This window comes from Idiomarina sp. ST10R2A5 (assembly GCF_051842325.1).
Lineage (GTDB): Bacteria > Pseudomonadota > Gammaproteobacteria > Enterobacterales > Alteromonadaceae > Idiomarina > Idiomarina abyssalis.
This window is the reverse complement of the sequence record NZ_JBNIEX010000003.1, coordinates 1-55,745: the sequence shown is the minus strand read 5'-3', so window position 1 is coordinate 55,745 and position 55,745 is coordinate 1. Positions and strand designations below refer to the sequence as shown.

Annotated in this window: 58 protein-coding genes and 1 tRNA gene (1 of these 59 running past the window's edge); 45 read left to right on the top strand and 14 right to left on the bottom strand. The window is 47.6% G+C overall.

What is annotated here, in order from left to right; translation table 11 throughout:
- On the bottom strand, positions 1-153 hold the 5' portion of the coding sequence (gene tdh / locus ACP7FG_RS04740) for an L-threonine 3-dehydrogenase (RefSeq protein ID WP_199494450.1). The gene continues 873 nt to the left of window position 1, outside the view; only the first 153 of its 1,026 coding nucleotides appear in the window; its start codon is at positions 151-153; its stop codon lies beyond the left edge, outside the window.
- A 10-nt stretch (positions 154-163) separates the two neighbouring features.
- Positions 164-1,354 (bottom strand): glycine C-acetyltransferase, encoded by a 1,191-nt coding sequence (locus ACP7FG_RS04735; protein ID WP_054490807.1) that lies wholly within the window; start codon positions 1,352-1,354, stop codon positions 164-166.
- 160 nt (positions 1,355-1,514) lie between these two features.
- Between ACP7FG_RS04735 and coaD the strand changes: the two genes are divergently transcribed.
- A complete protein-coding gene (coaD, locus tag ACP7FG_RS04730; protein WP_054490804.1) occupies positions 1,515-2,015 on the top strand; it encodes a pantetheine-phosphate adenylyltransferase in 501 nt (166 codons plus the stop codon).
- Positions 2,016-2,021: 6 nt separating this feature from the next.
- Here the strand turns inward: coaD and ACP7FG_RS04725 are convergent, their stop codons facing one another.
- Positions 2,022-3,341: a sodium-dependent transporter gene (locus ACP7FG_RS04725; protein ID WP_439225688.1), complete on the bottom strand. Its 1,320-nt coding sequence runs from the start codon at positions 3,339-3,341 to the stop codon at positions 2,022-2,024.
- Positions 3,342-3,550: 209 nt separating this feature from the next.
- Here ACP7FG_RS04725 and pckA point away from each other — a divergent pair, with 209 nt between their 5' ends.
- The 3 genes from pckA to ACP7FG_RS04710 all read left to right on the top strand — a co-directional run bounded on the left by pckA (position 3,551) and on the right by ACP7FG_RS04710 (position 7,369).
- On the top strand, positions 3,551-5,152 hold the full coding sequence (gene pckA / locus ACP7FG_RS04720) for a phosphoenolpyruvate carboxykinase (ATP) (protein ID WP_439225687.1): 1,602 nt from the start codon (positions 3,551-3,553) through the stop codon (positions 5,150-5,152).
- A gap of 97 nt (positions 5,153-5,249) precedes the next feature.
- Complete coding sequence (locus ACP7FG_RS04715) at positions 5,250-6,176, top strand: ABC transporter ATP-binding protein (protein ID WP_439225686.1); 927 nt, start codon at positions 5,250-5,252, stop codon at positions 6,174-6,176.
- On the top strand, positions 6,173-7,369 hold the full coding sequence (locus ACP7FG_RS04710) for an ABC transporter permease (protein ID WP_439225685.1): 1,197 nt from the start codon (positions 6,173-6,175) through the stop codon (positions 7,367-7,369). Before ACP7FG_RS04715 ends, ACP7FG_RS04710 begins: the two co-directional genes overlap by 4 nt.
- A 64-nt stretch (positions 7,370-7,433) precedes the next feature.
- On the opposite strand, the gene ACP7FG_RS04705 is transcribed toward ACP7FG_RS04710, so the two are convergent.
- Together ACP7FG_RS04705 and fabR are read right to left on the bottom strand one after the other, a co-directional pair.
- Complete coding sequence (locus ACP7FG_RS04705) at positions 7,434-9,452, bottom strand: S9 family peptidase (RefSeq protein ID WP_439225684.1); 2,019 nt, start codon at positions 9,450-9,452, stop codon at positions 7,434-7,436.
- Between the two features lie 38 nt (positions 9,453-9,490).
- On the bottom strand, positions 9,491-10,111 hold the full coding sequence (gene fabR / locus ACP7FG_RS04700; RefSeq protein ID WP_054490791.1) for an HTH-type transcriptional repressor FabR: 621 nt from the start codon (positions 10,109-10,111) through the stop codon (positions 9,491-9,493).
- Between the two features lie 153 nt (positions 10,112-10,264).
- On the opposite strand from fabR, the gene ACP7FG_RS04695 reads away from it, so the two are divergent.
- From ACP7FG_RS04695 to ACP7FG_RS04685, 3 genes are all read left to right on the top strand, one after another.
- On the top strand, positions 10,265-11,404 hold the full coding sequence (locus tag ACP7FG_RS04695; RefSeq protein WP_439225683.1) for a fatty acid desaturase: 1,140 nt from the start codon (positions 10,265-10,267) through the stop codon (positions 11,402-11,404).
- 116 nt (positions 11,405-11,520) lie between these two features.
- Positions 11,521-11,838 (top strand): flagellar basal body rod C-terminal domain-containing protein, encoded by a 318-nt coding sequence (locus ACP7FG_RS04690; protein WP_439225682.1) that lies wholly within the window; start codon positions 11,521-11,523, stop codon positions 11,836-11,838.
- A 69-nt stretch (positions 11,839-11,907) separates the two neighbouring features.
- On the top strand, positions 11,908-12,687 hold the full coding sequence (locus tag ACP7FG_RS04685) for a putative metalloprotease CJM1_0395 family protein (protein ID WP_439225681.1): 780 nt from the start codon (positions 11,908-11,910) through the stop codon (positions 12,685-12,687).
- 17 nt (positions 12,688-12,704) lie between these two features.
- Here ACP7FG_RS04685 and ACP7FG_RS04680 read toward each other — a convergent pair whose 3' ends face one another.
- Both ACP7FG_RS04680 and greB read right to left on the bottom strand, forming a co-directional pair.
- Entirely contained in the window at positions 12,705-15,032 is a 2,328-nt protein-coding gene (locus ACP7FG_RS04680; protein WP_439225680.1) for a Tex family protein, read from the bottom strand.
- Between the two features lie 63 nt (positions 15,033-15,095).
- The gene (gene greB / locus ACP7FG_RS04675) at positions 15,096-15,575 is read right to left on the bottom strand and encodes a transcription elongation factor GreB (protein ID WP_439225679.1); all 480 of its coding nucleotides are present in this window, start codon (positions 15,573-15,575) and stop codon (positions 15,096-15,098) included.
- A 346-nt stretch (positions 15,576-15,921) separates the two neighbouring features.
- Here greB and ACP7FG_RS04670 point away from each other — a divergent pair, with 346 nt between their 5' ends.
- The 17 genes from ACP7FG_RS04670 (at position 15,922) to ACP7FG_RS04590 (ending at position 26,742) form a co-directional block, all read left to right on the top strand.
- Positions 15,922-17,106 (top strand): DUF3800 domain-containing protein, encoded by a 1,185-nt coding sequence (locus tag ACP7FG_RS04670; protein ID WP_439225678.1) that lies wholly within the window; start codon positions 15,922-15,924, stop codon positions 17,104-17,106.
- A 115-nt stretch (positions 17,107-17,221) separates the two neighbouring features.
- On the top strand, positions 17,222-18,265 hold the full coding sequence (locus tag ACP7FG_RS04665; RefSeq protein WP_439225677.1) for a hypothetical protein: 1,044 nt from the start codon (positions 17,222-17,224) through the stop codon (positions 18,263-18,265).
- Entirely contained in the window at positions 18,193-18,954 is a 762-nt protein-coding gene (locus ACP7FG_RS04660; RefSeq protein ID WP_439225676.1) for an HAD-IB family hydrolase, read from the top strand. Before ACP7FG_RS04665 ends, ACP7FG_RS04660 begins: the two co-directional genes overlap by 73 nt.
- Positions 18,951-19,433, top strand: a complete 483-nt coding sequence (locus ACP7FG_RS04655) for a GNAT family N-acetyltransferase (RefSeq protein WP_439225675.1) — start codon at positions 18,951-18,953, stop codon at positions 19,431-19,433. Before ACP7FG_RS04660 ends, ACP7FG_RS04655 begins: the two co-directional genes overlap by 4 nt.
- 123 nt (positions 19,434-19,556) lie before the next feature.
- Positions 19,557-19,811, top strand: coding sequence for a type II toxin-antitoxin system Phd/YefM family antitoxin (locus ACP7FG_RS04650; RefSeq protein ID WP_439225674.1), 255 nt, complete (start codon positions 19,557-19,559; stop codon positions 19,809-19,811).
- Complete coding sequence (locus ACP7FG_RS04645; protein WP_439225673.1) at positions 19,804-20,067, top strand: Txe/YoeB family addiction module toxin; 264 nt, start codon at positions 19,804-19,806, stop codon at positions 20,065-20,067. The genes ACP7FG_RS04650 and ACP7FG_RS04645 overlap by 8 nt, the downstream gene beginning before the upstream one ends.
- Before the next feature lie 32 nt (positions 20,068-20,099).
- Complete coding sequence (gene sugE, locus ACP7FG_RS04640; protein WP_303732060.1) at positions 20,100-20,417, top strand: quaternary ammonium compound efflux SMR transporter SugE; 318 nt, start codon at positions 20,100-20,102, stop codon at positions 20,415-20,417.
- 123 nt (positions 20,418-20,540) lie between these two features.
- Positions 20,541-21,440 (top strand): lipid kinase, encoded by a 900-nt coding sequence (locus ACP7FG_RS04635; RefSeq protein WP_439225672.1) that lies wholly within the window; start codon positions 20,541-20,543, stop codon positions 21,438-21,440.
- Position 21,441: 1 nt separating this feature from the next.
- Positions 21,442-21,882, top strand: coding sequence for a DUF2383 domain-containing protein (locus ACP7FG_RS04630; protein WP_439225671.1), 441 nt, complete (start codon positions 21,442-21,444; stop codon positions 21,880-21,882).
- Positions 21,883-21,958: 76 nt separating this feature from the next.
- Positions 21,959-22,171, top strand: a complete 213-nt coding sequence (locus tag ACP7FG_RS04625; RefSeq protein ID WP_278355350.1) for a hypothetical protein — start codon at positions 21,959-21,961, stop codon at positions 22,169-22,171.
- Positions 22,172-22,253: 82 nt separating this feature from the next.
- Positions 22,254-23,438, top strand: coding sequence for a GGDEF domain-containing protein (locus ACP7FG_RS04620; RefSeq protein ID WP_439225670.1), 1,185 nt, complete (start codon positions 22,254-22,256; stop codon positions 23,436-23,438).
- A gap of 110 nt (positions 23,439-23,548) precedes the next feature.
- The gene (locus ACP7FG_RS04615) at positions 23,549-24,001 is read left to right on the top strand and encodes a hypothetical protein (RefSeq protein ID WP_439225669.1); all 453 of its coding nucleotides are present in this window, start codon (positions 23,549-23,551) and stop codon (positions 23,999-24,001) included.
- Between the two features lie 34 nt (positions 24,002-24,035).
- Positions 24,036-24,356, top strand: a complete 321-nt coding sequence (locus ACP7FG_RS04610; RefSeq protein ID WP_439225668.1) for a hypothetical protein — start codon at positions 24,036-24,038, stop codon at positions 24,354-24,356.
- 48 nt (positions 24,357-24,404) lie between these two features.
- Positions 24,405-24,755, top strand: coding sequence for a hypothetical protein (locus tag ACP7FG_RS04605; RefSeq protein WP_439225667.1), 351 nt, complete (start codon positions 24,405-24,407; stop codon positions 24,753-24,755).
- A gap of 227 nt (positions 24,756-24,982) precedes the next feature.
- Positions 24,983-25,285 (top strand): hypothetical protein, encoded by a 303-nt coding sequence (locus ACP7FG_RS04600; RefSeq protein ID WP_439225666.1) that lies wholly within the window; start codon positions 24,983-24,985, stop codon positions 25,283-25,285.
- Positions 25,286-25,307: 22 nt separating this feature from the next.
- The gene (locus tag ACP7FG_RS04595) at positions 25,308-25,778 is read left to right on the top strand and encodes an acyltransferase (protein ID WP_439225665.1); all 471 of its coding nucleotides are present in this window, start codon (positions 25,308-25,310) and stop codon (positions 25,776-25,778) included.
- 4 nt (positions 25,779-25,782) lie between these two features.
- Entirely contained in the window at positions 25,783-26,742 is a 960-nt protein-coding gene (locus tag ACP7FG_RS04590; protein ID WP_439225664.1) for a calcium/sodium antiporter, read from the top strand.
- A 3-nt stretch (positions 26,743-26,745) separates the two neighbouring features.
- Here ACP7FG_RS04590 and ACP7FG_RS04585 read toward each other — a convergent pair whose 3' ends face one another.
- Genes ACP7FG_RS04585 through ACP7FG_RS04575 form a run of 3 tightly spaced genes read right to left on the bottom strand, consistent with a single transcriptional unit; the run spans position 26,746 to position 29,486 of the window.
- Complete coding sequence (locus tag ACP7FG_RS04585) at positions 26,746-28,017, bottom strand: amidohydrolase family protein (RefSeq protein WP_439225663.1); 1,272 nt, start codon at positions 28,015-28,017, stop codon at positions 26,746-26,748.
- 13 nt (positions 28,018-28,030) lie between these two features.
- The gene (locus ACP7FG_RS04580; protein WP_439225662.1) at positions 28,031-28,768 is read right to left on the bottom strand and encodes an ABC transporter permease; all 738 of its coding nucleotides are present in this window, start codon (positions 28,766-28,768) and stop codon (positions 28,031-28,033) included.
- On the bottom strand, positions 28,761-29,486 hold the full coding sequence (locus ACP7FG_RS04575) for an ABC transporter ATP-binding protein (RefSeq protein ID WP_439225661.1): 726 nt from the start codon (positions 29,484-29,486) through the stop codon (positions 28,761-28,763). The genes ACP7FG_RS04580 and ACP7FG_RS04575 overlap by 8 nt, the downstream gene beginning before the upstream one ends.
- A gap of 157 nt (positions 29,487-29,643) precedes the next feature.
- On the opposite strand from ACP7FG_RS04575, the gene ACP7FG_RS04570 reads away from it, so the two are divergent.
- Both ACP7FG_RS04570 and ACP7FG_RS04565 read left to right on the top strand, forming a co-directional pair.
- The gene (locus tag ACP7FG_RS04570; protein ID WP_439225660.1) at positions 29,644-30,726 is read left to right on the top strand and encodes a sensor histidine kinase; all 1,083 of its coding nucleotides are present in this window, start codon (positions 29,644-29,646) and stop codon (positions 30,724-30,726) included.
- A complete protein-coding gene (locus tag ACP7FG_RS04565; RefSeq protein WP_439225659.1) occupies positions 30,723-31,319 on the top strand; it encodes a response regulator in 597 nt (198 codons plus the stop codon). The genes ACP7FG_RS04570 and ACP7FG_RS04565 overlap by 4 nt, the downstream gene beginning before the upstream one ends.
- A gap of 26 nt (positions 31,320-31,345) precedes the next feature.
- On the opposite strand, the gene ACP7FG_RS04560 is transcribed toward ACP7FG_RS04565, so the two are convergent.
- Positions 31,346-32,344 (bottom strand): NADP-dependent oxidoreductase, encoded by a 999-nt coding sequence (locus tag ACP7FG_RS04560; protein WP_439225658.1) that lies wholly within the window; start codon positions 32,342-32,344, stop codon positions 31,346-31,348.
- Between the two features lie 138 nt (positions 32,345-32,482).
- On the opposite strand from ACP7FG_RS04560, the gene ACP7FG_RS04555 reads away from it, so the two are divergent.
- The 5 genes from ACP7FG_RS04555 (at position 32,483) to envZ (ending at position 38,875) form a co-directional block, all read left to right on the top strand.
- Positions 32,483-33,256: an SDR family NAD(P)-dependent oxidoreductase gene (locus ACP7FG_RS04555; RefSeq protein ID WP_439225657.1), complete on the top strand. Its 774-nt coding sequence runs from the start codon at positions 32,483-32,485 to the stop codon at positions 33,254-33,256.
- A gap of 96 nt (positions 33,257-33,352) precedes the next feature.
- Positions 33,353-34,105: a hypothetical protein gene (locus ACP7FG_RS04550; RefSeq protein WP_439225656.1), complete on the top strand. Its 753-nt coding sequence runs from the start codon at positions 33,353-33,355 to the stop codon at positions 34,103-34,105.
- 100 nt (positions 34,106-34,205) lie between these two features.
- Positions 34,206-36,782 (top strand): EAL domain-containing protein, encoded by a 2,577-nt coding sequence (locus ACP7FG_RS04545; protein WP_439225655.1) that lies wholly within the window; start codon positions 34,206-34,208, stop codon positions 36,780-36,782.
- Positions 36,783-36,839: 57 nt separating this feature from the next.
- Positions 36,840-37,565, top strand: a complete 726-nt coding sequence (gene ompR, locus ACP7FG_RS04540) for an osmolarity response regulator transcription factor OmpR (RefSeq protein ID WP_143441135.1) — start codon at positions 36,840-36,842, stop codon at positions 37,563-37,565.
- Positions 37,565-38,875, top strand: coding sequence for a two-component system sensor histidine kinase EnvZ (gene envZ, locus ACP7FG_RS04535; RefSeq protein ID WP_439225654.1), 1,311 nt, complete (start codon positions 37,565-37,567; stop codon positions 38,873-38,875). Before ompR ends, envZ begins: the two co-directional genes overlap by 1 nt.
- 6 nt (positions 38,876-38,881) lie before the next feature.
- Here the strand turns inward: envZ and sthA are convergent, their stop codons facing one another.
- On the bottom strand, positions 38,882-40,300 hold the full coding sequence (gene sthA / locus ACP7FG_RS04530; RefSeq protein ID WP_054490725.1) for a Si-specific NAD(P)(+) transhydrogenase: 1,419 nt from the start codon (positions 40,298-40,300) through the stop codon (positions 38,882-38,884).
- A 109-nt stretch (positions 40,301-40,409) separates the two neighbouring features.
- Between sthA and nudE the strand changes: the two genes are divergently transcribed.
- Positions 40,410-40,985, top strand: a complete 576-nt coding sequence (nudE, locus tag ACP7FG_RS04525) for an ADP compounds hydrolase NudE (protein ID WP_412458231.1) — start codon at positions 40,410-40,412, stop codon at positions 40,983-40,985.
- 11 nt (positions 40,986-40,996) lie between these two features.
- Complete coding sequence (gene cysQ, locus ACP7FG_RS04520) at positions 40,997-41,809, top strand: 3'(2'),5'-bisphosphate nucleotidase CysQ (protein WP_054490969.1); 813 nt, start codon at positions 40,997-40,999, stop codon at positions 41,807-41,809.
- Here the strand turns inward: cysQ and ACP7FG_RS04515 are convergent.
- The gene (locus tag ACP7FG_RS04515; RefSeq protein ID WP_222236367.1) at positions 41,781-42,017 is read right to left on the bottom strand and encodes a YheU family protein; all 237 of its coding nucleotides are present in this window, start codon (positions 42,015-42,017) and stop codon (positions 41,781-41,783) included. The two genes, cysQ and ACP7FG_RS04515, sit on opposite strands and share 29 nt — an antisense overlap.
- Positions 42,014-43,927: an ATP-binding cassette domain-containing protein gene (locus ACP7FG_RS04510; protein WP_439225653.1), complete on the bottom strand. Its 1,914-nt coding sequence runs from the start codon at positions 43,925-43,927 to the stop codon at positions 42,014-42,016. The genes ACP7FG_RS04515 and ACP7FG_RS04510 overlap by 4 nt, the downstream gene beginning before the upstream one ends.
- 81 nt (positions 43,928-44,008) lie before the next feature.
- Between ACP7FG_RS04510 and ACP7FG_RS04505 the strand changes: the two genes are divergently transcribed.
- The 12 genes from ACP7FG_RS04505 (at position 44,009) to ACP7FG_RS04450 (ending at position 55,649) form a co-directional block, all read left to right on the top strand.
- The gene (locus ACP7FG_RS04505) at positions 44,009-44,212 is read left to right on the top strand and encodes a YheV family putative zinc ribbon protein (protein ID WP_054490719.1); all 204 of its coding nucleotides are present in this window, start codon (positions 44,009-44,011) and stop codon (positions 44,210-44,212) included.
- A 20-nt stretch (positions 44,213-44,232) separates the two neighbouring features.
- Complete coding sequence (locus tag ACP7FG_RS04500; RefSeq protein WP_439225652.1) at positions 44,233-45,753, top strand: NAD(P)H-hydrate dehydratase; 1,521 nt, start codon at positions 44,233-44,235, stop codon at positions 45,751-45,753.
- Positions 45,746-46,204, top strand: a complete 459-nt coding sequence (tsaE, locus tag ACP7FG_RS04495) for a tRNA (adenosine(37)-N6)-threonylcarbamoyltransferase complex ATPase subunit type 1 TsaE (RefSeq protein WP_054490714.1) — start codon at positions 45,746-45,748, stop codon at positions 46,202-46,204. The genes ACP7FG_RS04500 and tsaE overlap by 8 nt, the downstream gene beginning before the upstream one ends.
- Positions 46,201-47,511: an N-acetylmuramoyl-L-alanine amidase gene (locus ACP7FG_RS04490; protein WP_199494050.1), complete on the top strand. Its 1,311-nt coding sequence runs from the start codon at positions 46,201-46,203 to the stop codon at positions 47,509-47,511. Before tsaE ends, ACP7FG_RS04490 begins: the two co-directional genes overlap by 4 nt.
- Entirely contained in the window at positions 47,511-49,244 is a 1,734-nt protein-coding gene (gene mutL, locus ACP7FG_RS04485; protein ID WP_439225651.1) for a DNA mismatch repair endonuclease MutL, read from the top strand. Before ACP7FG_RS04490 ends, mutL begins: the two co-directional genes overlap by 1 nt.
- A complete protein-coding gene (gene miaA / locus ACP7FG_RS04480; RefSeq protein WP_439225650.1) occupies positions 49,234-50,184 on the top strand; it encodes a tRNA (adenosine(37)-N6)-dimethylallyltransferase MiaA in 951 nt (316 codons plus the stop codon). Before mutL ends, miaA begins: the two co-directional genes overlap by 11 nt.
- Before the next feature lie 177 nt (positions 50,185-50,361).
- Entirely contained in the window at positions 50,362-50,619 is a 258-nt protein-coding gene (gene hfq, locus ACP7FG_RS04475; RefSeq protein ID WP_054490705.1) for an RNA chaperone Hfq, read from the top strand.
- A 24-nt stretch (positions 50,620-50,643) separates the two neighbouring features.
- Positions 50,644-51,933 carry a ribosome rescue GTPase HflX gene (gene hflX / locus ACP7FG_RS04470; RefSeq protein WP_222236380.1) on the top strand — a complete coding sequence of 430 codons (1,290 nt, stop codon included), beginning with the start codon at positions 50,644-50,646 and terminating at the stop codon, positions 51,931-51,933.
- A gap of 41 nt (positions 51,934-51,974) precedes the next feature.
- Entirely contained in the window at positions 51,975-53,129 is a 1,155-nt protein-coding gene (gene hflK / locus ACP7FG_RS04465) for an FtsH protease activity modulator HflK (protein WP_439225649.1), read from the top strand.
- On the top strand, positions 53,129-54,022 hold the full coding sequence (gene hflC, locus ACP7FG_RS04460) for a protease modulator HflC (protein WP_439225648.1): 894 nt from the start codon (positions 53,129-53,131) through the stop codon (positions 54,020-54,022). The genes hflK and hflC overlap by 1 nt, the downstream gene beginning before the upstream one ends.
- Positions 54,023-54,124: 102 nt before the next feature.
- Positions 54,125-55,423 (top strand): adenylosuccinate synthase, encoded by a 1,299-nt coding sequence (locus ACP7FG_RS04455; protein ID WP_224797780.1) that lies wholly within the window; start codon positions 54,125-54,127, stop codon positions 55,421-55,423.
- Between the two features lie 150 nt (positions 55,424-55,573).
- A tRNA-Thr gene (locus tag ACP7FG_RS04450) sits at positions 55,574-55,649 on the top strand.
- Positions 55,650-55,745: the final 96 nt, after the last annotated feature.

The following is a 55,745-nucleotide window of genomic DNA, read 5'->3' as shown; positions in this document are numbered from 1 at the left end:
CGACCAGTCGTCCCATTTGTAAATGTGAACGTCGGTACCACAAATGGCGGTTTTCTTAATTTTAATCAGCAAATCGTTGTAGCCACACTCGGGCTTTTCAACGTCGGTCATCCAGATGCCCGGTTTTGCGTGTAATTTTGACAAAGCTTTCATTCTTTACTCCTTAAATCACACCCAGCTCTTTACCAATGCGGGTAAAGGCTTCAATGGTGCGATCCAGTTGTTCGCGTGTGTGAGCCGCCGACATTTGTGTGCGGATACGGGCTTTGCCTTTAGGAACGACAGGGAACGAAAAGCCGATCACATAAATATCTTCTTCTAACAGGCGGTCTGACATTTCTGAGGCCAGTTTGGCATCGCCTACCATGACCGGAATAATAGCGTGGTCTGCGCCGCTCAAAGTAAAGCCGGCTTTAGTCATTTGCTCACGGAAGTAGCTGGCATTTTCCCACAGTTGGCTGCGCAGCTCATGGCCTTCGGCCAGCATATCCAGTACACGAATCGATGCCTGCACAATGGCTGGCGCTACTGAGTTAGAAAATAAATAAGGGCGTGAGCGCTGGCGTAACCAGTCAATCACTTCTTTCTTGCCTGAAGTGTAACCACCAGATGCACCGCCCAGAGCTTTACCTAAGGTGCCGGTGATAATGTCGACACGACCCATCACATCGCAGTATTCATGCGTACCTTTACCGTTCTCACCTAAGAAGCCAGTGGCATGGCAGTCGTCCATCATCACCAGCGCGTCGTATTTGTCGGCTAAGTCGCAAATGCCTTTTAAGTTGGCAATAACGCCGTCCATAGAGAACACACCGTCGGTAGCAATTAATTTGTGGCGTGCGCCGTCCGCGTCAGCTTGTTTAAGCTGTGCTTCCAAGTCTTCCAGGTTATTGTTTTTGTAGCGGTAACGCTTGGACTTACTCAGACGAATACCGTCAATGATGCTGGCGTGGTTAAGCTCGTCACTGATAATGGCATCTTCCGGGCCCATTAGGGTTTCGAATAAGCCACCGTTCGCATCAAAACATGATGAATACAAAATGGTGTCTTCAGTGCCTAAAAACTCGCTCAGTTTTTGTTCCAGCGTTTTGTGAATATCCTGAGTGCCGCAAATAAAACGGACAGAAGCCGTACCGAAGCCATGCTCGTCCAGGCCCTGTTTGGCGGCTTTAATTAAGTCCGGGTGGTTTGCCAGACCCAGGTAGTTGTTGGCGCAGAAGTTGAGTACTTTGCGGTCATTAACCGTAATTTCAGAGCTTTGGTCCGAACTGATAATACGTTCTTTCTTGTATAGGCCTTCGGCTTTGGTTTCGGCCAGTTGGTCGGCCAATTGCTGATAAAAGGCTGAGCTCATTTTTTACTCCACTATTTGAAAACGTAATTTATCCCCTAGTTTACTGATGTTAGTCGTAACTCGCATCCTTAATTTGAATATCGGGCTTTTGTTTAGTGTGCACTTGCGTGTACTCTTTATTGAAAATTAAGAATAGCTCAATCACGGTTTAGGAGACGCTATGCACCGCCGAGCAATTTATCCGGGGACTTTTGATCCTATTACAAACGGCCACGCCGACTTAATTGAGCGTGCATCAACTCTGTTTAGTGAAATTGTGGTGGGTATTGCAGAAAGCCCGAGCAAGAAACCATTATTCAGCCTGGAAGAACGCGTTTTATTGGCACAGCAGGTCACTGAAAACCTCGACAACGTAACTGTCGTAGGCTTTTCCGGGTTATTGGTGGACTTTGCGCATGAGTACGATGCGACGGTGCTTATCCGTGGGTTACGGGCGGTTTCAGACTTTGAATATGAGTTCCAGTTAGCCAACATGAACCGGCGTTTAGACCCGAACCTGGAAAGTGTCTTTTTAACACCGGCAGAGGAAAACTCGTTTATTTCTTCGTCGCTGGTGAAAGAGGTCGCTTTACACGGCGGCGACGTTTCCGGATTCACTGACGCCCGGGTGGCGTCAGCATTAGGGCAAAAATTTTCCGGAAAACGTCCCGGTAAAAGTTAACTCGGTTTAACTAAAAGCGACGTGATAAAACACAATGCTCATTAGCACCGGGCATAAATAGCGAATATGCCAGCGTAATAAAGTTAAACCGATACTTCCCGCAGCAATAGCTTTTAAGTGGTTGCTGCGGTGCCATAACCAACCGACCACCAGCAAGTAGAACAACCCTGACAGCGGTAACTGGAACTGAGTAACTGCCGTGACAACCCAGCCAAATAGCGGCTCAAAAAACAAGATTAATAACAGCGAGAAGGTCGCAATAACCCCCAGTGATAAAGCCGTTGCAACAGGCCGTTTTAGCTCTCGTTCTTCAATGCAGTAAGAGACCGGGACTTCGGCCTGAGCAATGGTTGAAGTCAAAGCGGCGATACTGAGTAAGATAAAGAATGCGAAAGCAACGAAAGGTCCCGCAACGCCCATGCTGTTAAAGAGCTCTGGCAATACCGCAAAAATGAGCTGGCCTTCGCCAATAAGCTGGGAACCTTCACCCACATTAACGCCCAGATGAATACCAGCGTACAAAGCGGGAATAATGAGCAGGCCAGCTAAAAATGCAATAAAGGTGTCCAGCGCAGCTACTGATAAACTTAAGCGACCTAAATTAGCACCAGGCTTCAGGTAAGAGCCGTAAATCATCATGCCGCCCAGGCCAATAGAAAGCGAGAAGAAGGCCTGGCCCATAGCCGCAACCAAAATGCTGGTGTCGGTCATGAGGCTGAAGTCGGGTACTAAGTATTTCTGCAGCCCTTCGTCAGCACCGGGTAAAGTCAGCATGTAAGCAATGAGAGCAACCAGCAAAACGACCAGGGTTGGCATCAGCCGTTTCGACCAGCGTTCAATGCCTTTTTCCACCCCCTGAAAAACCACATAAGCTGTGGCCAGCAAAAATACAGCGGTAAAAATTAAGTCGCGGGTTAGTGAGCTGTTAAGCAAAAATTCGGCAGCAACTTCAATGCCAAAACCGCGTGCCAAAAAGCCCAGAGCGTGAACCAACATCCAGCCGGCAACCACGTGGTAAAAGCTCAGCATTAAGCACGAGCCCAGTACATTCAGGTAACCCATTAGGCGACCAATGGGGCGGGCGCGACCTTCAGACAGCTGCGTTAATGAGCGAACCGGATTCGCCTGAGCGCTGTGCCCAATAAGCATTTCACTGTATAACGCTGGTATGGCAAGTATAAAGATTACGCAAAGATAGACCAGCAGAAAGGCGCCGCCACCGTGGTTTGCCACTTGTGTCGGAAAGCCCCAAATGTTGCCCAGACCAACGGCCGAGCCCGCGGCTGCTAATATAAAGCCAATTCGGCTGTGAAAAGAATCACGCATAAATGATCAGAAACCCACTGCTGCTTGCTTAAGTCAGGCGGGCATTCTATCGAACTGACAAAATTTTGCTCTATCTTTTTTACCTGAATCGGGTTAACATTCGCGGCCTGAAAATTGACCAGTAAACCAGCAGCAAAACAGGATGCTTTGCGCGGTGCTACTGCTGTTAACGTTAACGAACAAGACCGTAATCTCAGGAGCCTTACGTCATGCCAAATCTGGATCTGAGCCGCTACGGCATCACCGATGTCGAAGAAATCGTCCATAATCCGTCCTATGACCTGCTGTTCAAAGAAGAAACTCGCGATGACCTGCAAGGTTATGAAAAAGGAACGGTAACGGACCTTGGAGCGGTTGCTGTTGATACAGGAATTTTTACCGGACGTTCCCCCAAAGACAAATATATTGTTCGCGACGACACAACTCGCGATACCGTCTGGTGGGCTGACCAGGGCAAGAACGACAACAAACCATTGTCGACTGAAACCTGGAATGAACTGAAAGGTTTGGTTACTGAGCAGTTGTCGCACAAACGTCTGTTTGTGGTCGACACCTATTGCGGTGCTAACGAAGATACACGTCTTGCGGTTCGCTTCATTACTGAAGTGGCATGGCAGGCACATTTTGTAAAAAATATGTTCATTCGCCCAAGCGAAGAAGAGCTGGAAAATTTTGAGCCAGACTTCGTGGTCATGAATGGTGCAAAGTGCATTAATCCTAAGTGGCAAGAACAAGAGCTGAATTCTGAAAACTTTGTGGCGTTTAACTTAACTGAAAAAATTCAGTTAATTGGCGGCACCTGGTATGGCGGCGAAATGAAGAAAGGTATGTTCTCAATGATGAACTACTTCCTGCCGCTTAAAGGTATCGCTTCTATGCACTGTTCTGCCAACGTCGGTGAAAAAGGCGATGTAGCTATTTTCTTTGGCTTGTCAGGCACAGGTAAAACGACGTTGTCGACTGACCCGAAACGCGCACTGATTGGTGACGACGAGCACGGTTGGGATGACGATGGCGTCTTCAACTTTGAAGGTGGTTGTTACGCGAAAACCATTAACCTGTCGAAAGAAGCTGAACCGGATATTTATAACGCCATTCGCCGTGACGCTCTGCTGGAAAATGTTGCTGTTGATGAAAATGGTGTTGTTGATTTCGACGACAACTCAAAAACAGAAAACACGCGTGTTTCGTACCCAATTCATCATATTGAAAACATTGTGAAGCCGGTGTCTAAAGCGGGTCACGCGAAAAAGGTGATTTTCCTGACGGCTGACGCTTTTGGCGTATTGCCTCCGGTGTCTAAGCTGACTAAAGAGCAGGCACAGTACCACTTCTTATCTGGCTTTACCGCCAAATTAGCAGGCACCGAGCGCGGTGTAACCGAGCCTACGCCAACTTTCTCCAGCTGTTTTGGCGCGGCGTTCTTAAGTCTGCACCCAACTCAGTACGCGGAAGTATTAGTGAAGCGTATGGAAGCGGCTGGCGCAGAAGCCTACCTGGTTAACACTGGCTGGAACGGTACCGGCAAGCGTATCTCTATTAAAGCGACCCGCGCTATCATCGACTCGATTTTAGACGGCTCGATTGAGGACGCGGAATTTGTCGAACTGCCATACTTCAATTTAGCGATGCCAACTCAGTTAGCCGGCGTTGAAGACAGCAGCATCTTAGATCCGCGTAACACCTACGAAGACGCCGGTGAGTGGGATGTGCGCGCCAAAGACCTGGCTGAGCGTTTCGTTGCTAACTTCGAGAAGTTTACCGACACCGATAACGGTCAAGCGCTGGTAGCGGCAGGTCCGCAACTGTAAAGTCACAGTTTGAAACAAATTAAAGGGCTCGTAACACTTGTTACGGGCCCTTTGTGTTTCTAAGATAGGCGCCACATTCTAATAACAGAAAAACAACATGCGCCTTTCAGTTAATAATGTCACTAAGCGCTATCGCACGGTTACGGCGGTAGATGCAATATCACTCGATATTCAACCGGGTAAAATTCAGGCTCTGCTTGGCCCCAACGGTGCCGGTAAATCTTCTTTAGTTCGTATGCTGGTTGGCCTGACGCACCCCGACGAAGGGGAAATAGTGGTTGAGAACAACGGTCAAACCATAGACCTGACTTACCACGATTTTGCTTACTTACCCGAAGACCGTGGCTTGTATCAGGACCGCTCCATTCTCGATAACCTTAATTACATTGCCAGTCTGCGCGGACTGAAGCTGAGCGACATACGTGGCGACATTGACAGCTGGCTGGCACGGTTTGAACTGACGGATCGTAAAGACGAGCCGTTGCGTCAGATGTCTAAAGGTAACCAGCAAAAAGTGCAGCTTATAGCCACCTTGCTGCATGACCCGCAGTTGGTGATTCTTGACGAGCCGTTTTCAGGTCTGGATCCGGTGAATCAGGAACATGTGTTAACGGTACTCAGTGAGCTGCGCGAGCGCGGTAAAACCGTGGTGCTGAGTGCGCACCAGATGGCATTGGTAGAACGTTTAGCCGATACCATGCTGTTAATGAATAAAGGCCGGGCTGTTGCGCAGGGAAGCCTTCAGGAAATTCGCAATACTTTACTACCGGAACCGGTTTACCGGGTGACCACCAATGCCCAGCTTGCAATGGAAAACTGGGCGGAAGTGGAACAGATAGATTCAGTTCGTAAAGTAAACGACGAGCAGGTTGAACTGACGTTTAATAAGGACACCGACATTGAACAGCTGTGGCCGCAGTTAGCACAGCAGGTGCCGATAAAGGCTTTTGCACCTATTCAGCCGGGGTTACATGACTTGTACCTGGACACCATACGTAAGCAAACCGGGGAGGTGCAGTCATGAAAGTCAGTTACTTACAACAGTTAAAAGCTATTGCCTGGTGGGAATTCAAACGCTTTTTTAAGTGGAAGCAGGAGCTGTTTTCCATTGCGCTTTTAGTGGTAATTTTTGCGGTGAGTGCTGGTTGGGGAGCTATTACCCAAATTTTCTCCGATGAATATCAGGGCGCTATTTTCTATCAGGAAGGTAAGCCGCAGGGGTGGGAGTTCAAGGCGCCAAAAGACTTAACCCTTCGCAATGCCGGCACCATGGAAGTGGAAAAGTGGCAAACGCAGCTACCGGAAGACTTAGACACCTTGATTGTGATTACACCCGAGTTAACCGCTAAGGTTTGGGTGAAAAAGTCGCAAAGCTGGCAGCAGGAGTTACGCAGCGAGCTGCAGGAGCAGTTGCAGACTCTTCGTATTCAACAACTGTCACTGACGCCGGAAGAGCGCACAGTCATTAATGAGAAACCCGACATAACCTTTGCTATTGAAGAAAGCGAAGACGCTTCGATAGACGATGCCAGCGATGCTTCCGCCACCATGTTACTGATGGTGATCATGGTCGGCGTTTTCACCGGTTTTGGATTGATGATGATGTCGATTACTGCCGAGAAGCAGCAACGTGTGACGGAACAGTTGCTGACGATTGTGACACCTACGCAGTGGATGGACGGAAAAATAATTGGTATTACGCTGCACAGTATTAAGTCCATGACCTTTATTGGATTAATGATTCTGGGCGTGAGCATGGTGATCGCCGCATTTTCAGAAGACGGTGGTTCGGGCCTGGACTGGGGCGTGGGAACGACTCTGCTCAGTATTATCTTTGTGGTGCTGGGCACAGTTTTAATCAATGCCATGCTGGCTGGCTTTTCGGCAACCATTGATGACCCGAATCACTCGTCCCGCAGTACCGTGATGTTGATACCGCTGTTGCCGGTGTTTTTAAGCTTCAGTGTGATTGGTGAGCCAGACTCCACTATCGCAACGGTGATGAGCATTATTCCTATCAGTTCATTCGCAATGATGCCTGCGCGCTTGCTGCAAACAGACGTTGCTGTATGGGAGTGGTTGCTGAGCCTGGTATTGCTGGCGGCCTTCGTTTACTGGATGCGTAGTGTTGCCGGGCGTTTATTCGCCATGGGCATTCAGTACTATGGTAAAGAACCAGGCTGGAAAGAAATTTGGCGAGCTGTCGCCGGTAAATAAAAAAGTTGAAGGAACAAAAAAGCCGGGACGCTTCACAGCTCCCGGCTTTTTATTAGAGGTATTCTTACTTCAGCTGCTCAGCGTGTGGCAGCTCAAACGATGGTTTCTCTTCGGCTTTCTCAACCAGGAAGCTATCCATCCAGCGCATTAGGCGCATGCTGTAGTCCAGCTGTGCTGCAACTTTACGGTTACCGTGGCCTTCGCCTGGGTAAAGCACTAAGCGAACCGGCACGTTACCGTGAGTCTTCAGGTAACGGTAAAGCTCCATTGACTGAGAAGGGTGTACACGGGTGTCTTCTTTTCCGTGCATGATAAGAATTGGCGTGCGGGCCTTTTCTGCGTGGAAAATTGGGCTGCGCTCTAAGTACCACTCCCACTTGTCCCATGGGTAGCTGCGCGCGTGTACCGCGTGCATTTCTTTCGCAATGTCAGTGGTACCAAACTTAGATAAGTTGTTGCTGATACCGACAAACATGACGCTGGCAGCAAAGTGTTCGGTTTGCGCTGTTGCGCCCCAGGCTGATGCAAAGCCACCATAAGAACCGCCGGTAATACCGACGCTTGACTCATCCGCTAGGCCGATATCAACGAGGTGTTTTTTAGCATCGACAATGTCATCGAACTCTTTACCTGCGTAGTCGTTCTGACCCAGTTTAGAGAACTCAACTCCGCGCCCGGTACTGCCGCGGTAGTTCGGGAAGAACAGCGCATAACCTTTGGCGGCAGCGTGCTTAACCGGCGAACCATAACGGTCTAACCAGCCGTTGCTGTAGTGTGACTCAGGACCACCGTGAATCACCATCATTAACGGATAGCGTTTGCCTTCTTCGTAGTCTGTCGGATAAACCACAATGCCTTCCAGCTTAAGCCCGTCACGAGCTTCGTAGGTCATGGTTTCCTGACGCGGCATTTCAATATCTGCCAACCACGGGTTGGAATCCGTTAAACGCTCCAAACGACCGTTGTTGTACTTAAAGGCTTCGTTTGGATGGCTGGGGCGATGACCCGTCAGCACAAATTCTGATTTGCCCGCTTCGCCGTCCAGGCTGGTGAAAATGGCTTCGCCAGTTTCTAACAGGCTACGGCTTTCCAGGAACTTAAGCGTCAACGCCTGAACTTCTGACTCCGTGCCGCGATGGCCTAACCAGATAATCTCTTCATCCGTCCGCCAGCTAAAGTCCTTGATAGAGCCTTTGTAGTCCGGCAGAACATTACGGTGTTCTTGCTCGCGGGTGTCATAAACAAATAAGGTACCCGCAGACGGGTCGTTGTAGTCCGCCGCGCGGATCATAGCCAGATAACGACCATCTGGTGAAAATTCAGCGCGTCCCAGTTTGCCTTCGCTTTCGAACGAAGTAACAACTTCGCCATCCAGACCCATTAAGTGGTATTGGCTGCTCATGTAGTTGTCGTCAATCAGCGAAGTTGGTGCGGTACGAACCAGTAACTGTTCGTTATTCGGGTGGAAGCTAACCGAAAGCGCGTGCTGGTCTTCGGCGGTAACCGCTTTGGCTTCTGCCTCTTCGTTACCCAGAGAAACATGGTAAACCTGGGTGTAGGTTAAGTCTTCTTCGTACACTTCAGCTTTAAAGCCCTTTTTGGAGAGCTTCTTCTTGTCACTATCTTTTGAGCCTGAAGATAAAAAGACCAGTTGCTCACCGTCATCGCTCAGTGCGTAGCTACCAATGTTACCTTCAAATTCAAAGACTGACTGAACACCGCCTCCGCGTACCGGCATGCGATATAATTCCTGGTACTCGTCACCTTCTTCTTTAGCGGTAAAGTACAGGTACTCGCTTTGTGGCCCAAAACTGACCCGGCTGAACTTTTTATCTTTGCTCAGGTAAGAAGTTTCTTCGCCATCAGCGTTAATAAGTACTAACTCACGGTAGCTGGAACCGTCGTCGTCTTCGTACGGAGTACGGGGCGTAGAGCGGATAACAGCCGTGAATTGCCCATCCGGCGATAATTGAGCCGAACGAATGGCTTTGGTGGTTACGGTATCTATTAGCGACATTTCGCGGGCGTCTAAATTAACCGCCCAAACTGCTAATGCCATACCGCCTACAGCACGTAAAAGCATATAACTCTCCAGTGTTCTGTCTGTTTAAAGTTGTTTTTCTATGACTCTCGTTTTAATAATCGGCGAGTCGCTTCGGCGCCTCTGGCAACTAAGCGAACTTGCTGAATCGTTTTCTCGGTAATAATTTCGCGCTCTTCTTCATCAACATCGAAGCAGTCGGCTCCAGCGCTGAATACAATTTTAGCTATGGTATCGGATTGCAGTTCGGCCAGCTCTCGGGTAAAGGACTGTTCATTAACTAAGTAGTCCTCCAGTTCTGCTTTAAAATGATCAATTTCGCGCACTACGGCTAAACGGAAACTGCGCGAGCGGCCGGAACGTTCCTGCAACAACAGCCTGAAAGTGGCTGTATTGTCGGCAACGAATTGCATAAAGGTCTCAATGGATACCCTAATAATGGAACCGCCGGACTCTATTCTCTGGCGCGCCTGACGAAGCAACTGACGTAATGCCAGACCGCACTCATCAACCAAAGTGAGTCCTAACTCATCCATGTCACGAAAGTGTCTGTAGAAAGACGTAGGGGCGATACCGGCTTCGCGTGCCACTTCGCGTAGGCTTAAGCTGGAGAACCCGTTTTCGGCGCTTAATTGGTTCATTGCCGCGTTAATTAACGCTTGTCGGGTTTTCTCTTTCTGCTTTGCGCGAATTCCGGCCATAGTGTTCGTTCATTTATGCGTGTGTGTAAAGAATGATAACACAGCTTTTTACACTTTTACCGCTTGTAATTTGACCGAGAAACACGTACATTCAGCGAACAGGTGTACGCTGTTTTGTCACCTGCCTTTATTTGATTGTTTTAGGTTATATGCATGCAACAGATTTCTGAAAAGCCCCCCATTATCTGGTTAAACACCTTAGTTTTTGCCATTACTTTTATCGTCGCCCTTGTTGGCGTGCCTTTATACGCGTACAGCGTAGGTATTGGAGCCGCATTTTGGTGGGTTATGTTAGGTACGGCGTGTTTCGCCGGGCTATCGATTACCGCGGGCTATCACCGCTTATGGGCGCATCGTACTTACGACGCGAACCCCGTAATCCGCTTTATTTTTGCCATTGGTGGTGCTGTCGCACTGCAAAACAGTGCACTTCACTGGTCTTCTGACCACCGTGAACATCACAAACACGTTGATGACAACGACAAAGACCCTTATTCCGCCAAGCGTGGGTTCTGGTACTCGCACATTGGCTGGATGATCCGTGAATATCAGGCAAGTCGTTATACTGACTACGACAATGTTCAGGACTTGCAGAAAGACCCAATTGTCATGTGGCAGCACAAGTATTACCTGCCGCTGACCTTATTTGTTAACTTTGGTTGGCCAATTGCCGCTGGCTTTATGCTGGGCGACGTATGGGCCGGGTTACTGGTTATCGGAGTACTGCGCCTGGTGCTGAATCACCACACTACGTTCTTTATTAACTCGCTGGCGCACATTTGGGGTAAACAACCTTATACCGACAAAAATACGGCACGCGACAACGGCGTGTTGGCTTTTTTAACCTTTGGCGAGGGCTACCATAATTATCACCACATTTTTGCTGCGGACTATCGTAACGGCATTCGCTGGTGGCATTTTGACCCGACCAAATGGCTGATTGTTGCCAGTAAATGGTTGGGGCTGGCGAAAAACTTAAAGCGTAGCTCGCCGTATCAGGTAGAGAGGGCGAAACTGCAAATGCAGTTAAAGCGTGCTCAGCAAAAAGCTCAGGCAGCACCGGATTCGCTGTTCGAAAAAGCTCAGGAACACTATGACCAAATGGGTCAGCATTTGAAGGCTTACTATCAGGCTCGTAAAAAGCTTCTGGACACGAAAACTAAAGCATTAAAAGAGCATGTGAACCATGACATTGATGTGCTCAAGAAGCAGGTGGACGAAATGAAAGAAGCCTTAGAAGCGCAGAAACGCTCTTGGAAAGCCTTGCTGAACCAGATTCAACAACACGCATAAAGTCGGCTGAAAATTGCGGTGAACGGTACTTGTCAGTACTTGAAAATGTTTAAAATATGACCGATACTGACAAGTACATTCGCAGTAACACGCGCAGCGCGTGATTAGGAGTGACTATGGAAGTTGGTGCAGCAATGAACTCAGGCTTGCAAGGTATGCAACGTGCAAACCAGCAAGTTTCTCAGGCTAGCCAGGAAATTGCTTCAGCTTCTGCATCTGGGCGCAATGACGTTCAGCAGCAGGACAATGCCAATGTTAATGGTGCTCAGACAGCGACAGAATCCGCATCTGAAACGAGCCAAAGCGTAACGGCTACAAGCACAACGGACTCTCTTGTTTCTCTGAATCAGGGGCAGACCAATTTTGAAGCAAACACTCGTACAGTAGAAACTGCTGACGAAGTGTTGGGCACAATGATCGATACCAACGCTTAATGTTCTAACATGAATATCTCACCAGCGTTACCGCCTATTCCTGTAACGTCGGCTCCACCTGCGGAGTCGATGAACAGGGATAATTTCGAGCGGCCATTGGTGAAAGAACCTGCCAAATCTGACCAATCCAGCAACAAGCCAAATACTCAGGCCGACAGAAAAGCCGACAGCAAGAGTGATGGCAAAGGTGATGACAAAACAGCCACCGACAAAGCCAGCAAGGAAGTCACCGATGAAGCTGAAAAAAATCAGCAAAAACTCAGTGAAGAAGAAATTGAGAAAGTCGATGAGCTGAAAAGCCGTGACCAGGAAGTTCGTGTGCACGAACAGGCTCACGCTGCCGTTGGTGGTCAGTATGCCAGCTCACCTTCGTACGAATATGAGCGAGGACCCGATGGCAAGTCTTATGCTGTTGGCGGTGAAGTTCAGATAGACGTTAGCCCGGTTAATGGTGACCCACAAGCCACTATCCAGAAGATGCAGGTGGTTCGTCGTGCAGCTATGGCACCGGCACAACCTTCACCGGCAGACAGAGCGATAGCGTCTGAAGCAACCAATAAAGCAACTCAGGCGCGGGCTGAATTAGCCCAAATGCAAATTGAGTCAGGCCAGGGTGGTGAAGAGGGCGAAGAGCCAAACCCGGACATTAGTATTAATGCGCCGTTTAACAAAAGTCTGGAAGGTGCAGATAAAGGCGAAGCTGATAGCCAGTCAAATGGCGTCGACGCCGCAGCACCTGCCGAACAGAGCAAAAAGACTCTGTCATCGCCTGAACGAGGCGAGATGATAGCCTCTTTCTACGATAAGCGTGTTCGTCCATCCGTGGACTCATTCAGCGCTACTGCTTAACGCCTCTCTATCCCGTTTTAATTTTTCTTCGCTTTTGCAAAGGCATCTGCCAATGCGCTGCCCATAGCTGAGTTTTGCGGTTGCGGCGCACGACCACCGTTCCCCGAAGGCTTTTTCTTAGGCCCGTTACCGGCTTTCGCTTTAGGTTTGTCAGTTGCGGTTTTGGCTGGCGTTTCATCGCTTAAACGCATGGTTAAACCAATACGCTTACGCTCAATATCCACTTCCAATACTTTTACCTTAACAATGTCGCCTGCTTTAACCACTTCGCGCGGGTCACTGACAAACTTGTCGGCCAGTGCTGAAATGTGAACCAGGCCGTCCTGATGCACGCCAACATCCACAAAGGCACCAAAATTCGCCACGTTAGTCACTACACCTTCCAGCAACATGCCGGGCTTCAGATCGCTGACTTTCTCAACGCCTTCTTTAAACTCCGCGGTTTTAAACTCAGGGCGGGGGTCGCGGCCAGGCTTTTCAAGTTCAGACAGAATATCCGTTACCGTTGGCAGACCAAAGCGCTCGTCGGTGTAGTCGGCAGCGTTCAGGCTTTTAACCAATGAATGATTGCCAATAAGCTCCTGCACCGGCAAGTCATTTGCCTTCGCCATGCGTTCTACTACCGAATAGGCTTCCGGGTGCACTGATGAGGCATCTAACGGCTGCTCGCCATTATTAATGCGCATAAAACCTGCCGCCTGTTCAAAGGCTTTTGGTCCCATGCGTGGCACATCGAGTAACTGTTTACGGTTAGCAAAGGCGCCGTTGGCGTCGCGGTAATCGACAATGTTTTTCGCCAGTGTTTTCGACAAACCTGACACGCGCTGAAGCAAAGCCGCAGACGCCATGTTGGCATCCACACCCACTGCGTTTACACAGTCCTCAACCACGGCATCCAGGCTATGAGCCAGTTGTGATTGGCTAACGTCGTGCTGATACTGGCCAACACCAATCGATTTAGGCTCAATTTTAACCAGCTCGGCCAGCGGATCCTGCAAGCGGCGGGCGATAGACACCGCGCCACGCAGTGACACGTCCATATCCGGAAACTCCTGCGCTGCCTGCTCAGAAGCGGAGTAAACCGATGCACCAGCCTCGTTCACTATAACCTTGGTGGCTTTAATTTCGCTGTGCTGTTTGAGCATGTCGCCGACCATTTTGTCGGTCTCGCGCGAGTGAGTGCCGTTACCAATGCTGATAAGCTCAACCTTGTACTGCTTGCACAAGGTAGCCAGCGTGCGCATGGCTTTATCCATTTGGTTCTGCGGCTGAAACGGGAATACCGTGTTGGTGGCAACCGCTTTACCGGTTTCATCCACCACCGCAACCTTAACACCGGTGCGAACGCCCGGGTCTAAGCCCATAGTGGTTTTAGCACCGGCCGGTGCGGCCATCAGCAAGTCTTTTAAGTTGCTGGCGAATACCTGAATGGCTGCTTCTTCGGCACGTTCGCGCACTCGGGCCATTAACTCGGTTTCCATGTGCAGCGACAGCTTCACCCGCCAGGTCCATTGAATAACCTGACGCAGCCAGTCGTCGGCAGCGCGGCCTTTGTGCTCAAAGTTCAGGAAGTCGGCAATAATGACTTCGCAGTGCGAGCCGGAGGTTTTGTCTTCACTACCCGGGTCAGCGTCCATGGATAGCTGCAAAAAACCTTCGTTACGGCCACGCAGCAACGCCAGCGTGCGGTGCGACGGAATGGTTTTAAACAACTCAGAGAACTCAAAGTAGTCGCGGAACTTAGCGCCATCTTTCTCTTTACCCGCAGCAACGGTGCTGGTTAAGTGCGCGTTCTGCCACAAGTGTGAACGTAAACGCTTCAGCAACTCCGCCTGCTCGGCAAAGCGCTCCATTAAAATGGCGCGGGCTCCGTCTAATACCGCTTTAGCGTCTGCAAAGCCTTTGTCCGCGTCAATGTAGTCAGCGGCCGCTTGTTCCGGGTTCTGCGTTGGGTCTTTCCACAGTAGATCTGCCAGCGGCTCAATGCCCGCTTCAATAGCAATTTGGCCTTTAGTGCGGCGCTTAGGTTTGTAGGGCAGGTATAAATCTTCCAGCTCGGTTTTCGAGTCGGCGGTTTTAATACTCTGAGCCAGCTCGTCGGTTAATTTGCCTTGCTCGTCAATTGACTTCAGTATTACCTGACGGCGGTCGTCCAGCTCGCGCAGGTAGTTCAGGCGCTGGTGCAGCTGGCGTAATTGCGTGTCGTCTAAACCGCCGGTTACCTCTTTACGGTAACGGGCAATAAAAGGCACCGTCGAGCCTTCGTCCAGCAACTGGATAACAGCGGCAATCTGACGCTCGTCGACCTTCAGTTCATTAGCAAGTAATTGCGGTATCTGGCTCATAGTACATCTCTTGGTTTTAAAACGTTACGACAAATAATGGGGACGAATACTATCACGAATTGACTACGCGGGCTGTTGGTAACTTATCTTATTAATGAACCATGTCTTAGTACCCTGTGGCGTGTTTACCTCCGCCTCGTCGTCTACCTCTTTCTTCAGCAGGGCACGCGCCATGGGGGAGTCGATAGACACCGCGTTTTTGCGATCATAAATCTCGTCCGGGCCAACAATTTGAAAGGCGCGAACGTTCTCGTCTTCGTCCTCAATTTCCACCCAGGCACCAAAAAACACCTTACCGTCCTGTTGTGGCGAATAATACACCACCTTCACCTGTTCCAGGCGCTTGGTTAAGTAGCGAATGCGGCCATCAATTTTGCGCAGCTTCTGCTTATTGTATTTGTAATCCGCGTTCTCTGACCGGTCGCCCAGGCTCGCCGCCCACGACACCTTCTCCACGGTTTCGCGCCGCTCCACCCGCCAAAGGTGCTCGAGTTCCTGTTGCAACTTTTCATAACCGCCAAGGGTAATTAAATTGGTTTTCATACGCTGATTAGTTGTTGCCTGCGTTGAATGATTAGGGGATTTTACTGGGTTATGGGTTCGAGGGAAATGGCGGATTAGTAAGGGTATGTAAGTTTCTACTATGAGCTATTGCTTAGATTATTGTAATTTAGTGTTAACTTGTTTAATGTTGTTTACATAATAAAAACGTAAAGTTAGATATTGTGCACTCGTTGGAATGGACATGAGCACGCTCGAATTGGACTGCTTGTTTTTGGTGAGTCTTCTGAAAAGTAAAGCAGACCCTCAAAGGGTTACGAAGAAAAAAGCAATATTTAATGCGCGCATAAAATGTGCATGCACAATATACAAATGTTAGGCATAAAAAATGTTCTTCCACATCGACGAATCTGGAAACACTGGAAATAATCTTTTCGATTCTGCGCAGCCGCGCTTGAGCTACGGGGTGCTTTCTAGTCTCCGTAACGTCGATGCACTCTGCACGAATATTCACAAGAAAATACAACACGAAATCGGCGATGATCAAATCCACGCTAACCAGCTTGGAATTGGTGGGTTAGTTAAGATTGCGCCACACCTAATCGACATTCAAAAGAAGATGAAGTTTGATTTCGATTATTACTTTATCGAAAAGCCAGACTATGCGCTGGTTCTATTCTTCGATGCGGTATTTGATGCCGGGCTGAATGAAGCTGTTAAATGGGATATCTATTGGACTCCAATGAGGTATCTTATAATTCATAAACTATCAGCATTATTTGATGAGCACCTTCTGCGGGAATCTTGGCGTCTATGTACTGAAAGAAAAATCCAGCGTTATGAAGGCGATATCGTTCAGCTGTTGTCTGAAGTGAAATATCGAGCAATTGCCTCAGGCCTTGATCCTAGATCAGTAGAAGTAATCGTTGATGCTTTAGATTACGGTATCACCAAACCCCTGGAACTCGATTTTGGATATCCAGATCAGAAGATGGTTTCACCGAATGCAGTAGGATTTCAATTTGTCGTGTCCTGCATTGCTCGCCGAGTTAGAAACAAGAAGCGAAAAAAAGCATCTTCAATACTTGTGGATAGGCAGCATCAATTTAACAATGCTCAGATTGGGACGCATTACAACCTTTCAAAGATTGCTGAGGGCATAAAGAAATCTCCTCAAAATGAGAAGAATTACTACCTTAAGCATCCACTATTCGCTACGTTTGAGGAAGCTGAGATAGTACATGAGGGGTTGCCAGATCGGGAGTTAACGATAGCAAAAAGTTCTGATTCTATTGGACTACAGATCGTTGATGTCTATCTCTGGGTCACCAATAAAATTATTTCCGGTTACGATATTCCAGATGAACTTAAATATTTATGGTCGTTATTCGCTCGTCGCAGTTCCATAGATGGCATTTCGCTGGATGGAATGGGTAGGCGTTTCAGCGAATTCGAGAAGCTGCTGCCGAAATTTGAGGATTTGACTGAGGAGCAAATGCAAATGGCTAAGGATATGGTCGAGCAACACAGAGCGAAAGTTCAAACGTTGAATTTGAAAGAGACAGAGCAGTAAAATGCCTAACAATGCCATAAACTCGAACGCCAAAAAGCTGCGCCGCTCGTTCCTCGCTATGCCGCTTTTTGCCTCCGGTTATGGTCGACGTTAAGAGTAAGGGGACAACCAGACAATGAAGCAATTTGCCAACAAATGGGCTGGGAGAATCTTTGGCACAAATACTGGCAATGTTTTCCTTGCTTTAGATCAAAAGGGAAACTCGATAAAAGGACGCTTTCGGATCATGGATTCGATCTTTGGTGTGTCCGTCTACCAATGTGAAGGGTCGGTGGATAATGAAAGATTGATGATGGATTGCACGCCGGAATACGCACCGGAGGGCGTGGAGTTGGGTAACGTAAAAATTTCTGGTTCGCTTAACCGAGATGGCAACATTAGAGGCGACTGGGAATCCACCATAGGTACTGCTGGTACTTTTGAATTACTCCCTCATTCTAGCAACGACTCTCAATTCGCTGTGGAATCGAAGCCTGGTAATCCAGAGCAGATTCATAACAAAACGCTCCAAGTGGGTTCTCTGCGTTTGTTCAAGGAAGATGTCGTTCAAATCATCAATTTCATGAAGAAGGACTTCACGGCTGGGCGCGTTATTGTTACCTATGCCCAAAGAGGTAGTGAGCTTACAAAATATGCAGATGATTTTCTTGAGAAAATTGATAATATCGGCACTCTCAACTATCTGAAACTTGTCATTCAAGAGCCTGAGGCGTACGGAATCAATCGTGTCATTGTCATTGAGTTTGTTCAGTCCGGCGCAAGTGAAATAAGAGTCTCCGGTATTAATGAATCGTGGGTTCTAGGGAAAGCTGAATCTCTATACCAGATACTGCGGCCAAAACAGAATTCTTTGGTCACCACGTATAGAAAGTACGGTTTAAATCTGAATGCGGTCATATTCATTGCAATGCTGATTGTGATTCCCGACATAGAAAAATGGCAGGACCGTACACTGTTTGTCGTGGTCGTTTTCGTTCTTTTAAGTTTTCTTCTTTTTGTTCACAATAAACTGATACCGAATACTGCTATTTACTTAGAACAATCGCGACCCGGTGTGTTTAAGCGAGCCTGGCCTAGTATTTTGTCTTGGCTGATAGCCGCCAGCAGTTCGATAGTGGCAGCGTATCTATATTCACTGCTTGCCGGGCCGAGCTCTTAACCAAGTGGCTGTTGTCGGACACGCCTGCGCTGGCGCTCCGGAGCGCCACAAAACCAAGCGTTAAAAGCTTTGAGGTAAAGATGAACCTTGCTCTCTTCGATTTTGATGGAACAATCACGACGGGGGATACATATACTAAGTTTGTCTTTTCCTCGACGAAATTGGCTCGTCTAGTTATTGGCGCTTGTCTTCTTTCTCCTGCAATCATCTTACACAAAGTTAGGCTTCTTTCTGCTCCTAAAATTCGACCTCTGATATCAAGAGTTGCTTTCACCGGCGTTTCTGAAAAACAACTTGATGCTAGTGCTGAACGTTTTGTTTCTGAGTATTTACCCTCCGTGGTTTGCAGCGATATGCTGCAGAAAATAGCTGAGCATAAAGAAAACGGCGATCACGTGGTCGTTGTTTCAGCATCTGTCTCTCCTTATTTAAAAGTCTGGTGTAGAAATCACGAAGTAGATTTAATTTGCAGTGAACTTGAAGTGCGTAATGGTCGATTTACCGGCGCTTATCTGAATGGTGATTGCAGTAACGAGAGAAAGGTCGAGCGCATAAAAGAACGCATCGATTTATCTCTTTATAGCGAAATTTTTGCGTATGGAGATTCAGAAGAGGATTACCCTATGCTAAACCTAGCCCATACGAGTTTTTATCGGGGCGAACTCTTTGAAGTCGCATCGGTTGAATGACGGCAAATACCAGCATGATAGAAATTAGAAAATATAACGAGTCAGACGCGCGTGATTTATGGGCTATTTTTTATCACACCATTAGTAATGTGAACTCACGTGACTACACACAAGCGCAAGTCGAAGCATGGGCGCCGGATAACGCTTCTCTTGAGGTATGGCAGAGAAAAATGAACTCTATCTCGCCTTTTGTTGCTGAAATTGACGGAGAAATTGTCGGCTATACCGACCTTCAGGAAGATGGGCTAATTGACCATTTCTTTTGTCACTATGAGCATCAGGGTAAAGGTATCGGCCGTCATTTGATGGAACACGTGCTAAGAGTGGGTGAGTTACAAGGAATTACTCGGTTTTACTCTGAGGTGAGCATTACGGCTCGTCCGTTTTACGAGAAATTTGGCTTTAAGGTCGCAAAAGAGCAAACGGTAGAAATTCGAGGGCAGAAGCTGCGTAACTTTGTTATGGAAAGGTTCAGCTAACAAATAGTAGCAGAGTACCAGACCCATTTATCTTATCTCTCAATACTTACCTGCACAGAATGTTGTACATCTAGCAAACTTAATCTATACTTGTCCAACAAGTTGAACATGTTGAGGTGACACATGAGAATCGTCTCTTTTACTGAAGCCAGAAACGGCTTAAAAACTGTATTAGACAGCGTAATAAACGACGCTGATACTACGGTCATTACCCGTCGCGACTCGGAAGATGCCGTGGTGATGTCTTTGGATTACTACAATAGCTTAATGGAAACCGTCCACTTGCTTCGTTCGCCGGCAAATGCTGAGCACTTGAATAAATCGATTGCTCAATACAAAGAAGGTAAAGCTAAGCAGCGAGAGTTGTTAAATGAGTAACCGGTTGCTGTCATGGACGGATGCAGCCTGGAAAGATTACTTATATTGGCAAACCCAGGATAAAAAGACCCTTAAACGTATTAACCGATTAGTTGCCGATGCTAAGCGGTCGCCATTTGATGGTATTGGTAAGCCTGAACCGTTAAAAGAGAACCTTTCAGGATTCTGGTCTCGACGAATTGATGACACTAACAGGCTGGTTTATGCGGCAGACGATAGCGCAATTACCATTGTTTCCTGTCGTTATCATTACTAATAGTCTACTCCAAAGATCAAGCCGAGGTGTTTATGAGTTGGGTCATACTATTTATCGCCGGCCTTTTAGAAGTCGCTTGGGCTGTTGGTCTAAAATACACAGACGGTTTCACTAAGCTTTGGCCTACGGTTGGCACCACCGTTGCCCTTGTCGGCAGCTTCGTCTTGTTAGGCTTGGCACTAAAGACTTTACCTGTCGGCACAGCCTACGCCATTTGGGTGGGCATTGGTGCCGTAGGTACAGCGGTTATGGGTATGTTTTTGTTCGGTGAGTCAGCGGACGTTCTTAAACTGGTCAGTTTAGGGTTAATTTGTGCGGGTATTGTGGGCCTTAAATTGGCTCATGGCTGAGGCGAAACAAATTCAAATTGACCTCTACCCAAAATCCCCAACGTAAATATTCCGTCAGTGCTTTGAAGCCTTGGAATAAACCTCTTATATTTAACGCAGTGCATAACAGGAAGAGGTAAAGCATTGCAGCATGCGTTGTTAGTTATCAACCCGAAGAGCCGTAATGGTCATTCCGAGGAGTTAACCGAAGCCACCGACTTGCTCAGAAACTCCGGCATTCAGGTTGAGGTTTGCGTCACTGAAAGTCCATCTCATATGGCCTCATGCATTGAAAATTACCGTGAGAAAAAAGGAGTGGTAATTGTTGCCGGGGGCGATGGAACCATCAGCTCAGCGTTGGAGTCAATCTATAAAAGCGAACAGACCTTAGCCATTTTGCCGATGGGAACAGCTAACGACTTGGCGCGCTCGCTTGGCATTTCGCAGAACGTTGTTGCAGCCGCTCAGGCTATTGTTAATGACAAGCGAGAGCGCATAAACTTGGCAAAGGTGAATAATAGTTATTTTGTGAATGTTGCTCATGTTGGTTTAGGCGTAGAGGTCACCCGCGAGCTGACGTCAGAAATGAAGAAGTACTTTGGCGTGTTTGCTTATTTGGGCGCATTTACCAGCGTCATGAAGCGCAACAAGAGTTTTAAAGTTCAAATAGAAGCTGACGGTTGGAAGGAGTCTGTAAGGGCAATTCACCTGGCGGTAGGTAATGGTCGTTACTACGGTGGCGGGAACGTTGTCGATGATGACTCTACACTGCTGGATGGACAACTGAACTTATTTTGTTTGAAACCAATACGGTGGTGGCGGTTGTTATTACTGGGAGTCAATTTTCGTAACGGCAATTTGCAAAAGGCAGAACGGGTTGTCTGTAAAAAGGCCCGAAAAATTAGCATTAAAACCTCCAGGGCTAAGCACATTCAGGCCGACGGTGAGTTTAAAACCGATACACCGGCCAATTTCGAGGTAATGCCTAAGGCTATTGAAGCTGTTGTTGGCGATATGCCACTGCCTCACGTAAACAAGGATTAAAATGTCGATATTACGCACAGATAATCAGGCCGATAGTATAGAAATTCTGAAGTTAGTCATTGAGACAACGGATTACTACCGGGAGATAGCGGAAGTGGTTGGGGATGATAACCTGGCCAGTAAGCTTAATGATATTGCCAACGAGAGATCTTCCTATATTGAGCAATTTGAGAATGTAGTTAAAGACTTAGGCGAGCTACCGGCTAAACCTGACCCTGATAAAGAACTCCTGCACAAAATAGGCGGGGAGCTTACTCAGTTTTTCTCTGCGAATTCTAAAAACGCCATTTTGGATAAGTGTCTGCAGGAAGATGAAGAACTGGCAACTGTGGTAAAACGCACGAAGCTGGGTGAGAAGTCGGCGGAGTATCAAAAATTACTCGATGCCTTGGCTGAAAACCTAAGTAAGACTCAAAAATCTATTCAGGCAATGAAAGACTAGAGTTTATAGAGTTAGCAATAGAGTATTATTTTTATAGGATAAATATCAAAAGGTTGAATTAAAGGAGACTAACTCTATGGAAGACACGCTTTTCGCTGGCATCGGTATTATAGGTGGCCTTGCCTACTTCGCTATTGCCTTGTTGTGGATACTAGTACCAATATTTATTTTTCTTATTTCAAAGCGCGTTAAGGACATGCGAGATATAGCACGGGAGTCTCGATTGGAAGTTAAAGAGCTTAACGCCAACCTCAAGGCTTTAAAAAGGAAGCTCAACGAGGAAGAGTGAGAAAAATACTGCAAAACGGTGGAGAAAAGGTCAGAATTAACACTTATTGTCTGGAATCAAAACCTTTTTAACAGGTAAAACTTTGTCACAACAACAAAAGCAAAATGATACTCACTGGCTGACCGGTCAGTTTCTTGAGGCCGGTAAAGAGTTAAAATACCGCCATTCTATTGAATCGAATGTTAGGTCTGACTCCCGCCTTGCGCTACTTTTAGTATCTATTATTTTTGCCATGTTCGGCATTACCGATTACAACCTTCTGGGGCTAACGCAAGAGTATTACTCGCTGCTGACTATGCGCGTTGCGGTAGTGGGCTCCTGCCTGGTGTTAGCCTTTGTTATCGGTCACCGGGGTGGTTATGCTGAAAAAGCTTGGTTGCACGCGTTACCATTATGGATTCTGGCAACGGGGATTATTCTCATTGTTCCTTTGCGCCCGGAAAGCCTTCTTACGCAGATCACCGCAGTGGTGGTCGCTATTATGGCTTTTTATCTGCTTATTCCAAATTTGTTGACGGTTGCAGCGCTGGCTAGCCTTTTCTTAAGTATTACTTTTTTAGCGGCGAGTATGTTGTACGCAGGAGTAACTCCCACAGGCGCAATCCGGTTGGGCCTGTTGCTTATCATGGCCAATATTGTTGGGTACACGGCGCTGCGGCGGTTAGAGCGTTTGCAGCGTCAGCAGTACTCCTTGCTTAACGAAGAGCGCGATCAAAACCGCGAGTTACTGCAGGAAATAAAACACCGAAAGTCATTAGAGGCGCAGTTGCGCATGGTGGCTGAGAATGATGCGCTTACGGGTGTTGATAGCCGCAGTCATTTTATGAAACGAGCTGAAGCTTTGCTGCAAAGAGCTCGACTGGAAGATACTCCGTTCTGCTTGTTTATGATTGACGTTGACCACTTCAAGCGTATTAACGACACTTGGGGCCACACCCGTGGTGATGTCATTCTGACGAAGATAGCCGAAGTTTGTCAGCACTCACTTCGGCCAACCGACATTATAGGTCGTTTTGGTGGCGAGGAGTTCGTGGTGGGGCTGCCTCATACGAGCCCTGCCGACGCTAAGGCGGTGGCTGAGCGTCTTAAGCAAAATGTAGAAGCCTTGTCATCAACTGACGAGTTAAATGACCTGGAGCTGAGTGTGACCATTGGCGTTGCTGTTGCCAAGGCCGAAGACGATTTGGATATGCTGATTACCCGAGCCGATAACCTACTTTATGAAGGTAAGCGTGACGGACGAAATCAGGTTGTGATGAAGGATTAAGGGTATTATTCGGCACTAACTATATATGATACATGGCATATTCTACCGTTGCCTTTTGTTTTCTTCTCATTTAGTGTTAGCCAAGTGCTAACAAACAAAAAAGGAATGAGATGAAATACCTTCTTGCAATAGCTGCTCTGCTTCCTTTGACTCTGCACGCCGCTGAGCCCGACGACACTCAGTTAGGTGTTGCTTTAGGTACGCCGGGCGGCGTTAACCTGGTTATGAAAAAAGAGATTTCCGGGCACCCAATTCAGTTAGCCGTTGGATATACGGGAAAAGCCTACGGAATTGAGGCAGGTTACAGTTTTTACTATAACCGTGACAGCGCAATGCGTTCTTGGCAGGTAATAGCCGGAAGCTCCACAATAAAAGATAACGCCCTTACTTATTACTCAACCCAAGATGTTGTCTATAGGGTTTATGAAGACGAAGATTGGAACTACGCCGGTGTCAGTGGCACTTTCCAATATGGGGGATTCTATATTGAACCTGGAATAACAGCGGGTAGCGGCGACTTCTCGAGCCCTCAGTTAACCATACAGGTAGGTTGGCTCTGGTAGGCAGAAGGCCAGGTTAACTCAAAAGGATGTGAGCATGTTTACCTCCAACCGCTTTTTTAGGCGCTTTTTAATAGTAGCTTTAGTGCTTAATCTTCCCCCGCTTGTCACCCCCGTATTTATACAGCTGGGCCTCGAACCTGTCTTTCTCATTGCGTTATTAGCAGCCTGGGTGAATGCGCCGTTTTGGCTGGGGTTCGAACACTTTTTTAGCTATCAGACAGTGGTTTTTAGTGAGTTTGGAGTTCAAGATGCTTCAATGATGGTGTGGTTATCTATCGTTGCCTTCTGGCTTTTGTGTGCAGGAGTGCTCGCCGCTATTAGTCTGGCATTCTCCAGAAAACGCTGCGTTGAATAGCCACTATGAGGAAAATCACTGTGGCCTACCCGACAAAGGGAAACTGAAATGAAAACAAAGCTTTATTTGCTGTTGGTATCACTGTTGGCATCGTTACCATGCTTAGCCGCAGATACTTTTCGGGTCTCAAGCTCAGTATTTAAAAGTGGTGAACTCGTTGAGTCGCCAGTGATGATCGTGGAAGAAGGTAAAATGGCTTACATGACGGTTGGTGATGACTTTCGCTATGAATTAACCGTGTCACCAACGCAAGGCGAGACGGTTGAGGTTCAGGCGGCCGTTGAAGTTGGGAAGAGTGTTATTAATCCTACTCTGACTGTGTTTTACGATAAAGAAGCGTCAGTAGAAATCGACCAGACTAAGCTAATGGTGTTAGTAAGCAAGCTTGAGCGTAAATAACGGGAACATCAGAATGGCTCGGCAAGCGATAGCTATGACTCAGTTTCTTAAGCTCCTTAACAAGATTCCGCGGATTTCACCGCCTTACATGCAAAGTCCGAAATAATATTTAACATCATTTTTATAGCTTTAGATTTGTTTTTTGTGGTTTTATAAGCTTTAGGGGCAGCCTGCACAGGCGCCTTAAACAGAACGCTGAGCTATTAACTAATAAGAGTTAATTCAAAATGAAAAACAAAACCACTAACTTAATAATGCGCAATGACGTCTCTATCTGGATTGCAGTAGGTACAGGGTGCATTTTACTCGTGCCGTTTGTTGCCATGCAGTTCACGACAAGCGTTAATTGGGAGCTTAACGACTTTGTTGTTATGGGAGCTCTACTGCTTTCAATAAGCAGCTTGTTTGTGCTGGTGGCAAGAAAAGTACCTGGCAAGTATTGGTTGCTTTGGGCGGGGTTATGCGTTGTAGCGCTACTGTATGTTTGGGCCGAGCTCGCGGTTGGTATTTTTACCCAACTGGGCAGCTAAGCGCTAACCATACGGAGTCTATATGCAAAAAGCAGTATCCCTGACTAAGTACGTAAAGAAGAGAAATGGTGTCGCCATAGGCGCGTCGGGCTCTATGAAGAATATGTTTCAGCGAGCTTTGGGTGCGGGCTCTTTTACGCAGTTTTGGCATTATTGGAATCCTATTTGGGGCTACTATCTGTCGCGTAACGTCATGAAACCTGCGAGTTCTTTTTTGCCGGTTTGGCTCGCGGTTTTAATAACTTTTGCCGTCAGTGGTGGTCTGCATGACATAGCGGTTAGTGTTGTTAAGTGGCAATTCATCTTCTTTTTTACACCGTGGTTTGTATTTATGGGTCTTATGGTTGTGGTGACTAAGTATTTGGACCTTACCTACGGTGGTCTCCCGTGGGGAGTTAGGGCTGTTATTAATAGTGCTTTTATTGGCGTTTGTTTGGCCGCCACCTATCTGTTAGAAAGTTTTTATATGCAACGTGTCTGGCCGGGAGCTTAAAGCTATGCTGAGTGCGTTGTTCGTCATTATTGGGGTTTTGTTGTTGACCACGGGCGGTGAAGCCCTTATTCGAGGGTCTCTGGCCGCTGCTAAGCGTATGGGTGTCTCGCCTTTGCTTAGCGGTTTACTGATTGTCGGGTTTGGTACTTCTGCCCCTGAGTTAGTGGTTTCAATTGATGCTGCTATAAACGAGCGGCCGGACATAGCTGTTGGTAACGTTGTTGGAAGTAATATCGGCAATATTCTGCTTATTCTGGGAATGTGTGCTGTAATCGCGCCTCTTGCGTTGAAGCCGCTGGTACTGCGCCGTGACGGTATTACCGTAGTTGCGGGAACAGTCTTGTTTCTGGTTCTTGTTGGCGGAAGTGCGCTGGCAAGGTTTGATGCCGCTATTTTGTTGCTGGCGCTGGTGAGTTATTTGATCTGGGCATACAGAACCGAGCGTTTCGGAAATGCTCCGTCCGCAGAATTGCATAAAGCAGAGGCGCAGGAAGTGACCTCTTTGCCGACAACCAAGCTCCGTATAGCAGCAGCCATTGTGTTTGGTCTGGCGTTGTTAATTGTCGGTTCTCAGGTGCTTTTGAAAGGTGCGGTCGATATTGCCGAGTCGTTGGGTGTTTCTGAAGCCGTTATTGGACTGACTCTTGTAGCGGTTGGCACATCTTTACCTGAGCTCACCGTTTCAGTTATCGCGGCATTCAGGCGACATGCTGACGTGGCTATTGGCAACATTCTGGGCAGTAATATTTTTAACGTTTTGGGCATACTCGGTATTTCGGCGTTGTTGCAGCCACTGCCCGTGCATGAGCGAATACTGCAGTTTGATCAGTGGGTTATGCTGGGCGCGTCACTAGTTTTGCTACTGTTTCTTTATACCGGGCGTAGGCTGAGCAGATTTGAAGGCGGCCTGCTTCTGTTAGGATACGCAGCGTACGTAGGGTTGAGTTTTACTGTCTTCGGGTAAGGGTCAATGTGAGACGACATAGCCGTTCTTCCAGATTTTCACCGGTGTTAATAAAGTGTCCAAATTGTCGTACGGTGATTGGCTTAGCATAAGAAAATCAGCTTTCATGCCTTTTTCTATGCGTCCACGATCCGTTAGCGAAAAAGCGTCTGCCGGTACCGAAGTCGCTGTTTTTAAAATATCTTCAACCGGCACTCCGGCTTTTTGAAAGAGAAGTAACTCAACCAGCAAAGACCAGCCGTGGGCGGTATTCGGGTTAGGGGCATCGCTGCCGGCTAAAATAGGAATACCCGCTTCATGCATGCGTTCTGTGTTGGTGAATAAGTTGGTGTAGAAGTGCTCGGGAAAATGTCCGTTGTTACGGAAATTCCGGTTGAGTGTCGATTTTGCGCCAGCGCTTATTTCCAGTGACTCGTTATTCAATAGAATTTCATCATTGATGGCGCCCCGCAGCATCCCCTCATAAACCGCCATCGTAGGAATCACAAACACATCATTGGCCTTAAGAAGCGTGAGTAGTTCATCAGAAACAGGCTGATTAAAGAAACTGTGCACCAAACCGTCGGCTCCGGCTTTAACGGCATCGAGAGCGGAATCATGATCAGCAATATGAACAACGGCTAAACAGTTCTGTTCATGTGCAGATTTAATCGCCGCCTTCAGACCCTGCTTTGAGATGGATGGCGCATGTGCGTACTCTGAACCGCTGCGGGTGTACACTATCTTGATGAAGTCTGAGCCTGCATGAATACGTTGTTCTATCAGCTTTTCAGCCTCTTGTGGTTTAGAAAGCGTAGATACCTCAATACCATACTGTGTCCCGTGCCCATTCGGTGCAGTTATTAATAATCCGGCACCAAAAATATCAGCCTTACGGCTAAACTTCGTCGTTGCTCTGAGGGGTTGATGTTGCCGCAGGAAATTTGGATGACCAAACATATCAATAACGGTGGTTACGCCTCTCTCAAGATTTTGTTCTAATGCATCGCCCCAGGCATGCACATGAGCATCGATGAGGCCGGGAACAAGCCAACGGTTTTGTCCATCTATTTTCCGTAACTGACTGTCCGGTTGCTCCATGTGCAAGTCTTTGATATACCCATCGAGCACTTCAATATAAGTAGCTTGGGAGGTGGTTTCCCCGTCAAAAATGTTAACCGGGCCCAGGATAAAACTGTTACTGGTTTTGGCGCTTTCTTCCCGGGGTGTTGGCAGCGAAAGAATGGTCAAAGCAATAACTGCTACAAAAAGTGCTGCGATAATTTTAATCTTCATTTATCTAAACCTTTTAACGAGAAAGTCGCTGATAGCGCCAGTAAATTACGGCGATTAATGCGCCACAAAAAGCAACAAGATAAAGCCCATGTAGCCATAAATTATGGCCCTGACTTGTACCGATAATGGCGTGCGCCAGTTGAGAGTAGTGATACGATGGCAGCCCATAAGCAACGTAGCGAACTGTGTCGGGTAAGAACTGAATCGGCACCCAAAGGCCGGATAAAAACGCCATGGGTAAATAAACTAAATTGACGACAGCAGGAGCCGCTTTGTCAGACAGGCAAAGACCCATGAGTAAACCGATTAAGGCAAATGGCAGGGTGCCTGCTAACAGAACAATGAAGAGAAGACTCCATTGCCATAACCACAGCTGCACATCGGCAAAAAGTGCTGCCGTAATAAACAACAGCAAGGCAATGCATGCGGCAAAAACTAAACTACTAAAGAACTTAGCAACCACATACGCAGAAAGAGGCATGGGCGAAATGCGCTTCAGTGTAAGCCAGCCTTGTGCCCTGTCGCTAGCAACAGCGGTTGCGTAGTTAAATAATGCTGGGCCCATCATGCCAAAACAGGCGTATGAAACCAGCATATACTCGCCTTGTGCTGCGCTAAAGTTAAAGACAATACCGAAGAACACGTAAAACACGAGTGGAAAAAGCATGGCAGGTAAAAAGAATGCCGGTGTGCGCCACAAGCTAAGTAAGTCGTAGAGGCTCTCTTTTAAATAAATGGCCGAATTAAACATGAGCGGGCTCCCGAATAAGGTGTAAGTAGGCTGACTCCAGGGAACCGTGATCGGCAATAACCTCGTTGACTCGTCCCTGTGCAATAATTTGTGCGTCCCGCAAGACAACAACACGATCGGCAAGTCGCTCTGCTTCTTCAATGTAATGAGTGGTTAGTACTAAAGCGCAGCCATGCTGCCGACGTTGCTCAATTTGCTGCCAAAGCAAATGGCGCGCTTCAACATCCATACCCACGGTAGGCTCATCAAGAAAAAGTAAGTCGGGATTTCCGGCCACCGCGATGGCAAACAGAACTTGCTGGCGCTGGCCGCCTGATAACTTCCCGAAGCGTTGCTTAGCAATACCCGTTAAATCAAACTCCTCCAGCAAAAATTCTGGGGTGGCGCCTGACGGATAGTAACTACAAAATAAATCCAGTTGTTCAGCAACGGTCAAGTTGGCATTTAAGGTACCAAGCTGCATCATAACCCCAACACGCTGACGGATAGTTAACGGCCTATGCTGGTTATTCAGTTGAGTACCCAGAATTTCTAAATACTGAGCATCATAATCATGCATGCCAAGGACGCTGTTAATTAAGGTTGTTTTGCCGGCTCCGTTTTTTCCAAGTACGGCAATGACCTCACCCGCATAGGCATTAAGGCTGACATTGGTAAGCGCTGCTTTTGCGCCATAGTGTTTATTAAGCGATTGTACTTTAAGGTTTATCTGATTCATTGGAAGCCTTTGTTAGTTATCTGTTGTTGATTGAGTCTATCCAGTCAGCCTTTGAGCCGGTAGTTGCGTATGTCATCAATTAGGAATGACATTTGTCACTGGTGTGCGTGCTTTGTAGCGGCCATAATAAAAATGATAAATAACAAAGAGCAGCGGTATGTCAGATAAGCAGCAGGCACGCGAACAAAAACAGGCGTGGATTTACCTTTTTAACCTCGGTTTTTACATTCTGCCGATGGTGCTTTTTCCGTATCAGATTTGGGAAATTGCCGTCATGGTGGCGGCGATGTTGGTTTTTATTGGCCTTTATTACTGTTGTTATTCGGTTCCGCGGGAGCACATGTTGTGGCCAATCCTTGGCATGTACATTATTGCTTGCGCGGTGACACCGTTAAATCCGGGGTCTATTGCTCTTTTTAGTTACGCGGGATTTTTTGTTGGCTTTGCTTATAATTGGCGGGTTGCGCTTGCGGCTGTTACCGGCATTATTCTCACGTTAGCCGCTTTCCACTTTGGCCCGGGAACCAGTTGGGATCTCTTTTTACCCTATGGCATCGTCATTGTCGTTACTGTCTCTATTTTCGGCAGGGTTGAACGACTCAGACAACAACATGCCGAAGAGCAGCAACGTGATGCGGCAGAGATTGAGCGTTTAGCAACCAGTGTCGAACGGGAGCGGATAGCAAGGGATTTGCATGACATTCTGGGACACACACTTTCTAGTATTATCTTGAAGTCTGATCTTGCCAAGGCACAACTTTCTAAGCAGCATTATGATGAAGCTTCTAAGCAGTTAGTTGAACTTAGTGAGATTGCTCGTGAAACACTTTCGCAGGTGCGTCAAAGTGTTTCGGGTTACAAACATGGTGGGTTATCGCTGGAGCTGAAAAGGCTTGAGCAGCGCCTGAATGATGGGGGCTTTAGTACAAAGATAACCGGTACACCGCCGGTAATGAGCGAGCAACGGGAAACCGCACTGGTGTTAGCAATAACTGAATTGGTCACTAATATTATTCGTCACAGTAATGGTCAGCAGTGCTTGATCCATTTTGATGAGACTGCAAACACCTATTGTATTAAAGTTGTGGATAACGGTATCTGCCATGACGTGAGTGTGGGTAATGGTCTGAGTGGGGTTGAGTTGCGAATACAGCAGATGGGCGGTTCCATGGCGATCTCAACAGAAGAAGGGTGCGAAGTTACTCTCTTCTTACCGAAACGGGAACAGCGACACGCATGAAAATTTTATTGGCTGAAGATCAAACTATGGTGCGAACTGCACTCGCGAGTCTGTTGCGTCTGGAATCGGGTTATCAGGTGGATGAAGCCATTGATGGGGCCGATGCTCAGAAAAAATTACAAGAGTACGACTACGATGTGTTGTTGAGCGACATTGAGATGCCTAATATTTCTGGTCTTGAGCTGATACAGTGGGCTCATCAGCAGCAGCCCGAACTTCGCTCCGTTATAATCACCACCTTTAGCCGTTCCGGTTATATTAAGCGTGCTATTGACTCTGGTGTTCGAGGCTTCCTACTAAAAGATGCACCCATTGATGAACTGATAACGTCGTTGCAACGGGTTTGTAAGGGTGAGCAAGTGATAAGTAATGAGCTTCTCCTTCAGGCTCTGGGGCAGCAAGATCCGTTAACCAATAAAGAACGTCAGGCGCTGCGTTTAGCTAGGCAGGGATTAAGTACACAAGCTATTGCGGAACAACTTTTTATCGCCGAAGGTACGGCTCGAAATTACCTCTCTGAGGCGATTAATAAACTGCATGCGAGCAACCGGACTGAAGCTGCTCGCATCGCTCATCAAAAAGGCTGGCTGTAATAAGCTAAACGTTTACTTTCGAAAAACTACAGCTTAACAATCAATTTGCCTTTGTTTTCACCCGTGAAGAACAGGTTCAAGCCTTCAATGGCGGACTCCAGCCCCTCAAGAATATGAGAACGGTGTTTGATTTTTCCAGACATAACGTAAGGCGTTAGTTTGCTTAGCAAACTGGGAATCTCATCAAAATGATCCGGCATAGTAAAGCCCTGAATGGTCAGGCGCTTTTTAATAACCGGTATCCAGCTTGGACCGGGACTTGGTACTTCTTTGTCGTAGTCGGCTATCATGCCGCAAACCACGACACGGCCATGAGCGTTCATGCGCTCAACGACCAGGTTCTGAATGGGGCCACCGGTGTTTTCAAAGTACAAGTCTATGCCCTCAGGGGTTAGCTTGATTAGCTGGTCGCGCAAGTCACTGGTTTTGTAATTAATGGCACCGTCAAAGCCCAGTTCGTTGATAATCCAGTTGGCTTTTTCATCGCTGCCGACAACGCCAATCACTTTCAGTCCTTCGGCTTTGGCCAGTTGCCCGACAATTGATCCAACCGAACCTGCGGCGCCGGTTACCACCAGAGTTTCACCATTCTTAGGTTTACCAACATTAAACAGTCCTTGTGTGGCCGTCAGACCCGGTAATGCAAACACTGACAGTACGGTTTCGTCGGGCACATCGGCCTGCACTTTATTAATACCCTGGCCATTACTGAGCGCGTACTCCTGCCAACCCATCATACCCATGACGCGGTCACCTTCGTTAAAGTCAGGGTGGTTACTCTCAACAACTTTGCCGACACCCGAACTTCGCATAACAGTCCCCAGTTCAACGGGGGGAATATAGCTTTCAGTATCAGGGCTCATCCAACCGAACATGGCAGGGTCTAGAGACATTTGTGTTTGCTTAATCAGAATTTCACCGGAGCCAGCTTTGGGTAGCTCTTTCTCTACAACATCAAATATGTCGGTTGTGACAGGGCCAGGCTCAGGGCGTTTAATCAGGTTAATGGCTTTATAGGTGGTCATAACGGTTCCTTGTTAACTTATAGATATTGTGCTTTTTTTACGGATTAAGGTTGCTTTAGATCACTATACTTTGATTCCTGTCTATATGCCGATTTGTAACCCATACTAGACTCAGGAAAAGATCTCAAAGAGGACACAATGATGAAAAGAGTCGAAGGTAAAGTTGCCATTGTTACTGGTGGCGCATTAGGTATTGGACGGGCGGTTTGTCTTGAGCTGGCGAAAGAAGGCGCCAAGGTTGCTGTAACCGATATTGCGGACAACGAAGGGCAAAAAGTTGTCGATGAAATTAAAGGCTTTGGCGGCACCGCAAAATACTGGCACATAGATACGGCCAGCGAAGATGATGTAAGCAGTGCTTTTTCAGACATCGAGAAAGAGTTTGGCTCGATAGATGTCTTAGTTAATAACGCCGGCATTGCTGGGGTTAATAAGCCGACTCATGAAATTACTAAAGACGAATGGGACAAGGTAATTAACGTGAATGTCAGTGGTGTTTTTTACTGTACTAAACACGCTATTCCGGCAATGAAAAAAGCAGGAGCTGGAAGCATTATTAATTTGTCATCAATTTACGGAATGATAGGCGCTGCCGACTTACCGCCTTACCACGCTTCTAAAGGCGCAGTCAGGTTAATGAGCAAAAATGACGCACTCATTTACGCAAAAGACAAAATTCGGGTCAATTCAGTTCACCCGGGCTTTATCTGGACGCCACTGGTGGAGCAGTTAGGGAAAGATTCTGACGAAGGCGTGGATGCGTTCAGAAAGCAGCTGGATAGCCTGCACCCCATTGGTCATGTCGGTGAGTCTGAAGACATTGCTTACGGCGTGCTGTATTTGGCGTCGGATGAATCTAAATTTGTGACTGGAACGGAGTTAGTGATTGATGGGGGCTATACCGCTCAGTAAAGCTCCCTTATTTATGGTGGCAGATATTAGGTGAACAAGACTTACAGTTAAAAAAAAGGTATAGTTTTCAAAAAAATATAAGGAACTTACCTGCTAATGATTGCTATGCATTTTACTTTAACCCGTCAAATGCCACCAGCGGCCGGAATGATGGCTCTGTTAGGCCTTGCTGTTGTTGTCGGCGCCGTATCACAAATTTACCTGGCGAATATTCTGACCTACCCCATGGAGTGGTTTGATGCAATTGCCTACGAACTGGAGGTTATGCTGGCCAGTGTATTGCATCTGGTTGGTTTTTATTCTGAACTCCCCTGGCCGTCACCGTCGCGCATAGCACGATCGATTGACGTGGGCGTGTTTGGTGGCATTCTCTATATTGCATCCGAAGTGTTGTACGTTATTGCTGTGGTGGTTGTCGCGACCCGACAGGCAACTCAGAGTGGCTCAGCGCCAAGTGCCAGAGTGCCGAAGAAGCTGATTTCCTTTTATCTTGTAATGGGTCTAATTTATACATTCAGTTTCTTTTACCTTGGTATGTTCATTGCTGGCATAGCGAGTACCTATGAAATGGCGTTTTCAATGATTTTGAACGCCGATAGTATACAGAAGGTGATTTTGTACGGTTTGCCCTGGAAACTGGTGCTTTTTGTACCGCTTCAGTTGGCTTTGTTGGTTGGACTCTGGACAAAGCAAAGCTGGTTCAAAAGCGCTTTTCTGGCATACCTGCTGCTAGACGTTCTTTACTACGCCGCATTTACTCTGTCGGCCTTAAGTTACGGGATTTATGTCGGGCTTATTGTCAGTCTACTTGCGCTGCTTCTATTTTTACCTTACTTCGTTAGAAAGTGAGTTATTGATAACTAAATGTCCGCAGCAGTAACAGGGCTTTTCACAGCGTGGAAATAGGCCTATTCTAGGTTTATACAACTTATTAACTTAAGGTATCTTTTTGCGAAACCTTCTTGTTACTGCTTTTCTGTTATTAGCTGCGGCGCCTTTAATGGCACAGGATAAAACACTCAAAGTGGGTGTGTATCATAATCCGCCAAAAATCATGTTCGATGAATACGGGAAGTTAAGCGGTATTCACGGTGAGCTATTAACGGTTATTGCCGAGCGGCACAATTGGCAACTACTGCCTGTTGAATGCGATTGGGATCAATGCCTGACGTTTTTGCAGCAGGGTAAAATAGATATTCTTCCGGACGTTGCCAAAAATGATAGCCGAGCTCAATGGGCGGAGTTTCATGAGGAAGCCGCACTGCTTAGCTGGTCGCAACTGTATGCCGCTAAGAATGAAAAAATTACCAGCCTGCTGGACTTAAACAATAAACGTGTCGCTGTTTTGAAAGGTTCTGTGCAGGAAAGCTACTTACAGCAACTGATTGAAAGCTTCGAATTAGAGAGTGAACTTTATCCAGTAGAGAGTTTTAGCGAGGGCTTTGACGCTGTGTTCATGGGAAAAGCGAATGCAGTCGCAACGAACCAATTTTTTGGGAACCAACAAGTAGCTGATCGTAGCGTTCAAATGACGCCTATCATGTTCCTGCCAAGTGAACTCTTTTTTGCTGTATCTAAACAAGTGAGTTCAGAGGTTCCAACAACAATAGACAACGAGCTGAAGCGCTTAAAGGCCAACGAAAATTCAGTTTATTATCAAATAATTGAGCGTTGGAGTTCTCAACAAAAAGCAGTCAGTGTTCCTTCCTATGTGTGGTGGATAATAGCGGCACTGGCGTTACTTGCTGTTGGTGTTCTGTTCTTTAATCAGCTATTAAGACGCAAGGTTGCGTACAAAACGAAAGCTCTGGCGCAAAGTAAGTACCGTTTAAATACCATTCTGGATAGCGTTGAAGCCTACATTTACATTAAAGATAAAGACCTAAGATATCAGTATGCGAACTGGCAGGTGTTAAAGCTGTTTAAGCTGGATCTTGAAGATATTATTGGCAAAACCGATTATGACCTGTTCGATAAGACCACGGCCGATCAGCTTAAGAGTTATGACAGTAAAGTGCTGGAGAGCGGACATCGGTTAGCTCAGGGTGAGGTGAATAATCTGCCAGGTGAGAAAGAGCTACATCAATTTTGGTCAGTTAAAGTTCCGCTATTTGATTCAACTAACCAAGTGGTTGGACTGTGCGGTATTTCGACAGACATTTCCGAATACCAGAATATGAAAGAAGAAATCCAGTCTCTTGCCTACTTTGATCCCTTAACTGGGTTAGCAAATCGACGTTTTATGCTTGAACGCTTAAACGAAGAGTTTGACCTCTACCAGAGTGGCGGCGGAGACGGCGTATTGGTTATGCTCGATATTGATCACTTCAAAAAGATTAACGATAGCTTTAGCCATGACACCGGAGACGAACTGCTTATTTTATTTGGTCAGAGGCTGGAGTCTGAATTACGCCAGGCTGACAATGCCGGGCGTTTAGGCTCGGACGAGTTCATGGTGTTGTTGAAAAGTGAAAGAGGCCGAAGTTTACGTAACGACAGTAATTTACGTCAACGATTACAAGTACTTTTAGAGAGACTAAGGGAACCTTATTTGTTGGGCGGCAGCCTTGAATCAGTGTCAGTGAGTATGGGCATTACTTTATTTTCTGATGCGAAAAGTACAAGTGATTTAATGCAAGCGGCTGACCTGGCGTTATCGCAGGCAAAAGAAACAAACGCATCAAAATTGCAGTTTTTTAATACCGGAATACAACGAGAGTTTAATTATCGACAGCAGCTCATTGCAGCTTTGCGAAAAGCGATAAACTCGGAATCTCTGGAAGTTTACTTGCAGCCTCAATACCAACAATTATCACCCGATTCGACTTTAAACTGTTTAGGCTTTGAAGCGTTACTACGCTGGTGCGATGATGAGCTTGGCTGGGTCTCTCCGGCGGAGTTTATCCCGCTGGCAGAAAGTCAGGGTTTAATGCCCGATCTACACAGAATAGTGCTTGATCAGGTACTGCTTGCTATTCCACATCTGCAACGTTCAGCTCCCAACTGTGGTGCGCGGGTGGCAATCAATGTCAGTGCCAGTCAGTTTAAAGCCCCCGGCTTTGTTGAAGATATCGAACAACGGCTGTTGGCAGCAGGCGTATCCGGTGAACTGCTTGAATTAGAAGTCACAGAAAGTATGTTGATTGACGATATTGAGCATACAGCGAACAACATGGAGCGACTTAAAGCTCTGGGTGTCACGTTCGCTTTAGATGATTTTGGTACGGGATATGCCTCGTTAGGATATCTAAAACGCTTGCCGCTGAACTCATTGAAGATAGACCAGTCTTTTATACGGGACTTACACAATAATAGTAGCGACGAAGCTATTGTGCGCACCGTAATCGCTTTAGGAAAAAGTCTGGATCTAAACATTATTGCAGAAGGCGTGGAAACAGAGGAGCATTTGCGTAAACTCCAGGAGATGGGGTGCTCGCGCTTCCAGGGCTACTATTTTGCGCGGCCAGAACCGGTCAGCTTTTGGGTAAACTCAGAAACATTTGCTAACAGAAGCTCGCTTCTATAACGCCGTTAAGCGGTGTATCTTTATGGTTAAAGCACGGCAGCTTGGAAAACAAAACTGATGATGCAGGAAACACTAAAAATTTTGGTAGTGGATGACGATGCGCGGCTTCGAAGCTTGTTGGAACGTTATCTTACTGAGCAGAACTTTCAGGTACGAGTCGCTCAGGACTCGGAACAAATGGACCGTTTGCTGACCCGGGAAAATTTTAATTTACTGGTGTTAGATCTGATGCTGCCTGGTGAAGACGGACTGTCTATTTGTAAACGTCTACGCAGCGAAGGTAATAACCTGCCGGTTATTATGTTGACGGCCAAAGGCGATGAAGTTGATCGTATTATTGGCCTGGAGTTGGGGGCTGACGATTATCTGGCAAAACCTTTTAACCCCCGCGAATTGCTAGCGCGGATAAGAGCGGTATTGCGTCGCCGCGGTACCGAAGTACCTGGTGCACCTTCGCAGGAAGATCAGGAAGTCACTTTTGGTGAGTTCAGGTTGAACCTGGGAACTCGTGAGATGTTTCGCGGTGACACACCAATGCCGCTGACCAGTGGTGAATTTGCTGTTTTGAAAGCCTTAGTCAGCAATGCTCGTCAGCCGCTTTCCCGCGATAAACTAATGCACCTTGCACGCGGGCGTGACTACAGCGCACTGGAACGCTCTATAGATGTTCAGGTATCACGCTTACGTCGTATGCTCGAAGTTGACCCCACTAAGCCGCGTTATATTCAAACGGTCTGGGGCTTAGGTTATGTGTTTGTACCGGATGGTCAGCTGAAGTCCTGATGAAGTTATTTCCCAAGTCAGCGTTTGCCCGCACGGTTGCGCTGCTGGCTCTTGTATTGCTTATTAACCAGCTCGTCTCTTACGTGATGGTGAGTAACTATGTTGTCCGGCCTTCCATTGAGCAAATTAATGAGTTGGTGGCTAAGCATATCCGCACTATGTTCATTCCTCGTCAGCATTCAGCTGAAACCGAACGTGAACTGATGTCTTATTACACTGAAGCCACTGGCATAGAAGTGTTTAATGACACTGAAGCCGAGCAGCAGGGCTTGGGCAACTCCACCTATTACGGCTATTTGTCGGATGACATGAGCGACATGCTGGGTGGGGAGTCACAGGTTAGAGTTGCTCAGGGGCAAAAGTTTTACCTCTGGGTAAAGCCACCCAGGGCGCCTGACTTCTGGATACGTGTTCCGTTGGATAGTATGCAGCGCGGACAGTTCTCTCCGCTGGTGATGTACTTGGTGTTAATTGGTCTTTTGAGTGTATTCGGCGGTATGCTGTTTGCTAATTGGCTGAACAGGCCACTTAAAGCACTGGAAGAATCGGCGCGCAGAGTAGGGCGAGGAGAATTCCCTGAGCAACTGCCTGAAAAAGGCGCAAACGAAATTATTGCGGTAACCCGGGCTTTTAACCAAATGTCGCGGGGTATTCGTGAGCTTGAAAACGACCGTAACCTGTTAATGGCAGGGGTTTCTCATGACTTAAGAACGCCACTAACGCGCATTCGCCTGGCCGCTGAAATGATGCCGCAGGAAGACGGTTCTCTGGCTCAGGGGATCGTTGAAGATATCGATGACATGAATGACATTATCGATCAGTTTATTGATTATGTCCGTCTTGATCAGCAGGAGTGCAGCAGCAAAGAGTCTCTTAATGAACTCATTGAGCAAACGGTGGCGAATGTACCGGACAACTGGACAAAGCAATTTGAACTTGATTTAGGGACGTTGCCTTTGGTTTGGTTGCGCCCGTTATCGATGAAGCGCGTCATTATTAATTTGCTGGAAAACGCTGAGCGTTACGGTAAGCAGCGGGTTGTGGTCAGCTCTGGCCACGATAAAAAGCAAAAACGGGTCTGGTTCCGGATAACCGACGACGGCCCCGGCATTCCCGAGGAACAACAAGAGAAACTCTTTGAGCCTTTCACTCAGGGTGATAAAGCGCGTGGTGGTGTAGGCTCAGGGCTTGGGTTGGCAATTATTAAGCGTATTGTTGATCGTCACGACGGCGATATAAAACTGCAAAACCGCCCGGAAGGCGGTTTGTGTGTTCGAATTGAGCTGCCGCTGTACCAGAAACGGCAGTAACCTGGCTTATTGCAGCAGGCGGTTAATGCCATTTAATGCGGCAACGCGGTACGCTTCTGCCATAGTCGGATAGTTAAAGGTGGTGTTGACGAAGTAATCGATGGTATTACCACCGTTTTTCTGCTCCATAATAGCCTGACCAATGTGTACTATTTCTGAAGCCCTTTCACCAAAGCAATGAAGACCCAGCAGCTCTCTGGTTTCGCGGTGGAATAACAGTTTCAGGCAACCCACGTCGGCACCCGATATTTGCGCCCGGGCAAGATGCTTGAACTGAGCTCGGCCAACTTCATAAGGCACTTTCATTTCGGTGAGCTCTTCTTCGGTTTTACCCACTGAACTGATTTCCGGAATGGTGTAAATACCCGTCGGTATGTCACTCACCAGAACTTTGTCACAGTCGCCGTTAATAATGGCTGAGGCACAGATGCGGCCCTGATCGTAAGCGGCACTGGCTAAGCTGGGGTACCCAATAATGTCACCCACGGCATAGATATTTTCCACGGCTGTCTGGTAGTTGTCATTCACTTCCAGTTGCCCCCGGTAGTTGGGCTCAAGGCCGACAGACTGACAGTTCAGCTCTTCTATGTTACCGGAACGTCCATTAGCAAAAAGCAGGCAGTCGGCAGCCATGGTCTTGCCGGACTTGGTTTTCAGAACGACTTTATCGTCATAGCCAGTAATGGTGTCATATTCTTCGTTATGGCGGATGACCACGCCGCTGTTGCGCAAGTGATAGCTGAGCGCATCGGAAATTTCAGCATCCAAAAAAGACAGCAAACGCTCGCGCTGATTAATGAGATCCACTTTAACACCCATTCCGCGGAAAATACTGGCGTATTCACTTCCAACCACACCCGCGCCATAAATTAAAATGGTTTTAGGCTCGTGTGACAATGACAGAACCTTGTCTGAGTCGTAAATGCGCGGATGCGAAAAATCGACGTCTTCGGGATTATACGGCCGGGAGCCTGTCGCGATAACAACATGCTTTGTAATCAGGTCATCCACCGAACCGTCTAGCTTAGTTACCCGAATACGGTTCTTGTCTAAAAATGAGGCCTTACCGTGTACGACGGTGACATCATTGCGGTCGTAAAACGAACTGCGCAGCTTGACCTGTTTGCGGATAACCGACTCAGCGTAGTGCAATATGTGGCTGAAAGTCATGCCACTTTGCCAGCCTGGCCCAGAGAATAGTGGGTTGTTATTGTACTCAATTAAACGACTGACCGAATGGCGCAGGGCTTTTGAGGGAATGGTCCCCCAATGCGTGCAGCCGCCGCCAAGAGCTTTATGTTTTTCTACAATGGCAACGTTGTAGCCGCTTTTGGCCAGTTGCATAGCAGCGCCTTCGCCGCCGGGGCCAGTACCGATGACAACCACATCGTATTCAGTTTCGGTTTCAGGCTTTATTGCAGTCATATTACTCGCTTCACTACCGATGGACGGGCTTTAGATAGTAGCACTCTATAAGAAAAGCGTAAATTGACACTGTTTTCTGTGCGCAGACTCGTTATAGTAAAGAGAGACAATGACTTGGACCTGTCGTATGAGTAAAGAAAAACAAGTCCCGCAAATTTTATCCCGTCGCGTTGTTGCGCAAAGCAGGCTAATGCGTGTGGAAGCGGTTGATCTTAAGTTCAGCAATGGTGAGCAGCGCCAGTTTGAGCGTATGAAAGGCAGTGGCCGTGGCGCGGTAATGATTGTTCCCTGCATTGACGATGACACCTTATTGCTTATTCGGGAGTATGCAGCAGGTCTGCATGACTATCAGCTAGGCTTTCCCAAAGGGCTTATCGACCCGGGTGAAACACCAGAAGAAGCAGCACAGCGCGAGTTGAAAGAAGAAGTTGGCTACGGTAGTCACCAGCTTGAGTTTCTAATGGAATTGAGTCTCGCGCCTCAGTTCTTTTCCGCGAAAATGAGTGTTTTTGTCGCTCGTGACTTATACCCTGAGAGCTTACCCGGTGATGAGCCTGAGCCTCTGGAAAAAGTTACCTGGTCTATCAGTGACATTAATAACCTGTTTGCTCAGCCGGACTTTTCAGAAGCCCGCAGCGTTGCTGCGCTGTTGATGTTGTTGCGTAATCAGGGTGAGGACCGCTAGTGGCAGAAACCATGCTGAATCGACTGAAAGAGATTGCAATAGAAGCTGGTGGCGTTATTTTGTCCATGTACGAAAGACGTGACTACAGTACGGCAGAAAAGACCGATGACTCTCCCGTAACGACCGCCGATATTGTCGCCAGTGAGTTGATTGAAGACCGGCTTAAACAATCCTTTCCGGGCATTCCTGTTATTTCTGAAGAAAGTGAGCACCAGGACTATAACGAGCGCCGTCAGTGGAAGGCCTATTTCATTATCGATCCTATTGACGGAACTCAGGAGTTTATTGCCCGCTCGGGTGACTTTGCCGTAAACATTGCTTATGTGGAACACAATGAACCGGTTATTGGTGTTATTTTCTGGCCGGTAGGTGAAGCGCTTTATTACGCGCAGAAAGGGCTAGGAGCTTTTAAAAAGGACGCCACAGAAAGCCGGTCTATTAATGTCCGTAAGTTTAATGACCCTAAGACCGACCCCATTATTATTGCCATTAGCCGTCGCCAGGCTCGGGAACCGGTGCTAAACCGCCTTCAAACTGAGCGAGATGTACAGCCTCTGCCAACCGGAAGCTGTTCGCTAAAAGCTTGCTTCATTGCCGAAGGCAAAGCCGATTGCTTTTTACGGCTGGGCCCAACCGGCGAATGGGATACAGCCGCGTCTCAAGTGATTGTGGGTGAAGCTGGTGGGCGTATCGTCAATGAAAACTTTGAGCCAATTACCTACAATCGAACGGTCAGTTTGCTGAACCCTAACTTTCTGGTTTTGGGTGACCAAAGCGTTCCATGGGACGAGATCTTCATTGCTCGCCAGGCTCGCTTCCGGTAACACTGTCTTTATCGACAATATCGACGCTTTCGTGTAATTCGGAGAAAACAATAACGGCTTCGCCGGACTTTAATCGTTGCTTCAACTGCTCGACTTTTGTGTCGAAACTGAGTTCCTGACTGCCGTAATCTGTTCCTTCTCTCAGTACTACGGATTCGAGTAAATTATTCAGTGTTTCCTGATCCACTTCCTGCCAGGGGATAATCATTTGTCCTCCGTTTGCTGTAGTTCTTCGGTCAGCTCTGCCAGCTCTTCTTCCGCTGTCATCCAGACGCTCTCTTGTTGTTGTAAGTCTTTCTGCGCTTGCGCCTGCTGGTCTAATAGTTTCTGTAACTTAGCTTTGTTGGCATCCTCATACAGGCTGCTGTCGCTGAGTTGTTCATGAATATCGGCCAACTTCAGTTCTAATGTATGAATGCTTTTTTCTGCTTTCTCTATTTGTTGGCGCAAAGGTTTTGTCTTTTGTCGTGCTTCGGCTTCTTTGCGTTTTTGCTGTTTACGATCGTCGCGTTGACGCGTGGCCGATTGCTCGCTGCGTTTGTCATTGGCTGCCTGTTGCTGTAGCCAGTCATGGTAGGCCTCTAAATCGCCGTCGAAGGTTTCTGCTTTACCATCGGCAACCAGGCAGAACTCATCAACCGTAGTGCGCAATAGATGCCTGTCGTGCGAAACCACAATCAGTGCACCTTCGTATTCCTGCAAAGCCGCAACCAGAGCATCGCGCAGACCTAAATCAAGGTGGTTGGTTGGCTCATCGAGCAGCAGCAGGTTGGGCCGTTGGTAGATAATCAGGGCTAAAGCCAGTCGGGCTTTCTCACCACCTGACATGGGTTCGACCGAGCGGGTTGCCTGATCTCCGGAAAAGCCAAAGTTACCTAAAAAGTCACGCAGCTTCTGTTCACTGGCTTGTTTGTCAATGCGCTGTAAATGCAGTAGAGCTGAGGCTGCCAAGTCCAGTGTTTCCAACTGGTGCTGAGCAAAATAGCCAATACTGAGCCCCGGGTTAACCAGCCGCTCTCCGGCCATAGGTTTTAATTCCCCCGCCAGCAGTTTAATCAGCGTTGATTTACCAGCACCATTACGGCCAAGCAACCCTAAGCGGGTACCTGGCACCAGGTTGAGCTTAATTTTCTCTAGTATGGTGGTGTCACCATAGCCCGCTTTGGCGTCACGAAGCGTCAGCAGTGGGTTTGGTAACTTTTCTGGTGTCAGAAAGTGAAAATCGATGCCGCTTTCGGCGCGAAGTGGCGCCTGGTTGGGCAGCTTTTCAATAGCTTTTAAGCGGCTTTGTGCTTGTTTGGCTTTGCTGGCCTTATAGCGAAACCGATCAACGTAGGCTTGCAAATGTTGACGCATAACCTGTGCTTTTTCGTACTCACTCTGTTGTTGAGCCATATGCTCTGCCCGTTGGCGCTCAAACTGAGAGTAATTACCGCGGTAACTGTTCAGCTTTTTATGCTCAATGTGAACAATGTCGGTGGTTACAGAGTCGAGAAAATCACGGTCGTGCGATATCAGTAACAGCGTTCCATCGTATTGCTTTAGCCAGCTTTCCAGCCAGAAAATCGCATCAACGTCTAAGTGGTTGGTTGGCTCATCCAGCAGCATTAAATCGGCACGGGCAATCAGTACCTGTGCCAAATTAAGACGCATACGCCAACCACCGGAAAACGCTTTCACCGGTTGTTGCAGCTGCTGCTGAGTGAAACCAAGGCCGGCCATTAAACTGGCCGTTCTGGGCTGAATGTCGTAGGCACCAATTGCGGCGAGTTTGTCGTGACAGTGCGCAATAGCTTCGCCATTATTGCCGGCCTCGGCTTTGGCAAGTTGCGCTTCTAGCTGACGGAACTCGGCGTCACCGTCCATTACGTAGTCGATAGCGGACTTATCCAGTGCCGGAGTGTCCTGTGCTACGCTGGCTATGCGCCAGTCGGCGGGTAAATGTATGTTTCCGCTGTCGGCACTAAGCTCACCACGCAGCAAGGCAAATAGAGAGGACTTGCCGCAGCCATTGCGGCCTACCAGGCCAACGCGGTGTCCCGGGAATACTTGTAAGTCACTGTCTTCAAATAAAACATCACCGCCACGCAACAAGGTGATAGCTTCAGCACGGATCATAAACTACTCTTCATTTTGTACAGCTGTTCAGCTGCGGTATCATAGACATGTTCTGCTCACAATTCTAACACAGGAGCTGTTGTGGCTAGAGAAAAGAAGCGATTTATTGCCGGGGCGGTTTGTCCCAAATGCGATGCCATGGACACGCTCATGCTTTTTATCGAAAACGATATCGAACAAGTTGAGTGCGTGCAATGTAAGCACCGGTTTAGTGAGCCCAAGGAGCAGGGTGGTGGTAGCGAGCGTCAGTTTGACCAGGTCATTGGCGTATTTAAGCCAGACTAACGCACTATTGGGGAGGCACTATGACAAAAACCGACGGTAGCCGTTATGAGAACTGCCTTTATCGTGTTGAGCAATTGCAGAAAGGCGAAAAAAAGGCAGCTGAAGCCAGCACAATGAATATGATGCAACTGATGTCAGCGGCCGGTAAAGCGGTTTTCAAACAGTTACAAAAACGCTTCCCGGCACCGGCGCGTATTGCTGTATGTTGCGGTGAGGGCAATAACGGGGGCGATGGTTACATTATTGCCCGATTGGCTCAGGAGGCGGGGTATCAGGTACAGGTATTTGCTCTAAAGCCCAATGCAGAGCTTTCAAACCCCTTAGAGTCTGATGCGCACAGGGCTCGCTCAGCCTGGCGCGAGCAGGGGGGCAACGAAAAAGCCCTGCTCGATTGTGCACCTGATCAGTTTGATGTTGTGGTAGATGCGCTGTTTGGTGTTGGACTGAATCGCGCCCTCGAGGGTGACCCTGTGACTTGGGTACAGCACGTCAATGCCAGTTCTACGCCCGTGATCTCAGTCGATGTGCCTTCTGGTTTAAATGCCGATAACGGCCATGTTCCCGGTGCTGCCGTGCGAGCCCACCTAACGGTAAGCCTGGTGGCATTAAAGCGCGGTTTACTTACAGGTAAAGCTCAGAATCATACGGGTGAGCTTGTTTTAGAGGACTTAGGTATTGGTGAGACCTTTAAGCAGCAAAATGAAGCCGACTGGTTTCGGGTCGACGCCGGAGGTTTAGGTAATTGGCTACCTGCCCGGGCGCGTTGCACTCATAAAGGTGAACAAGGCCATGTACTTATCGTGGGTGGGCAACCGGGTATGTCAGGGGCGGTGATACTGGCTATGAAGTCGGCCTTGCGGGCAGGTGCCGGAAAAGTTTCTGTGGCTTGCCATCCCGATGTACAAGCAATTGTTGCAGCGGCACAGCCTGAAGCTATGGTGCATTCTATTAAGGATGAAGATACTTTAAAACCGTTGTTACGTGATGCCTCGGCGATTGCTCTTGGTCCCGGGTTAGGACAAAGCCGTTGGAGTCACGATGTGTTTTCACAAGTGATGAAGGCGGATGCATTGAAAGTGATAGACGCCGATGGGTTGAATTTACTGGCAAGTTATCCGGCCCGGTCGTCAAAGTTATTGCTGACGCCACACCCGGGAGAGGCGGCCAGATTACTGCAAACCACAGCTGATGAAGTGGAAGCCGATAGGTTTTTAGCGGTAACACAACTACGCGAAAAGTACGGTGCTCAAGTTCTACTTAAAGGCGCCGGCTCGCTGCTGGTCACCGATCGCGGGAGATGCCTGATTGACAGAGGTTCACCGGCAATGGCGTCGGGTGGTATGGGTGATTTATTAACGGGGTTGATAAGCGGCCTGTTAGCGCAAAGAATGGCACCGGCACAGGCATTAATTGCCGGCGCCTTATGGCATGCCATGGCTGGCGAAGAAGCAGGAAAAGATGGCGAGCGGGGAACCTTAGCCTCTGATTTGTTGCCCTATATACGGCGGTTGGTGAATGGATATGGAAGGGACGATGACTGAGGTACACCACTGTAAATTAGCAAATGAAGCTGAGACGCTGGCGCTTGCGAAGAAATTTTCAGAAGTTTTACAAGCTCCTTTGGTGGTCTATTTGAAAGGGGAATTAGGTGCCGGTAAGACAGCATTTTGTCGTGGTGTTATTCAGGCTTTGGGCCATTGTGGCGCGGTAAAAAGTCCCACCTACACCCTTGTAGAGCCTTATCAGCTGCAGGGATGGCGCATTCACCATTTTGATTTGTATCGGCTGGCTGATCCGGAAGAGCTTGAGTACATGGGAATTCGTGATTATTTTGCCGAAGATACGCTAAACTTTATAGAATGGCCTGATAAAGGCTATGGCTGGCTACCGGGAGCGGACATAGAAATCCGAATCGAGTATGCTGGTGAAGGACGTAAAATAACTTTCAGTGCGCTAACTGAAGCCGGACAAAGAATAATTAAAACATTATGATGCAGCGATTTTGGGTGTTTTTGTTTGCTTGTGTTCCTCTGTGGGCATGGGCTGACAATAGTGTAGACAGTGTAAGGGTGTGGCCATCTCCGGATAAAACGCGGGTGGTTTTTGACTTGTCTGATACACCGGACTATTCCTATTTCACGCTTTATCAACAAAAGCCTTATCGGCTGGTTATTGATTTCAACAATACGTCGCTAAAAGCGGATTTGAATAATTTGGGTAAAGACTCTCTACTGGTGGATAAAATTCGCACCAGTTCGCCCAAAAACTCCCGTAGCACTCGCATCGTTATTGAACTGGATTCAAAAAGTGACGCGAACTTGTTTACCCTTCCGGCCAATGACTCTTATAAAGATCGCTTAGTGGTGGACTTACCGGGTAAGTCGATTGAGCGCAGCGGACCGGCAAAGTCCGTTTCTGAACTGAAAGACAGGCGCGTAACCGTTGCCATTGACGCTGGTCATGGTGGTGATGATCCCGGCTCTATTGGTCCACGCGGCACCTACGAGAAGCACGTCGTTATTCGTATTGCGCGGGCGCTGGCTAAGCTGATTAATGATGACCCGGGTATGCAGGCTTATTTGATTCGTACTGGTGATTACTACGTAGGCCTTAATGAACGCCCGCAGAAAGCCTGGGATGTAAAAGCCGACTTTTTTGTCTCTATCCACGCTGACGCGTTTCGAACGCCACAGCCGAATGGTGCTTCGGTCTGGGTGCTATCGAAGCGGCGGGCTGATTCCGAAGTGGGTCGTTGGCTTGAGAACCGGGAACAACAGTCGGAACTGCTGGGTGGTGTTACCGACATCCTCAGTAAAAACGGCCACGAACCCTACTTAGCAGAAACCTTGCTGGATATGTCGATGGACAGTTCTATTGCGGGAGCATACAGCGCTGCAAAACACATTATTGATGAGATGGCTGGGGTGACAAAAATGCATAAAAAGACCCCTCAGGCAGCAAGTTTCGCAGTTCTTAAATCACCAGATAAACCGTCATTACTGGTAGAAACAGGGTTCATTTCTAACCCCAGAGAAGAGCAACTGCTAACCAGTAATGCTCACCAGCAAAAACTGGCGCGAGCGCTTTATAATGGTATCCGGCGTTATTTTGTCAGTAACCCAATCGACAATACTTACTTGGCCAATCAAAGTAGTTTTACCTATACCGTGAAGTCGGGTGACTCTTTGTCTGTTCTCGCTCAGCGTTATAACACTACCGTCAAAGCCATCAAATCTGAAAATAGTCTGGCCAGTAATACGCTCAAAATTGGCCAGAAGCTGACGATCCCGAGTCGCTGATGGCTATTCAGCAGTTACCCATTGAGCTGGCGAACCAAATTGCTGCGGGTGAAGTGGTTGAGCGCCCTTCGTCGGTGGTTAAAGAGTTAGTTGAAAATGCGCTCGACGCCGGTGCAACCCAGTTAGTACTGGATATAGAACAGGGCGGCAGCAAGCGAATAAGAATTCGTGATAATGGCTGCGGTATCGTTAAGCAGGAACTAACGCTGGCGTTAAGCCGACATGCCACCAGTAAAATCAAAAGCCTGGATGATTTGGAACATATTGGCAGCCTTGGCTTTCGTGGTGAGGCTTTGGCCAGTATTAGTTCGGTTTCTCGTTTACGTTTAATATCAAAACCGCCGGAGCAAGAAGAAGCCTGGCAGGCCTGGGCCGAAGGCCGGGACATGCAGGTTAATATTGAGCCGGCAGCTCACCCCGACGGCACCACGGTTGATATTCAGGACCTATTTTTTAACACGCCGGCAAGACGTAAGTTTCTGCGTACAGAAAAAACTGAATTCACTCATATTGATGAAGTGATAAAGCGTATTGCGCTCAGTCGTTTTGAAGTTGGTTTCCAACTGAATCATAACGGCAAATCAGTCCGTATGTTTCCGCAGGCGCTGAGCGAAAAACAACAGTTGCAGCGGTTGGCAAAAATTTGTGGTGGTGGCTTTGCTGAACAAGCTTCGACTATCGATGCGGTGGACGGAGATTTTCATTTAACTGGCTGGCTCGTTCCCCCTGAGCATTGCCGGCACCAGGGTGATATTCAATATTTTTTCGTAAATGGTCGCATGATGCGGGACAAGCTGTTGTCGCACGCAGTACGCCAGGCGTATGAAAAGTATTTGCCAAACGAGCGGGTCCCTACTTTTGTGCTCTATTTTGAATTGCCGTCAGAGCAGGTGGATGTGAATGTGCATCCGGCCAAACATGAAGTGCGGTTTCATCGCCAGCGGCAAGTGCATGACTTTATTCTGACGCGTATTGAGCAAGCTTTGATGCAATTGGTTGCAACAGATAGCCCGCAATCTGCTGTGAGCCATCAGCATTATTATGGTTCACACGAACGCTCGTCAGGACAACCGTCGTTTCCTTCCGGCAGAGCTTCAGGCGGAAGTGTCTTAGGTGAGAGAAAAGCATCAGGTTCGTTGTTGCCAAATGCCGCCCGAGTTCAAAATAGTATCAGTAGCGGACAACCCCAGACAGAGCCAGGAGCGGTAAAAATTGAAGAAAACTGGCGGGTCCTTACGGTTTTTAATGGTGTTTACGCGCTTATTCGAAATGAACAAAGCCTGGCCTGGCTTAACCTGGCAAAAGTGCATACCGAATGCGTTGCTCAAAAGCTGGTTCAACAACTGCAGGACGGGCTCAATGGCCAGCCATTGCTAGTACCTGTGGCAGTTAATTTAGCGAACTTACCGGGCCCGGCAAGTCAGTGGCCGCAACAGGAGTTGAATCAGTGTGGCGTAGTGTATCAGTGTCAGCGCGAACAGGTCATTATTGAGCAAATGCCTGAAATGCTGCGTCAGGGGAATGTGGTTAGTGGTTTTACCGAGTTATTAAAGTTATTAACAGAAGGTGCTGAAACTGAGGCGTTGGCGAGTTGGCTTGCGCAGTTTGCAGGTCTTGAGTCATACAGCATCACTCAGGCTGAACATTGGCTTATCCAGTGGCGTTCACAGCTTTGTGAAGCGCCGGATGTACTGCAGCGATTGCCGCTACCCGGAGAACGTCATGCACAGTAAGGATGCCGTAATTGCGATTTATGGGCCGACAGCATCGGGCAAAACCGCGTTGTCACTGGCTCTGTGCAGGCAACTGGATTGCGAAATTATTTCTGTAGATTCAGCACTGATATACCGCGGTATGGATATTGGTACAGCTAAGCCCAGCGCCGAGGAACAAGCTCAAGTTCCTCATCATTTACTGGATATTCGTGACCCGGCTGAAACCTATTCCGCGGCCGACTTTCAAAAAGACGCTTTGGCATTAATTGAAGACATTCAGCAACGCGGCAAAGTACCTTTGTTGGTCGGCGGCACCATGTTGTATTTCAAAGCATTACTGGAAGGACTCTCGCACTTACCTGAGTCGGATGCGAGCGTACGCGAAAGGCTTTCGGCTGATTTGCGTGACAAAGGGTTAGCTGAGTTACACAAGCAGCTGCAGGAAGTGGATCCGGTAAGCGCTGAACGCATTCACCCAAATGACCCTCAGCGGATCATACGTGCTCTGGAAGTGTATGAACTCGCAGATAAAAGCCTGACGGAGCTTACGCGTGAACGTTATGGTCAGTTGGATAAACCTATTTACCAGTTTGCGGTGGCTCCGGCAGAGCGGCATGTGTTACACCAGCGTATCGAACAGCGCTTTGATCAGATGCTGGCACAACCTTTCGAAGACGAAGTTAAAAAGCTGTTTGACCGCGATGATCTGCATCCGGATCTTCCGTCCGTACGGAGTGTGGGTTATCGTCAAATGTGGCAGTACCTTGCCGGTGAACTCAGCTATGATGAAATGCGCGAGCGCGGCATTATAGCAACACGGCAGTTGGCAAAACGGCAAATGACATGGCTACGGGGCTGGCCCGGCGTTCATTGGCTGACCACTGGCGATACCGACATGGAGGCCAAAGTATTAAGGGTAATGCAGCAGCCGGCAAAGAAATTTGACCGTCAGGATTGAAATACGACGTTTAAGCCCGCAGATCCAATTTCTGACTAAATGAGTAATTATTAACGTTTTTCTTATTGCAAAAATTCTTTACTGGTCTAGTGTGTCTTTACAGGTGACTGCAAATTGGCAGTCCTGTGGCTTACTATTTACACATTGGATATTAATAACGATAAAAAGGAATCCAAGATGGCTAAGGGGCAAACTTTACAAGACCCATTCTTAAATGCGTTACGTCGTGAGCGCATACCAGTATCTATATACTTAGTTAATGGCATTAAATTACAAGGGCAAATTGAGTCTTTTGATCAGTTTGTTGTCTTATTAAAAAACACGGTTAGCCAAATGGTTTACAAGCATGCAATCTCAACGGTTGTGCCTGCGCGTATTCCACAAAATTATTTGCCGCAGCAAGCCGCAGAAGATATGGCTGAGTTAGAAGATTAATAATGAAAGAGAGGTCTGAACAACTTGTTCGATAGGTATGAAGGTGGCGACTACGCAATATTGGTTCATGTGGATTTACCCGCAGAAGTTGACCGAGAAGATCTCTCAGAATTACAACTCTTAGCTGATTCTTCGGGCGTAAAAACTATGGGAGTGATGACATCCAGTCGTAGCTCCCCAACTCCCCGATATTTTGTTGGTAGTGGTAAGGCAGAAGAAATCGCCGAACAGGTCAAACTGTTAGACGCCAACATTGTTATTTTTAATCACGCCTTGTCACCAACCCAAGAGCGAAACCTCGAGGCTGTTTGTAAATGCCGGGTTTTAGATCGAACAGGTCTTATTCTGGATATTTTCGCGCAGCGTGCGCGTACTCACGAGGGTAAGCTGCAAGTTGAGCTTGCACAGTTGCGTCATATATCAACTCGTTTGGTACGAGGCTGGACTCACCTTGAAAGACAAAAAGGCGGTATTGGTTTACGTGGGCCGGGTGAAACCCAGCTTGAAACCGACAGGCGCCTGATTCGCGGGCGCATTAAAAACATTTTAAAGCGTCTGGAAAAAGTACAAAAGCAGCGGGAACAGGGTCGTCGGGCACGTAAGAAAGCGGATATTCCGACGGTATCGCTGGTGGGTTATACCAACGCCGGTAAGTCGACGTTGTTTAATCGCCTGACTGAGGCGGGTGTTTATGCGGCGGATCAACTATTCGCTACGCTTGATCCAACCCTTAGAAAACTTGCAGTAGAAGATATTGGCGAAGTTATTCTGGCCGATACGGTTGGTTTCATCCGTCACTTACCGCATGACCTGGTCGCTGCTTTTAAAGCAACGCTTCAGGAAACTCAAGAAGCCGACTTATTATTACATGTGGTTGATGTCAGCGACGAACAGCAGCAAAATAATATGGATCAGGTTGCTGAGGTTTTAGAAGAAATTGATGCGGGTGATGTACCTCAGTTAATTATTTGTAATAAAATAGATCAAGTAGACGGTGCTGAACCCAGAATCGATTACGATGATAACCAAAAGCCAATAAGAGTATGGGTTTCAGCTCAACAGGGGCTTGGTATTGAGCATGTGTTGGAAGCGTTGCGGCAGATACTTGGTCCACAGATGGTTGAGCTGTCCCTTAAAATCCCGCACTCAATGGGTAAATTACGTGGTACATTATACCGTTGGAATTGCGTAACATCAGAAGATGTTAACGAAAATGGCGAACTTGCGTTGCAAGTGCGAATGTCATCGGTAGACTGGCAGCGTTTACATAAGGCCTACGGCAATCAACTGGATGACTTGGTCATCCCTGAATAAAAATTATTAGCAACAGTTTTATTAAAAACTTGGAGCACTCAATGGCTTGGAATCAACCGGGAAACGGTAATAACAACGACCGTGACCCATGGAAAAATCAAGGTGGCCGGGATCAGGGGCCACCTGATCTCGACGAAGCAGTTCGTAAACTGTTTTCCAAATTCGGTTTTGGTGGCAAGAAAGGCGGCGGCTCGGGTGGCAGTTCAGGCATCCCGAGTAAAGGCATCGGTATTATCGCAATTATTGCGCTAATTGTTTGGTTTATCGCTGGCTTCTACACAGTAAAAGAAGCCGATCGTGGTGTTATACTGCGTTTCGGTCAATTCCATTCACTGGTTGAGTCGGGACTTCACTGGCGTCCGGTATTTATTGACTCGGTAGAGCATGTTGACGTAAATAACATTCGCTCAGATAAAACTGATGGCTACATGCTGACTCAGGATGAGAACGTGGTTCGTGTGGAGCTGGATGTTCAGTATCGCGTTGTTGATCCGCGTGCGTATTTATTTAACGTAGAAAATGCTGATGGTGTTTTATCACGAGCGACTGACAGTGCCTTACGTTTTGTGGTGGGTCACACCACCATGGATGAAGTGCTGACTCGTGGTCGTGAGGAAGTCAGAGCGAATACTCTGGATATGCTCGAAAAAACCATGAATCCATACACGGTTGGTTTGCAGGTAGTTGATATTAACTTGCTGCCAGCACGGCCACCGGAGGCGGTTAAAGACGCCTTTGATGATGCTATATCGGCACAGGAAGATGAAGAGCGCTTCATTAGAGAAGCTGAAGCTTATGCCCGCGAAGTAGAACCCTTGGCACGAGGCCAGGTACGTCGTATGTTGCAGGAAGCGCAAGCTTATCGTGAGCAAATTATTCTTGAGGCTCAGGGTGAAGTTGCTCGCTTTGAAGAGTTGCTGCCTCAATATCAAAACGCACCTGAAGTCACACGTCAGCGTATTTATCTTGATACTCTGCAGGAGCTTTATGCGAAAACGCCTAAGGTACTGGTTGACGTTGAAGGTGGTAACAACATGATGTACTTACCACTAGAAAAACTTCTCGAAAAGCAAGGGCGTAATACGAATACATTCTCTCCGGCGCGTATTCCTGAAGATGTTTCAGGCGGTTCCTCAAGTAGCGGAACCGAGACACAAAATACGCGCAGCAGTAACCGTAGCGGAGGTCGAAACTAATGAAAAACCTAATCGCAATTATTGTTGTGGTCCTGGTCGTTCTGGGTCTTTCCTCCGTTTATGTGGTTAAGGAAGGCGAACGCGCTATCTTAATCCAGTTCGGTAAGGTCGAGCGCGATGCAGAAACCGGTGAAGCTATGGTTTTCGAACCAGGGTTACACCTTAAAATTCCTTTCATTGAACAAGTGAAAAGGCTGGATGCACGTCTGCAAACACTAGACGGTGATCCTGATCGCTTTGTCACCAGTGAGAAAAAAGATTTGATTGTTGATACCTACGTTATGTGGCGTATTAATGACTTTTCGACTTTCTACTTAAGTACTAATGGTGGTAATTACCTCCAGGCTGAAGCTCTGCTGACCCGCCGTATTAACAGCGGTTTACGTAGCGAGTTCGGTAACCGGACTATTTCGGATATCGTTTCGGGCGAGCGTGACGAACTTATGCGTGAAGCGTTAATTCGTGGCGCAGAAAGTGCCTCTGACTTAGGTGTTGAAGTGCTGGACGTTCGCGTGATGCAAATTAACTTACCAACGGAAGTGAGTCAGTCCATTTATCAACGTATGCGTGCAGAACGTAAAGCTGTGGCCACAGAGCATCGTTCTGAAGGTCGTGAGCAGGCTGAGTTTATTCGTGCCGATGTTGACGCCCGTATCACGGTAATGCTTGCTGATGCTAAGCGCCAGTCACGTCAACTGCGTGGTGAAGGTGATGCGCAAGCGGCTAAAATTTATGCCGACGCGTATCAAAAAGATGCTGAGTTCTTTGCCTTTATTCGCAGCATGGAAGCTTACAGCAGCTCGTTCGGTACCGGCAATGACATGTTAGTGCTGGATGCGAACAGTGACTTCTTCCGTTATTTGCAAAATATGATGGGAAAATCTGAAGAGTAATCAAGAATGAGCGTCTGATGTGATCATCAGGCGCTCTCCTCCGATGTACAAACCCTCCGATAAAAGGTAAGATCGCTCCGATTTTTTTTACGCGGGGCAATCATGAGTCAGAACGTTGTAATTCTAGGCACCCAATGGGGTGATGAAGGCAAAGGTAAAATTGTCGACCTGTTAACCGATAAAGCCACAATGGTTGTGCGGTATCAGGGTGGACATAACGCTGGACACACATTGGTTATTGACGGTGAAAAGACCGTTCTGCATTTAATTCCTTCAGGTATTCTACGCACCAACGTTCAGTGTGTTATTGGCAACGGCGTTGTCTTGTCACCTGAAGCGCTGATGGAAGAAATGGCCATGTTGGAAGCACGTAATGTTCCTGTTGCTGACCGTCTTCGAATTAGCAAAGCCTGCCCTCTAATTTTACCATTCCATATTGCCCTTGATCAGGCACGTGAGCGTGCCCGAGGTAAAGAGGCGATTGGAACAACCGGTCGTGGTATTGGTCCTGCGTATGAAGATAAGGTTGCCCGCCGCGGTCTGCGCGTTGGCGACCTGTTCGATATGAAACGCTTCGGTGAAAAGCTAAAAGAACTGGTCGACTACCACAACTTCTCTTTGGTTGAATACTACAAAGCTGATCCGATTGACTTTGAAACTGTTCTGAAGCAATGCGAAGAATTCGCTGAAGTATTAAAACCAATGGTAGCCGATGTACCATCGTTACTGGATAAGGCTCGCAAAAACGGCGAGTCAATAATGTTTGAAGGTGCGCAGGGCACTTTACTGGACATTGATCACGGTACTTACCCCTATGTTACCTCTTCCAATACGACAGCCGGTGGCGTAGCGACTGGCGCTGGTTTTGGTCCTCGTTATATTGACTATGTGTTAGGTATTGTAAAAGCCTATACCACTCGTGTCGGTAGTGGACCTTTCCCGACAGAACTCGATTGTGAAGTGGGGCAGTATTTAGGCGAAAAAGGCCATGAATTTGGTGCAACAACGGGACGTAAACGTCGTACTGGCTGGATAGACGCCGTTGCCATGCGCCGGGCTGTACAAATCAACTCTATCAGTGGGTTCTGCTTAACTAAGTTAGACGTATTAGACGGCCTTAAAGAATTGAAAATTTGTACCGGCTACCAACTTGCTGACGGCAGTGTGACCGATCACCCGCCGTTATCTGCAGAAGATTACGAAGTTGTTGAGCCTATTTACGAAAGCATGCCTGGCTGGCAACAAAGCACAGTGGGTGTAACAAAGCACAATGAGTTACCTCCTGAAGCGCTGGCTTATATTGCCCGTATTGAAGCCTTAACAGGTGTTCCGGTAGACATCATTTCAACCGGTCCTGATCGTAAAGAAACCATCGTTTTACGGCACCCTTTCGGCAAGTAAACGACTATAGTATATGTTACTAAAAGACGGTCAGTTTTCATCCGATGTAGATAAAAACTGACCAGTCAGAACAAAAAAATTAAAAAAATTGCACGCATCTATTGCACTATCAAATTTAGTACCATAGAATGCGCTCCACCTAACCGGGGTGCCGGCATAGCTCAGCTGGTAGAGCAACTGACTTGTAATCAGTAGGTCGGGAGTTCGACTCTCTCTGCCGGCACCAATTCAAATTGCAAAATGCGGGAGGGGTTCCCGAGTGGCCAAAGGGATCAGACTGTAAATCTGACGGCTCAGCCTTCGCAGGTTCGAATCCTGCCCC

Coding starts and splice junctions, on each gene's coding strand:
- ACP7FG_RS04735 (WP_054490807.1), bottom strand. CDS start 1,354: ATGAGCTCAGCCTTTTATCAGCAATTGGCCGACCAACTGGCCGAAACC.
- coaD (WP_054490804.1), top strand. CDS start 1,515: ATGCACCGCCGAGCAATTTATCCGGGGACTTTTGATCCTATTACAAAC.
- ACP7FG_RS04725 (WP_439225688.1), bottom strand. CDS start 3,341: ATGCGTGATTCTTTTCACAGCCGAATTGGCTTTATATTAGCAGCCGCG.
- pckA (WP_439225687.1), top strand. CDS start 3,551: ATGCCAAATCTGGATCTGAGCCGCTACGGCATCACCGATGTCGAAGAA.
- ACP7FG_RS04715 (WP_439225686.1), top strand. CDS start 5,250: ATGCGCCTTTCAGTTAATAATGTCACTAAGCGCTATCGCACGGTTACG.
- ACP7FG_RS04710 (WP_439225685.1), top strand. CDS start 6,173: ATGAAAGTCAGTTACTTACAACAGTTAAAAGCTATTGCCTGGTGGGAA.
- ACP7FG_RS04705 (WP_439225684.1), bottom strand. CDS start 9,452: ATGCTTTTACGTGCTGTAGGCGGTATGGCATTAGCAGTTTGGGCGGTT.
- fabR (WP_054490791.1), bottom strand. CDS start 10,111: ATGGCCGGAATTCGCGCAAAGCAGAAAGAGAAAACCCGACAAGCGTTA.
- ACP7FG_RS04695 (WP_439225683.1), top strand. CDS start 10,265: ATGCAACAGATTTCTGAAAAGCCCCCCATTATCTGGTTAAACACCTTA.
- ACP7FG_RS04690 (WP_439225682.1), top strand. CDS start 11,521: ATGGAAGTTGGTGCAGCAATGAACTCAGGCTTGCAAGGTATGCAACGT.
- ACP7FG_RS04685 (WP_439225681.1), top strand. CDS start 11,908: ATGAACAGGGATAATTTCGAGCGGCCATTGGTGAAAGAACCTGCCAAA.
- ACP7FG_RS04680 (WP_439225680.1), bottom strand. CDS start 15,032: ATGAGCCAGATACCGCAATTACTTGCTAATGAACTGAAGGTCGACGAG.
- greB (WP_439225679.1), bottom strand. CDS start 15,575: ATGAAAACCAATTTAATTACCCTTGGCGGTTATGAAAAGTTGCAACAG.
- ACP7FG_RS04670 (WP_439225678.1), top strand. CDS start 15,922: ATGTTCTTCCACATCGACGAATCTGGAAACACTGGAAATAATCTTTTC.
- ACP7FG_RS04665 (WP_439225677.1), top strand. CDS start 17,222: ATGAAGCAATTTGCCAACAAATGGGCTGGGAGAATCTTTGGCACAAAT.
- ACP7FG_RS04655 (WP_439225675.1), top strand. CDS start 18,951: ATGACGGCAAATACCAGCATGATAGAAATTAGAAAATATAACGAGTCA.
- ACP7FG_RS04650 (WP_439225674.1), top strand. CDS start 19,557: ATGAGAATCGTCTCTTTTACTGAAGCCAGAAACGGCTTAAAAACTGTA.
- ACP7FG_RS04645 (WP_439225673.1), top strand. CDS start 19,804: ATGAGTAACCGGTTGCTGTCATGGACGGATGCAGCCTGGAAAGATTAC.
- sugE (WP_303732060.1), top strand. CDS start 20,100: ATGAGTTGGGTCATACTATTTATCGCCGGCCTTTTAGAAGTCGCTTGG.
- ACP7FG_RS04630 (WP_439225671.1), top strand. CDS start 21,442: ATGTCGATATTACGCACAGATAATCAGGCCGATAGTATAGAAATTCTG.
- ACP7FG_RS04625 (WP_278355350.1), top strand. CDS start 21,959: ATGGAAGACACGCTTTTCGCTGGCATCGGTATTATAGGTGGCCTTGCC.
- ACP7FG_RS04615 (WP_439225669.1), top strand. CDS start 23,549: ATGAAATACCTTCTTGCAATAGCTGCTCTGCTTCCTTTGACTCTGCAC.
- ACP7FG_RS04610 (WP_439225668.1), top strand. CDS start 24,036: ATGTTTACCTCCAACCGCTTTTTTAGGCGCTTTTTAATAGTAGCTTTA.
- ACP7FG_RS04605 (WP_439225667.1), top strand. CDS start 24,405: ATGAAAACAAAGCTTTATTTGCTGTTGGTATCACTGTTGGCATCGTTA.
- ACP7FG_RS04600 (WP_439225666.1), top strand. CDS start 24,983: ATGAAAAACAAAACCACTAACTTAATAATGCGCAATGACGTCTCTATC.
- ACP7FG_RS04595 (WP_439225665.1), top strand. CDS start 25,308: ATGCAAAAAGCAGTATCCCTGACTAAGTACGTAAAGAAGAGAAATGGT.
- ACP7FG_RS04590 (WP_439225664.1), top strand. CDS start 25,783: ATGCTGAGTGCGTTGTTCGTCATTATTGGGGTTTTGTTGTTGACCACG.
- ACP7FG_RS04585 (WP_439225663.1), bottom strand. CDS start 28,017: ATGAAGATTAAAATTATCGCAGCACTTTTTGTAGCAGTTATTGCTTTG.
- ACP7FG_RS04580 (WP_439225662.1), bottom strand. CDS start 28,768: ATGTTTAATTCGGCCATTTATTTAAAAGAGAGCCTCTACGACTTACTT.
- ACP7FG_RS04575 (WP_439225661.1), bottom strand. CDS start 29,486: ATGAATCAGATAAACCTTAAAGTACAATCGCTTAATAAACACTATGGC.
- ACP7FG_RS04570 (WP_439225660.1), top strand. CDS start 29,644: ATGTCAGATAAGCAGCAGGCACGCGAACAAAAACAGGCGTGGATTTAC.
- ACP7FG_RS04565 (WP_439225659.1), top strand. CDS start 30,723: ATGAAAATTTTATTGGCTGAAGATCAAACTATGGTGCGAACTGCACTC.
- ACP7FG_RS04560 (WP_439225658.1), bottom strand. CDS start 32,344: ATGACCACCTATAAAGCCATTAACCTGATTAAACGCCCTGAGCCTGGC.
- ACP7FG_RS04555 (WP_439225657.1), top strand. CDS start 32,483: ATGATGAAAAGAGTCGAAGGTAAAGTTGCCATTGTTACTGGTGGCGCA.
- ACP7FG_RS04550 (WP_439225656.1), top strand. CDS start 33,353: ATGATTGCTATGCATTTTACTTTAACCCGTCAAATGCCACCAGCGGCC.
- ompR (WP_143441135.1), top strand. CDS start 36,840: ATGATGCAGGAAACACTAAAAATTTTGGTAGTGGATGACGATGCGCGG.
- envZ (WP_439225654.1), top strand. CDS start 37,565: ATGAAGTTATTTCCCAAGTCAGCGTTTGCCCGCACGGTTGCGCTGCTG.
- sthA (WP_054490725.1), bottom strand. CDS start 40,300: ATGACTGCAATAAAGCCTGAAACCGAAACTGAATACGATGTGGTTGTC.
- nudE (WP_412458231.1), top strand. CDS start 40,410: ATGACTTGGACCTGTCGTATGAGTAAAGAAAAACAAGTCCCGCAAATT.
- cysQ (WP_054490969.1), top strand. CDS start 40,997: ATGCTGAATCGACTGAAAGAGATTGCAATAGAAGCTGGTGGCGTTATT.
- ACP7FG_RS04515 (WP_222236367.1), bottom strand. CDS start 42,017: ATGATTATCCCCTGGCAGGAAGTGGATCAGGAAACACTGAATAATTTA.
- ACP7FG_RS04510 (WP_439225653.1), bottom strand. CDS start 43,927: ATGATCCGTGCTGAAGCTATCACCTTGTTGCGTGGCGGTGATGTTTTA.
- ACP7FG_RS04500 (WP_439225652.1), top strand. CDS start 44,233: ATGACAAAAACCGACGGTAGCCGTTATGAGAACTGCCTTTATCGTGTT.
- tsaE (WP_054490714.1), top strand. CDS start 45,746: ATGACTGAGGTACACCACTGTAAATTAGCAAATGAAGCTGAGACGCTG.
- ACP7FG_RS04490 (WP_199494050.1), top strand. CDS start 46,201: ATGATGCAGCGATTTTGGGTGTTTTTGTTTGCTTGTGTTCCTCTGTGG.
- mutL (WP_439225651.1), top strand. CDS start 47,511: ATGGCTATTCAGCAGTTACCCATTGAGCTGGCGAACCAAATTGCTGCG.
- miaA (WP_439225650.1), top strand. CDS start 49,234: ATGCACAGTAAGGATGCCGTAATTGCGATTTATGGGCCGACAGCATCG.
- hfq (WP_054490705.1), top strand. CDS start 50,362: ATGGCTAAGGGGCAAACTTTACAAGACCCATTCTTAAATGCGTTACGT.
- hflK (WP_439225649.1), top strand. CDS start 51,975: ATGGCTTGGAATCAACCGGGAAACGGTAATAACAACGACCGTGACCCA.
- hflC (WP_439225648.1), top strand. CDS start 53,129: ATGAAAAACCTAATCGCAATTATTGTTGTGGTCCTGGTCGTTCTGGGT.
- ACP7FG_RS04455 (WP_224797780.1), top strand. CDS start 54,125: ATGAGTCAGAACGTTGTAATTCTAGGCACCCAATGGGGTGATGAAGGC.